This is a genomic window from Teredinibacter purpureus, from assembly GCF_014217335.1.
GTDB classification, from domain to species: Bacteria; Pseudomonadota; Gammaproteobacteria; order Pseudomonadales; family Cellvibrionaceae; genus Teredinibacter; species Teredinibacter purpureus.
Map to the genome: position 1 here is coordinate 75172 of NZ_CP060092.1, position 57671 is coordinate 132842.

The 57671-nt window shown below is 47.0% G+C and carries 47 protein-coding genes and 1 tRNA gene (2 of these 48 only partly in view); 16 read left to right on the top strand and 32 right to left on the bottom strand.

Annotated features, from left to right (window positions below; all coding sequences use genetic code 11):
* Positions 1-1077, bottom strand: the 5' portion of a protein-coding gene (locus H5647_RS00260; protein ID WP_162926250.1) for an endo-1,4-beta-xylanase. It extends 999 nt beyond the left edge of the window; 1077 of the gene's 2076 nt are visible here — the first part of the coding sequence; its start codon is at positions 1075-1077; its stop codon lies off the left edge, out of view.
* A 549-nt stretch (positions 1078-1626) separates the two neighbouring features.
* On the opposite strand from H5647_RS00260, the gene H5647_RS00265 reads away from it, so the two are divergent.
* A complete protein-coding gene (locus H5647_RS00265; protein ID WP_045855540.1) occupies positions 1627-5031 on the top strand; it encodes a TonB-dependent receptor in 3405 nt (1134 codons plus the stop codon).
* Positions 5032-5231: 200 nt separating this feature from the next.
* Positions 5232-7259: a carbohydrate binding domain-containing protein gene (locus H5647_RS00270; protein ID WP_082086901.1), complete on the top strand. Its 2028-nt coding sequence runs from the start codon at positions 5232-5234 to the stop codon at positions 7257-7259.
* Positions 7260-7451: 192 nt separating this feature from the next.
* On the opposite strand, the gene H5647_RS00275 is transcribed toward H5647_RS00270, so the two are convergent.
* Positions 7452-9647 carry a YgiQ family radical SAM protein gene (locus H5647_RS00275; RefSeq protein ID WP_045855541.1) on the bottom strand — a complete coding sequence of 732 codons (2196 nt, stop codon included), beginning with the start codon at positions 9645-9647 and terminating at the stop codon, positions 7452-7454.
* A gap of 455 nt (positions 9648-10102) precedes the next feature.
* On the opposite strand from H5647_RS00275, the gene H5647_RS00280 reads away from it, so the two are divergent.
* Complete coding sequence (locus H5647_RS00280) at positions 10103-10804, top strand: GntR family transcriptional regulator (protein WP_045855542.1); 702 nt, start codon at positions 10103-10105, stop codon at positions 10802-10804.
* 109 nt (positions 10805-10913) lie between these two features.
* On the opposite strand, the gene H5647_RS00285 is transcribed toward H5647_RS00280, so the two are convergent.
* A complete protein-coding gene (locus H5647_RS00285) occupies positions 10914-13820 on the bottom strand; it encodes a TonB-dependent receptor (RefSeq protein ID WP_236074709.1) in 2907 nt (968 codons plus the stop codon).
* Between the two features lie 600 nt (positions 13821-14420).
* Here H5647_RS00285 and H5647_RS00290 point away from each other — a divergent pair.
* A complete protein-coding gene (locus tag H5647_RS00290) occupies positions 14421-15476 on the top strand; it encodes an SGNH/GDSL hydrolase family protein (RefSeq protein WP_045855543.1) in 1056 nt (351 codons plus the stop codon).
* A 131-nt stretch (positions 15477-15607) separates the two neighbouring features.
* On the opposite strand, the gene H5647_RS00295 is transcribed toward H5647_RS00290, so the two are convergent.
* The 4 genes from H5647_RS00295 to H5647_RS00310 form a co-directional block, all read right to left on the bottom strand.
* The gene (locus H5647_RS00295) at positions 15608-15760 is read right to left on the bottom strand and encodes a DUF5989 family protein (RefSeq protein ID WP_162926251.1); all 153 of its coding nucleotides are present in this window, start codon (positions 15758-15760) and stop codon (positions 15608-15610) included.
* Positions 15760-16176, bottom strand: a complete 417-nt coding sequence (locus H5647_RS00300) for an SxtJ family membrane protein (protein ID WP_045855544.1) — start codon at positions 16174-16176, stop codon at positions 15760-15762. The genes H5647_RS00295 and H5647_RS00300 overlap by 1 nt, the downstream gene beginning before the upstream one ends.
* 11 nt (positions 16177-16187) lie before the next feature.
* Positions 16188-18038, bottom strand: coding sequence for a carbamoyltransferase family protein (locus H5647_RS00305; RefSeq protein WP_082086902.1), 1851 nt, complete (start codon positions 18036-18038; stop codon positions 16188-16190).
* Between the two features lie 112 nt (positions 18039-18150).
* A complete protein-coding gene (locus H5647_RS00310) occupies positions 18151-18408 on the bottom strand; it encodes a hypothetical protein (protein WP_045855546.1) in 258 nt (85 codons plus the stop codon).
* A gap of 29 nt (positions 18409-18437) precedes the next feature.
* On the opposite strand from H5647_RS00310, the gene cysE reads away from it, so the two are divergent.
* On the top strand, positions 18438-19250 hold the full coding sequence (cysE, locus tag H5647_RS00315) for a serine O-acetyltransferase (RefSeq protein WP_045855547.1): 813 nt from the start codon (positions 18438-18440) through the stop codon (positions 19248-19250).
* Positions 19251-19254: 4 nt separating this feature from the next.
* Here cysE and epmA read toward each other — a convergent pair whose 3' ends face one another.
* Positions 19255-20202 (bottom strand): EF-P lysine aminoacylase EpmA, encoded by a 948-nt coding sequence (gene epmA, locus H5647_RS00320; RefSeq protein WP_045855548.1) that lies wholly within the window; start codon positions 20200-20202, stop codon positions 19255-19257.
* Between the two features lie 71 nt (positions 20203-20273).
* Positions 20274-20843, bottom strand: coding sequence for an elongation factor P (gene efp / locus H5647_RS00325; protein WP_045855549.1), 570 nt, complete (start codon positions 20841-20843; stop codon positions 20274-20276).
* A gap of 638 nt (positions 20844-21481) precedes the next feature.
* Here efp and H5647_RS00330 point away from each other — a divergent pair.
* Entirely contained in the window at positions 21482-22513 is a 1032-nt protein-coding gene (locus H5647_RS00330; RefSeq protein WP_045855550.1) for a lipase family protein, read from the top strand.
* Positions 22514-22589: 76 nt separating this feature from the next.
* Here the strand turns inward: H5647_RS00330 and H5647_RS00335 are convergent, their stop codons facing one another.
* Positions 22590-23408, bottom strand: a complete 819-nt coding sequence (locus H5647_RS00335; RefSeq protein ID WP_045855551.1) for a DUF2884 family protein — start codon at positions 23406-23408, stop codon at positions 22590-22592.
* Between the two features lie 60 nt (positions 23409-23468).
* Here H5647_RS00335 and H5647_RS00340 point away from each other — a divergent pair, with 60 nt between their 5' ends.
* Positions 23469-23636, top strand: coding sequence for a hypothetical protein (locus tag H5647_RS00340; RefSeq protein ID WP_162926252.1), 168 nt, complete (start codon positions 23469-23471; stop codon positions 23634-23636).
* A gap of 239 nt (positions 23637-23875) precedes the next feature.
* On the opposite strand, the gene H5647_RS00345 is transcribed toward H5647_RS00340, so the two are convergent.
* A complete protein-coding gene (locus H5647_RS00345) occupies positions 23876-25372 on the bottom strand; it encodes a tryptophan halogenase family protein (RefSeq protein ID WP_045855552.1) in 1497 nt (498 codons plus the stop codon).
* Between the two features lie 674 nt (positions 25373-26046).
* Between H5647_RS00345 and epmB the strand changes: the two genes are divergently transcribed.
* The 3 genes from epmB (at position 26047) to H5647_RS00360 (ending at position 31220) form a co-directional block, all read left to right on the top strand.
* On the top strand, positions 26047-27072 hold the full coding sequence (gene epmB / locus H5647_RS00350) for an EF-P beta-lysylation protein EpmB (RefSeq protein WP_045855553.1): 1026 nt from the start codon (positions 26047-26049) through the stop codon (positions 27070-27072).
* Between the two features lie 117 nt (positions 27073-27189).
* The gene (locus H5647_RS00355) at positions 27190-28926 is read left to right on the top strand and encodes a hypothetical protein (protein ID WP_045860903.1); all 1737 of its coding nucleotides are present in this window, start codon (positions 27190-27192) and stop codon (positions 28924-28926) included.
* Between the two features lie 203 nt (positions 28927-29129).
* Entirely contained in the window at positions 29130-31220 is a 2091-nt protein-coding gene (locus H5647_RS00360; protein WP_045855554.1) for an EAL domain-containing response regulator, read from the top strand.
* 125 nt (positions 31221-31345) lie between these two features.
* Here the strand turns inward: H5647_RS00360 and H5647_RS00365 are convergent, their stop codons facing one another.
* Positions 31346-32665 carry an eCIS core domain-containing protein gene (locus H5647_RS00365; RefSeq protein ID WP_236074711.1) on the bottom strand — a complete coding sequence of 440 codons (1320 nt, stop codon included), beginning with the start codon at positions 32663-32665 and terminating at the stop codon, positions 31346-31348.
* A 226-nt stretch (positions 32666-32891) separates the two neighbouring features.
* Positions 32892-34103: a phosphoserine phosphatase SerB gene (gene serB / locus H5647_RS00370; RefSeq protein ID WP_045855555.1), complete on the bottom strand. Its 1212-nt coding sequence runs from the start codon at positions 34101-34103 to the stop codon at positions 32892-32894.
* Positions 34104-34268: 165 nt separating this feature from the next.
* Between serB and H5647_RS00375 the strand changes: the two genes are divergently transcribed.
* Positions 34269-35360, top strand: a complete 1092-nt coding sequence (locus H5647_RS00375; protein ID WP_045855556.1) for a hypothetical protein — start codon at positions 34269-34271, stop codon at positions 35358-35360.
* A 3-nt stretch (positions 35361-35363) separates the two neighbouring features.
* Here H5647_RS00375 and H5647_RS00380 read toward each other — a convergent pair whose 3' ends face one another.
* Positions 35364-35984, bottom strand: coding sequence for a DUF924 family protein (locus tag H5647_RS00380; RefSeq protein ID WP_045855557.1), 621 nt, complete (start codon positions 35982-35984; stop codon positions 35364-35366).
* A gap of 139 nt (positions 35985-36123) precedes the next feature.
* Here H5647_RS00380 and H5647_RS00385 point away from each other — a divergent pair, with 139 nt between their 5' ends.
* On the top strand, positions 36124-37836 hold the full coding sequence (locus tag H5647_RS00385) for a GNAT family N-acyltransferase (protein WP_045855558.1): 1713 nt from the start codon (positions 36124-36126) through the stop codon (positions 37834-37836).
* Positions 37837-37868: 32 nt separating this feature from the next.
* Here the strand turns inward: H5647_RS00385 and H5647_RS00390 are convergent, their stop codons facing one another.
* The 14 genes from H5647_RS00390 to rnr all read right to left on the bottom strand — a co-directional run bounded on the left by H5647_RS00390 (position 37869) and on the right by rnr (position 52023).
* Positions 37869-38273 (bottom strand): MAPEG family protein, encoded by a 405-nt coding sequence (locus H5647_RS00390; protein WP_045855559.1) that lies wholly within the window; start codon positions 38271-38273, stop codon positions 37869-37871.
* Positions 38274-38302: 29 nt separating this feature from the next.
* Positions 38303-38878, bottom strand: coding sequence for a DNA endonuclease SmrA (gene smrA, locus H5647_RS00395; RefSeq protein ID WP_045855560.1), 576 nt, complete (start codon positions 38876-38878; stop codon positions 38303-38305).
* A gap of 10 nt (positions 38879-38888) precedes the next feature.
* Positions 38889-40268, bottom strand: a complete 1380-nt coding sequence (ppnN, locus tag H5647_RS00400; RefSeq protein WP_045855561.1) for a nucleotide 5'-monophosphate nucleosidase PpnN — start codon at positions 40266-40268, stop codon at positions 38889-38891.
* A 105-nt stretch (positions 40269-40373) separates the two neighbouring features.
* A complete protein-coding gene (locus H5647_RS00405) occupies positions 40374-40838 on the bottom strand; it encodes an FKBP-type peptidyl-prolyl cis-trans isomerase (RefSeq protein ID WP_045855562.1) in 465 nt (154 codons plus the stop codon).
* A 386-nt stretch (positions 40839-41224) separates the two neighbouring features.
* The gene (gene acs, locus H5647_RS00410; RefSeq protein WP_045855563.1) at positions 41225-43162 is read right to left on the bottom strand and encodes an acetate--CoA ligase; all 1938 of its coding nucleotides are present in this window, start codon (positions 43160-43162) and stop codon (positions 41225-41227) included.
* A 378-nt stretch (positions 43163-43540) separates the two neighbouring features.
* Positions 43541-43921, bottom strand: a complete 381-nt coding sequence (panD, locus tag H5647_RS00415) for an aspartate 1-decarboxylase (protein ID WP_045855564.1) — start codon at positions 43919-43921, stop codon at positions 43541-43543.
* 20 nt (positions 43922-43941) lie between these two features.
* Positions 43942-44802 carry a pantoate--beta-alanine ligase gene (gene panC / locus H5647_RS00420; protein WP_045855565.1) on the bottom strand — a complete coding sequence of 287 codons (861 nt, stop codon included), beginning with the start codon at positions 44800-44802 and terminating at the stop codon, positions 43942-43944.
* Positions 44803-44820: 18 nt separating this feature from the next.
* Positions 44821-46170 carry a replicative DNA helicase gene (dnaB, locus tag H5647_RS00425; RefSeq protein WP_236075005.1) on the bottom strand — a complete coding sequence of 450 codons (1350 nt, stop codon included), beginning with the start codon at positions 46168-46170 and terminating at the stop codon, positions 44821-44823.
* Positions 46171-46368: 198 nt separating this feature from the next.
* Entirely contained in the window at positions 46369-46818 is a 450-nt protein-coding gene (rplI, locus tag H5647_RS00430; RefSeq protein ID WP_045855567.1) for a 50S ribosomal protein L9, read from the bottom strand.
* Between the two features lie 31 nt (positions 46819-46849).
* Positions 46850-47725, bottom strand: a complete 876-nt coding sequence (locus H5647_RS00435; protein WP_052691772.1) for a YybS family protein — start codon at positions 47723-47725, stop codon at positions 46850-46852.
* A gap of 27 nt (positions 47726-47752) precedes the next feature.
* A complete protein-coding gene (rpsR, locus tag H5647_RS00440; RefSeq protein WP_045855568.1) occupies positions 47753-47980 on the bottom strand; it encodes a 30S ribosomal protein S18 in 228 nt (75 codons plus the stop codon).
* 2 nt (positions 47981-47982) lie between these two features.
* Positions 47983-48459: a 30S ribosomal protein S6 gene (gene rpsF / locus H5647_RS00445; protein WP_045855569.1), complete on the bottom strand. Its 477-nt coding sequence runs from the start codon at positions 48457-48459 to the stop codon at positions 47983-47985.
* A gap of 202 nt (positions 48460-48661) precedes the next feature.
* On the bottom strand, positions 48662-49399 hold the full coding sequence (gene rlmB, locus H5647_RS00450; RefSeq protein ID WP_045855570.1) for a 23S rRNA (guanosine(2251)-2'-O)-methyltransferase RlmB: 738 nt from the start codon (positions 49397-49399) through the stop codon (positions 48662-48664).
* Between the two features lie 17 nt (positions 49400-49416).
* The gene (gene rnr / locus H5647_RS00455) at positions 49417-52023 is read right to left on the bottom strand and encodes a ribonuclease R (protein ID WP_045855571.1); all 2607 of its coding nucleotides are present in this window, start codon (positions 52021-52023) and stop codon (positions 49417-49419) included.
* 236 nt (positions 52024-52259) lie between these two features.
* Between rnr and H5647_RS00460 the strand changes: the two genes are divergently transcribed.
* From H5647_RS00460 to H5647_RS00470, 3 genes are all read left to right on the top strand, one after another.
* Positions 52260-52346, top strand: a tRNA-Leu gene (locus H5647_RS00460).
* A 141-nt stretch (positions 52347-52487) separates the two neighbouring features.
* Complete coding sequence (locus tag H5647_RS00465; protein ID WP_082086904.1) at positions 52488-53462, top strand: tyrosine-type recombinase/integrase; 975 nt, start codon at positions 52488-52490, stop codon at positions 53460-53462.
* A gap of 14 nt (positions 53463-53476) precedes the next feature.
* Complete coding sequence (locus H5647_RS00470) at positions 53477-53734, top strand: hypothetical protein (protein ID WP_045855572.1); 258 nt, start codon at positions 53477-53479, stop codon at positions 53732-53734.
* 191 nt (positions 53735-53925) lie between these two features.
* Here the strand turns inward: H5647_RS00470 and H5647_RS00475 are convergent, their stop codons facing one another.
* Positions 53926-54342, bottom strand: a complete 417-nt coding sequence (locus H5647_RS00475) for an Rrf2 family transcriptional regulator (protein ID WP_045855573.1) — start codon at positions 54340-54342, stop codon at positions 53926-53928.
* Between the two features lie 116 nt (positions 54343-54458).
* Between H5647_RS00475 and H5647_RS00480 the strand changes: the two genes are divergently transcribed.
* A complete protein-coding gene (locus H5647_RS00480) occupies positions 54459-55172 on the top strand; it encodes a class I SAM-dependent methyltransferase (protein WP_045855574.1) in 714 nt (237 codons plus the stop codon).
* A gap of 198 nt (positions 55173-55370) precedes the next feature.
* On the opposite strand, the gene H5647_RS00485 is transcribed toward H5647_RS00480, so the two are convergent.
* The 3 genes from H5647_RS00485 to istA all read right to left on the bottom strand — a co-directional run.
* The gene (locus tag H5647_RS00485) at positions 55371-55850 is read right to left on the bottom strand and encodes a Fic/DOC family N-terminal domain-containing protein (protein WP_121495336.1); all 480 of its coding nucleotides are present in this window, start codon (positions 55848-55850) and stop codon (positions 55371-55373) included.
* 216 nt (positions 55851-56066) lie between these two features.
* Complete coding sequence (gene istB, locus H5647_RS00490; protein WP_045855575.1) at positions 56067-56846, bottom strand: IS21-like element helper ATPase IstB; 780 nt, start codon at positions 56844-56846, stop codon at positions 56067-56069.
* Positions 56843-57671, bottom strand: the 3' portion of a protein-coding gene (gene istA / locus H5647_RS00495) for an IS21 family transposase (protein ID WP_045855576.1). Its footprint extends 191 nt past the window's final position; 829 of the gene's 1020 nt are visible here — the last part of the coding sequence; the start codon falls outside the window, past its right edge; its stop codon occupies positions 56843-56845. The genes istB and istA overlap by 4 nt, the downstream gene beginning before the upstream one ends.

Sequence of the window (57671 nt, forward strand, 5' to 3'; positions counted from 1 at the left end):
TGCGGGCGGATCGTTAACCGGTTCATTCGCAACTTCAACAACGTCAGCGTCAGGGTAACGCTCTGCAACGGCATCAAACCATTCCGTTATTTCTGCTAACTGCTCTTCTTGAGTAAGGCTTTCTATCCAGTCCGGCTGCTGGTTTCCCCAGACAAGAACATGCAAACGGAAGATCATACCGTTATCTTTCGCTAATTTGTATGCAGTGTCCAACGCGTCCCAATTCATCGTATCGCGCGTGGCCTCAACAGAGCCCCACTTACCTGCATTCCCCGGCGTAACCTGATTAAAATAATACGAGAAATATTTACCTTGGGAGGGTTCGTACGCACTACCTAAATATTTTGACTGTCCTTCGGCCATTGGAGGAGTTGGATCTTTGGGCGGTTTACCTGACGCCACACGACCCGCATCCAAATCACCCACGGTAAACAAATCACCGCTTAACCCAAATACAAATTTATCGACCCAAAGCCCATCTTCACGAGCACCGTAGCTAAATGTTTGAGTGAGTGCGCCGTCTTCAACCACGGCACTAACACCGCACCCCCCCCAAGTGGTCATATTGACCCACTTAAACGTTTCATGAATACTGGCAGACCCGTTATCAACAACCTCTACACCATCTTCAATATTAATAGCACCAACAACGGCATTTTCATCGTCAAACCCCACTCCGGCAACACCATTACAGTTTCTCCAATCGTCATCAACGGTAGGATCCTTTTCACCAAAGAAAGGGTTGCCAAAAAAGAAGCTATCATCGGAATACGTATCTGCACCGTTCGCTACCCTAGCGTATACCGTGTATTCGCCTGCTCGCGGAAAGGTCACGGTAAAAACAGATACCCGCGCATCAGTCGCTGGGCGAGAAGTAATTTGCCCCTCTGTATCACTCCAATCTGAAGTCGGATACATGGAAGTAACTGATGTTTCGGTGTCCGTTTCCGTCGCGAAATCAGCACCAAGTGCACCGTTTTCCGCTTCAATAACAATTGGAGCCACGCCGGACTGTGCATGAACAACTGACGCAAAGGTTAAGCCTAGAGCGCCCGCGATGGATAGTAATGCTTTCATTTTATCTCCCATGTCAAGCGGTAACGCTTGCATTATTATTTTCTATTGTACTTTGGAGTGCGTATAAATCGTCGAGACTTATAAGACGATTGCAGAAGAAATACTCTCCCGACTTATCAAAGTCAAGCCCTGCATTTTGGCGGCAAGATTGACTTGTTGTCGCTTCGACGATAAGTTACTCTCTGACTACGAATTGGTCAATACCTTATTCGGCTGTCAGGGGCTATTCAAGACACCCCGCCGACCGAACAAACTAAAAATTACAGATTATTTGGCGTAATTTTTTGACCGCCGACAAACATTTTTTTCAGAACCATAATAGCAAAGCATAAACTGAGCAAATTTTTTAGCATCGAAGAGGTGATTGAGCCACATCAAAAAGCGACTCATAATTTCCTACGAGGAATTTGCGTTGGGGAGTAACGTATTACGAAAAGTTGGGCATTATGGCGTTAAGCCAACACATTCACTCAAATGATGTAATTCGATCCGACACACTTGTAGATTTCAACTCAATTAATAATTTATAAAAAGTAAGAGAGTTTTACCATGAACCGAAAATTGCGCAATTCACATACTAAAGTGGGCTTTGGTCTAGCGTCTTCGCTGGTTGTGTTAGCTGGAGCATTGGCTTCTCACGCAGCCACAGCGCAGGATGCAACCGTTGCACCGGATACCACGCTAACGGAAGAGATTATTGTTACCGGTACTCGGGCTAACTTACAAAATGCTCAGGATATCAAACGCGAAGCTGACACCTTTGTCGATGCTTTATCCGCAGAAGATATAGGCTCCCTGCCTGACCGAAGTGTTTTGGAAGCCTTGCAGCGATTACCTGGCGTGTCCATTGAGCGCTTTGCTGGGCCGGATGATCCAGACCACTTTAGCGTGGAAGGCTCTGGCGCACTTATTCGAGGCATGACACAAACTCGATCTGAATTCAACGGTCGCGACTCTTTTACTGCAAGCTCCGGTCGAGGGCTTTCGTTCCAAGATGTATCTCCCGAACTTATGGGCGGAGTAGATGTTTATAAGAATCAAACCGCCGATATGATAGAAGGCGGAATCGGCGGCACCATTACACTGCGTACACGCAAACCCTTTGACAGCGCCAATCGCCAAATGGCCTTTAACATAGATTATTCCTATGGCGACAAAGCCGAACAATGGAGTCCCACCGTATCGGGCCTGTTTAGCGACCGCTGGGAAACGGCCGCAGGCGAGTTTGGCTTTCTTATCAGTGTTGCCGACTCCCAACTTTATGGCGAATCTCATGGCATTCAAAGTGATGCCTACTCGCAGTATTATGCAGAAAACCTTAATGACGAAAGCAACGCAAATTATTCCTATAGCCGATTATGGGAAAGCGGCATATTGCCAGGCGCAGAACGCTTCGTTGAAGGGGCTGCGATAGATGAACGCCCCACGGTATGGATGCCTAACTCCGCAAACTTAACGCAAAAATATGATGATCGTAAGCGGCAAGGCCTTACGACCTCAATGCAATGGCAAAACCTCGATGAAACGATTCGCGTTACAGGCGAGTATATACGCTCAGACTCAAACCTAACGTGGGATGAGAACGCTATTAAATACCAGGGTGGCTACCCTCTTAATTCTGGCAATCTTCGCTCTGCCCCGCTAGATGGAACCTCTATCACCTTCGATGATGATGGTGTTTTTCAAAGCGGTACCTTAAAGTTTGTTGAGTGGCTGCAATCGGGTAACGGTGATCACGCACCTGGCAGCGGTACTAGTGGTTATCAATTCGGCGCCAAGGTTCAACCGGATTCGCGCGTTGTCATTACCGAGTCGCTAGTCGAAGACATGTCATTAAATGCAGAATGGCAGCCGACCGACAAACTTGAACTTAGCTTCGATTATCAGTATATCCAAGCTGAATCGTCACAGGATGACATCTGGTTAATGCTCGGCACGTTTGCCGGTCAAGAGTTCGATATCAGTGGCGACACACCAACACTCACATTCATTGAACCCTGGTTCGGCCACCGAGATGCCAACCGTACCGATTTTTACCGGGATTATCCCGGTTTCAGCGACGACCCTGAAGGCGACGCCAACTACTTTCAAGATCCAAACAACTATTTTTGGCGCGCAGCCATGGATCACTACGAACGCTCGGAAGGTGTCTCTGCCGCAATGCGTATCGACGGCACTTACCATTTCAACGACGAACATTTGATCAAGTCGGTTTCCGCCGGTGTTCGCTATGCCGATCGCGAGCAAATTGTTCGTCGTACCAGCTACAACTGGAATTCTGTTGCTCCGGAATGGTCCAGTGCTGCTCGTGCAGGCTGGGTTATGGACGAAGAGTACGCGTCTCAATACCAGTATTTGGAATACACCGACTGGTCTGATTTCCACGGCGGCGATGCATTCCACGTAGAGGGCAATCAAACGATTCACCCCAGCGGTGAATTCGTTCGCATGCTTATGGGGGCAAACCCAGAACGCGAACTCATTGTCTCTCGTGATTCCGAAAACAACCCTGTAGGTGCATGGGAAGAGGAACGCCTACCAGCACGCAGCGGCGTAGACACCGAATACGGCCTCTTCACTCCCGGTGATATTAGTTATACCCGCGAACAAAACGAAGCGTTTTACATGCGCCTAGATTTTGCCGGTGACGAAGATTTACGCTTCTCCGGTAACGTCGGTTTCCGTTATGCCACACTGACCCGCCAAGCAGATGGCGCAGTGGTATATCCAGACCTCATTCCACAGCATGCAGCACCTGCCGATATTGACATTCCACTCACGAGCGCTAGCGTAATCAGCTACCTAGACCAGCAGGTTGCCAATGGTATTTTCCCTGATATTACAGCCGCTAGAGGCGATGCTATTAATCAGTGGGTTGGTGAAGAGTCAAACTACCTTAGCGACGACGACCGAAATTACGGCAACAATGCTGAGCTCCCAACGGCCGCTAAAACCGAGTTCAAGCTGTTTTTACCCAGTTTCAACTTAAAGCTAGAGCTCACTGACGACTTAATAAGCCGTTTTGCCATATCAAGAGCCGCAGCCTATCCGGACCTTGGTGATGTTAGGAACCGTGTCAGTATTGGCACGCTGAATACACTTGCAAGCACTCGCCTTACCGACCTTGAACCCCTCGAAAACGGTGACCCAAGCCCTTATGAAGGGATGATCGATACCGTTTCTGTCCGAGGCTGGACCGGCGGAGGCGGCAATCCTTTCCTTAAACCTATGATGTCTACGCAATATGATATATCGCTGGAGTGGTACTTCTCTGATGTTGGCCAGCTCAGTGGTACGTTATTCCATAAAAACCTAGACGACTATTTTGTAAAAGGCTCGAATTACCAATACATCACCAACCCTCTTTCAAATGTTACGCAACTGGTAGACGTTGACAGCACCATCAATGGCGGCAATGCCAAAATGGACGGTTTTGAACTGTCTTACCAACAGTTCTTTGAAGGTAAGTTTGAAGGCTTTGGAGTACAAGCTACCTACACCTACATTGACGCTAGCGGCGTTCCCAACAACCAAATTGAGTTTGAAGAAGAGGTTGCGAGAGACTCGCTAGATAATTTCAACGACACAGGTATTCGCGTTAGCTTAGACAGTATTCCTTTACAGGGGCAATCAAAAGAAACCGCTAACCTTGCGGGTATTTTTGAAAAGGACGGCTGGAACGCTCGCCTTGCTTACAACTGGCGATCAAGATACCTACTAACCACTCGCGATGTTATCAGTAAAGCGCCACTCTTTTACGATGACCACGGTCAACTAGACGGCTCAGTTTTCTATAATGTAACGGATTCGCTTACCGTAGGTGTTCAAGCCACAAATCTTACCGACTCCCAGTCCAAAACCATTATGGTTTTGAATAACGAAATGCTGGAAGCTGGTCGTTCTTGGTTTGTCTCCGACCGCCGAATCGCATTAGTCGTGAAGGGCAACTTCTAAGACAGAAAGGTAAAACATGAGGCGTTTAAAAAAAACGCCTCTAGAATTTGAGAATGTACTCGCTGGAAAACGCGTTATGGCCATCGACTTTTCGCCTCAGAGGTGTTTTCGATATACAACCCAGAGACGCTGGGCATCAGCCTAAAAAAGTAGGCGAGTACATTAAAACAATAAGTAGATAAAATTTTACGAGGTTCAATATGTTGAACATTAATCGAATTAAAGACCTATCCAAAGGGTTACTCTTTGGCAGTTCTCTTATAATGCTAACCGCTTGTGGCGGAGATAAACTTGGCTTCGGTGCTAACTACGACTCACCTTTTGTTGAGCCTACAGCGGTGCCAGAACCAACACCAGCGGCCACTCCATCGCCAACACCGGAGCCAACACCAACACCAGAACCTACTCCCGAACCCGCCGGAGATAATCTACTCCTGAACGGCGATCTAGAACTAGGCGATGGAGATGATTTTACCAACTGGGGCAAATGGAATGGCGCCGAGAGCATAACAGCAGTAACAGATGACACCTGTGGCGGACGAGGCATGCAAGCTGTTGGCGCAGGCGGCAACGCTTGGGATACTCAACTAGGCAGCGACGCCATAACTACAGTCGTAGGTACAAATTACACCGCTTCCATGTGGATAAAAGGCGATGTTGCCGACGGTACGGTTCGCTTCTCTACCAGCAGTGATGCTGGCGCTCAATATCAAGCCGATCAAACCATTACGACTGAGTGGCAACAAATTAGTTGGACCTTCACCGCTAATGATGTGGCGACAACGTTAGTGCTAGATCTGGGAGCCTCCGCCGTAACCTACACAATCGACGATATAGCATTCGCGCAAGGTCAATCTGCCGTTATCAGTGCCTGCCCTGCTGTTGTCGCAAATCCCGACAACCTGCTCCTGAATGGCAACTTGGAGCTAGGTGATTCTGAAAACTTCACCAACTGGGGTAAATGGAATGGCGGTGACAACCTAACAACCGTAACGACCAATAGCTGCAGCGGGCGCGGCCTACAAGCCGTTGGCGCTGGTAGCAACGCTTGGGATGTACAGTTTGTTAGCGATGTCGTAACCACTGTCGTCGGTACCGATTACACGGCTTCTATGTGGATAAAAGGCAACGCCGCTGACGGTATCGTTCGCTTCTCTACCAATGCTGCCGCTGGCGCACTTTACGGTGGAGATGAAACCATTGGCACTGATTGGCAAAAAATCACATGGACCTTTACCGCTAATGATGTGGAAACTCGCTTAGTGCTCGACCTTGGAGTATCCGCTGTCACCTACACCATCGATGATATTGGCCTAGCTGAAGGAAGCGCTTCTGTTGTAAGCGCGTGCAACCTACTCGCCAATGGTGAGATGGAAGTGGGCGACGGTGACGACTTCACCAACTGGGGCAAGTGGAATGGTAGTGACGTAATGACAGCCGTCACCGTTAACTCCTGCAGTGGACGTGGCCTACAAGCCGCATCAGCAGGTGGCAACGCTTGGGATGTGCAATTTGTCAGTGATGTCGTAACCACCATCGTCGATACCGATTACACCGCCTCGATGTGGATTAAAGGTAACGCCGCTGACGGTATCGTTCGCTTCTCTACCAATGCTGCCGCTGGCGCACTTTACGGTGGCGATGAAACCATTGGCACTGATTGGCGAAAAATCACGTGGACCTTTACCGCTAATGATGTGGAAACCCGCTTGGTTCTTGATTTAGGCGCCTCGGCAGTTACCTACACCATTGATAACGTTTCATTAGCACAAGGCGAAACAGCCGCTGTCAGCACGTGTAATTTACTGTCCAACGCTGGTTTAGAGCTCGGTGATGCTAATGATTTCACCAACTGGGGTAAATGGAATGGCGCAGATAGCCTAACCGCTACGGCGGCTGAGGTTCACGGCGGTAGCCGTGCTCTACAAGCTGTAGGGGCTGGCAGTAACGCCTGGGATGTTCAGTTCGTCAGTGATGAAGTAACCACAGTGGTTGATACCGAGTACACCGCGTCAATGTGGATAAAAGGTGCAGCCGCCGATGGCGTCGTTCGCTTCTCCACCAATACGGCCGCTGGTGCACTTTACGGTGGCGATGAAACCATCGGCACTGATTGGCAAAAAATCACGTGGACATTTACAGCCAACGATGTAACCACACGACTGGTACTCGATTTAGGAGCTTCAGCCGTTACCTACTATATTGATGACATATCATTAGCCGAGTAACATTTTACTTCATCCCAATTGAACCGTCGCCGCCATTTAAGGCGATGGTTCTCAGAAGGGTGTAGCGAGACACTTTCTTTAGAATAAAAAAACCTCGGCCTAAGCAACCGAGGTTTTTTATGGTATACCTCTAAAAACTTTTTGTGGCGTAGTAAAGCCTACCCACAACCACTATTTCCTAAAGACCGCCCCTTAGCGCCGCTTTCGCCCACGAGCTTTCGAACGCGCAGGCAAGGCATGGTTGCGTTTGTCGCCCCTTGCGGTGCGTTTCTCTGTGCCGCCTCGACGTGAATTGGCTCGCAGCCGCAACTCACGCTCCTCGCTCGGCACCAGATGTTGTGGCGAATCACCAATGAGTTCACTTCGCCCCATCGCGCGCAATGCTTTACGTAAATCAGGCCAGTTTTCCGGGTCGTGATAACGTAAAAAGGCCTTCTGCACTTTTCGCTGCGTGCTATCTTTTGGCGTAAATATTTTTTTAGATTTGTACGTTAAGTGTTTAAGCGGGTTACGGTCGGAATGGTACATTGCCGTTGCGAGCGACATAGGCGAAGGATAAAACGTTTGCACTTGATCGACTTCAAACTCATGTTTTTTCAGCCAAATCGCCAAATTCATCATATCTTCATCTTCACAACCGGGGTGTGCGGCAATAAAGTATGGGATTAAATATTGTTTCTTACCCGCCTCTTGCGAAAATTTATTAAACATTTTTTCGAAGCGTTCGTAGCTGCCCATACCCGGCTTCATCATTTTATCCAGAGTACCCGGTTCACTATGTTCCGGCGCAATTTTCAAATAACCGCCAACATGGTGCGTGACCAACTCTCTCACATACTCGGGATCTTCTACTGCCAAGTCATAACGCAAACCCGATGCAATGGCGACGGTATGAATGCCTTTTACCTTTCGCGCTTTGCGGTACAACTGTGTTGTTGGGCTATGATCCGTATTTAAGTTTTTACAAATGCCCGGATAAACACAGCTCAGCTTGCGACAGGACGCCTGAATGTCAGGATCTTTACAATTAAGGGTATACATGTTCGAGGTAGGCCCACCAAGGTCTGAAATTGTGCCGGTAAAACCGGGTACCTTGTCTCGAATATCTTCAATTTCCTGTAATATCGATTCGTGCGAGCGGCTCTGAATAACACGCCCTTCATGCTCGGTAATAGAGCAAAACGTACAGCCACCAAAACAACCACGCATTATATTGACTGATGTTTTGATCATGTCGTAAGCGGGAATTTTTTGTTTACCATAACTAGGGTGGGGTATGCGCGCATAGGGCAACCCAAACACTAAATCCATTTCCGGTGTGGTCAACGGGATAGGGGGAGCGTTAACCCATATTTCGCGTTTGCCATGTTTCTGAACTAATGGCCGAGCATTATGCGGGTTCGCCTCTTGGTGCAGTACGCGAGATGCGTGCGCATACAGTACAGGGTCTTTGCTTACCTTTTCGAAAGAGGGTAACCGTATACACGTACGGCTTATATCGAGCGTGGCCTCTTGGCGCCGAAGCGGCATAGGCACTACGCGAATAGGCTGGGGAGCGTTATCGTCGACAACATCGACATCTTGGCTAGTCACGGGGCTGTTGCCGTTGTCACAGCTATTTTCTGGCACATATTCGTACGGGCTTGGCATAGCATCCAAACTTCCCGGCCAATCGATACGAGAGGAGTCTAACTCGGTAAACCCTTCGGGTACATGTGGCCGAATAACCGTTGTGCCACGCAAATCGTTTATCGTTTTAATGGGCTCGCCATTCGCTAGCCTATGCGTCAAATCCACAATAGCGCGCTCGGCGTTGCCAAAAAGCAAGACATCCGCCGTTGAATCAATTAAGACTGATCGGCGAACTTCGTCGCTCCAATAATCGTATTGCGCTATACGGCGTAAACTCGCCTCTATTCCGCCGATCACTACCGGCACGTCTTTCCAAGCCTCTTTGCAGCGTTGACTATATACCGTCACCGCTCGGTTAGGCCGCTTGCCACCTTCGCCGCCAGGAGTGTAAGCGTCATCATGTCGAATACGTAAATCTGCCGTATAGCGATTAATTAGCGAATCCATGTTGCCCGCGGTCACACCAAAGTATAAATTAGGTTTCCCCAATGCTTTAAAGGCATCGGCACTACGCCAGTCGGGTTGAGAAATAATACCAACACGAAAACCTTGCGACTCCAATAGCCGTCCCATTACCGCCATACCAAAACTGGGATGATCGATATAGGCATCTCCGGTCACCAAGATGACATCACAGCTATCCCACCCCAGCACGTCCATCTCTTTACGCGACATGGGTAAAAACGACGCTATGCCGTAGCATTCAGCCCAATAACGGGGATATTGCTGTAAGTCGGACGCTTGAATTTGGGGCATGGGTATCTCAAATGGCACTGTACAAAGGGCGCACAGTGTAACTGTTCGGCCTCGCTAGGCCAATAAACGAATCGTGCGAGTGCTGGCATACAGAAACGTACTGATTTCACTAACGAGCTATCGAGTGTTAACACTTGTCCTTTGGACGCACTAAATTGACGTTAACGCCGCATTGAGCCGAAAAAACGCTCTAAAATAAACACAGTATCCCCCTTTTTCCGCACGCGGTGGCACTCGATTTCAGACACGCATACCGGCTAAATCGATTAAAGAGTACAATGACGCTCAGTTAGCCCTATAGACGACTCGGCTTAGACCGTTATTGTATTAACGAACACGTAGCTTCTGTAAACGTCCTGACGCGGCTTCGGGGGCATCTCCCAGTTCAGCTTTGTTCTTCTAGGCTAGTTGACTATGCGCCGTCAGCATAAGTAAACCTACGGAAAATCATCATAATGAAAACAAAAAAAGATCATCATTCCGCTCAGCCAATTTCCTTCCACCGCTCCACGCCTAGCCAATTGTTTGATTATATTCGCGACGAAATCGTAGGTATGGAGTTATTGCCGGGTGAAAAGATCCCCGAAAATTTGCTTGCCGACAAATTTGGTGTAAGCCGAACACCGGTACGCGCAGCACTGGCGAGGCTGGCTTCACTCGGGTTTGTCGAAATTCGGCCCCAACGCGGAACATTTGTCACCAAGCTTAGTATGCATCTCATTTTAGAGTCACGCTTTCTACGTGAAGCCATTGAGGTTGCGGTCGCTTGCCATCTTGCGGAACATGCCGATCAGTCTCTATTCGATGATTGCGAACATATCATTGAAGCGCAACAAGAGGCCGCACGCAATGAGGACGCGCTCGCCTTTCAACATCTTGATGATCAGTTTCATCAAACGCTTTCGAATGCCACCGGTTTCTCACGTGTTGGCCAAGAAGTTGAGGCAGAGAAAGCACATATGGATCGGGTGCGTAATTTAAGCCTTGTCGAAGTTACCGGCCAATACGATCACGTGATTAACCAGCACAAAGCTATTTTGGCCGCGATTAAATCTGGCTCAACTGAAAAAGCAAAGCAAGCGATGTCTGCACACCTTAAAGATGTATTTAATATTTTGAAGGTTGCACCCGATATGCATCCAGAATATTTTGATTGATTGGTTGATTCTAATAATTAATAGCGGCGCCCATAAAAAAAGCGCCTACCGAAAGGCAGACGCTTTGATTGTAATGGGCTTTCAAAAATGAAAGCTTTTGCACAGAAATTTAGAAACTGCCGCGAATACCGAAACTATACGTTGCACCTGGGAAGTAGGCTCGGAACGTTTGGCTATCGTCTTCAAGGTATGAAGAGATAGGTTCATTCGTTAAGTTATACGCATCAAAGGTCAACATTAAACCGTAATCTTCCATTACTGGAAGGTTATAGCTTGCAGAAACGTCAACCTGCGCGCGATCACGCGAGAACAAGTCAGTTCCCCAAACATTACCGGCATCAGCACCTTCTTGGAAGTAATAAGTCACGCGTGCTTGGAAGTCTTCATTCTCGTAGTAACCAGTGAAGTTATACGAATCAGAAATACCACCGATAAGCGTGCCTTCATCAGACTTCTGGCTAATTTTGTTAGCGCTGGCGTTAAAGCCTAAACCTTCAACAATAACGTCCAAAGGTTGAACCCAGATAACTTCAAAGCCAGTCAGCTCAACGGTGCCTTCGATATTATCGTTGCTATTGATATTCACCATGCATTGCGACGAATTTACGCCACCACAAGACGCTAAATCCGCTGCTTGGTTATCGCTGAGCGCATTAATATCAATACCCCAGTCGGTTAATTCAGCAAACTGCACTTGGGTCGTTGACGCTTCGGTGAAGCCGGTGATGTTTTTCTGGTAGAAGTTCCAACCAAGGTATGCCATTTCAGTGAAGTAGTATTCACCACCAAAATCAAAGTTGGTCGCTTCAAATGGCTCTAATTCTGGATTACCGGTAGAAACGTTTTCAATACCATTACTGCTCCAGTTAGAACTTGGGAACATTTTAGATGGGTCTGCACGGGTCAAACTGCGCGAAACACTTACCCGTAGTTTAACGTCTTCAACAACATCCAATACCGCACTAAACGAGGGTAGAAGCTTACTGTACTGCTCGTTAGTTTCACCATTAAGGGTGGAAACATTCTGATCAGTATTGACATAACGAAGGCCAGTGTTTGTACGCAAGGGCTGACCATTAACTTCTAGCTCTTTGTTATATTCACCGTAAACGGCAAATACAGATTCAGAAATACTACCTACCGTTGCGCCAAATTGGTCACCAGTACCCTCCTCTGGTACATAAGCATCATAGTTAACTGCACTTTTCAGCCCAGCCCAATCAACCGCTGCAATACCCGTAATACCGTTATAGCCATCGATATTTTTACCCAGATCGTTATAGGGAGCATCAACGATATAGTTACCGAATTCAGCAACAAGGTTGGGCGCATTGGCGCTAATATGGTCGCCAAACGTACCGCCGCTGAACCCCTGAGAGTTCACGGTAATTTCATCAGAAGAAAGGCCAAACTTAAAGCCGTTACGCTCTGCATCTTCGCCTAAAGAAAAATCTGCGTGGAAACCGTTGGTTTCAGTTTGACGTTCATTGTGCTGATAGCGGAAAGTAGGGTTCTGATTTTCGCCTTCGTTACCATTTTGAGGGCCAGCAATCATTGTCCAACCGATATCCGCTGAAGACAAATCTTGGGTAAAGCCCATAGTGGGTACAATGCTGCTATCGGTATAGCCAAAATCGATCGTACCTTCTGGTGCATAGTAAAACACATAAGGTTCGTCACGCACGAAGTCGGACTCAGTGTGGCTCATAGAAACGTCGACACTTAACGTATCGTTAATCTGCCAGCTCATGCTTGGCATAACACTCGTGAAGTTCAACTCTTCTTCGTAGGCACGAGTTCCAATCCAGGGGCGCGCACTGTAGAAAGTACCACTAACTATACGATCGCCTGCGCCACGATCAACTAACTGAATATTTTCTGGAAGCCATGCCAAATCATTACGCAGTAAATTATTGCGGTAAATCAGCATTGCTTCTGTACGCTCCGATTCAGCATTAGAGTCAGCGCTAATAATATCTAATGCAAATTCCATGTTGTCATTCGGACGATACTCTAGCGATACCAACGCAGACACATTATCTTTTGTACCGGCACTAGACATCATGCGCATGATACGACCCATGCCGAAGTTATCTAATTGGTCATCAGTCAAACCCGATACGGCGTTAATATCGACCAAGTCACCCGCACTAACACCGGCATGCGCCGCAGCATAGTCTGCAGAGGCAATGTTGGTGTAGTTGAAGTTGTTCCAGCCGGTACTACCCTCAACACACTGTGCGGCGCGTATTGGATTGCCGTCGTCATCCGCTGCATCAACCCATTCTGCGGTACAACCGTTTTGATAGTTGGCATCTTGCTCAAAGCCATCAACACGAGTTTCGGTTGACTTGCTTACAACAGTGACTAAAGCGCCAAAAGTATCATTAGAGAAACTATAGGTGCCCGCAATTTTAGGACTCATGCTATCGGCAGTTTCACGGTAATCGCCGTTTACTGAGAAGCGGAAATTGTGTCCTTCGCCCATATCGGAAGCACGAGCAGTACGCATATTCACGTAACCAGAAACGCCACCTTCAAGCTGACCCGCTTTAGTCGTTTTATCAACCGCTAAACTACCAAACAATTCAGTCGGAAATAAATCCAGGTCAACCTGACGGTCCCGGTTACCCGCATCAAGGCTACCAGAAGACGCTACGGCAATTGAGTTACCATTCAAGGCAACTTTGGTGAAGCTAGGGCCAAGACCACGTACAGAAATCTGCTGACCTTCACCGGTTACTTCACGGTTAATTTTTACGCCAGGAATACGTGCCAATGATTCTGCCAAGTTAAGGCTAGGCATTTTACCCATATCATCGGCAAAAACTTCGTCTGAAAAGCCTACAGAATCGCGTTTTGCTGCAGTAGAGTTTAAGAGCGCACCACGGTAGCCCGTAACATAAACCTCTTCCTCTATCTCCTCGTTTTGTACTTGAGCCTGCGCGATGCTCGCTGTAATGCACAAACTCAGTAGGCCTGCTTTGCTTAATGTAAATACGTTGTTTATTTCCACAGAATGATCCTCTCTTATTGTCGCTTGTTTTTTGATCAGACCAGGTTCCCTCACCACCTATCCCGTCGCAATAACGAAAGGATAACGTTCATTGGTGCTTCCCATAGAGGTACCTGGAGTTCCAGAGTTCTTGTATACATGAACTCTGGATTGTGTGAATCGTAAGCTCTTCTGGTTATGGGGTCAATCAATAACGTTGCTTTTCCGCCTTAATATCGCAACGTACAATAAGACGTGTAACATCGCTTATTACGAGATTGCCGAAGGGGAGAGCGTTAGTGACTGGCGGCCCCGTAACAAGAGAGTAACAAGGCCGTTAAGGCAACCCGCACAACCATTATCACGTACTCGCCAATACCCATTTCAGCAACAAAAACACAAGGAATCGGGCTAAATCCCACACACGACTGAAGAGCGCCCCACCGAATTCATGGTATGGTTAGTGTTCACGGCACTTTACACCCCCAGCAGTATTCGCTTTCAAGTGGAACCGGTGTCTAAAAGCGCTAAGGTCTGAAAACGGCCAATAATAAGAAAAGGTTTGCGTTCGCACGCATACACTCAATCATTATTCACTCGAAAAACAATAACGATAAACTCATGATTAAAAAAATACTGACAAATACCCTTCTCAGCGCTTTTAGCTTGGCTATTGCACTGAGCCTATGTGAAATCGTCATACGCGTAGCCGGCATTGCGCCCGAAATTGTTTACGTGGAGAAATGGCGCGTTCGCCTCTCTGAAAACACACGCATTGGCTATGAACCCATTCCCAATTTAAACAGCGAAGGGCAATCGGCTCAGTTCTTTGGTTATATTGGCCGCAGTAATAATATGGGCTATCGCGATTATGATCACCCACTCGAAAAAGCCCCAGGCTCCCAACGTATAGCGGTTATTGGCGATAGCGTAACCGCTGGTCTATGGATTCGCGGTGATGAAAATACCTTCACCTCCGTTATGGAGCAAACTCTCAATCAACGCGGGCTAAAATCCGACGTTATGAACTTCGGCGTTTCAGGTTATAACTCCTCCCAAGAAATCGAGACTTTGCGTGAGCGCGGCCTCCCTTACAAACCGGATCTAGTTGTGGTGGCGTACTGTCTAAACGACCGGTTCCAAGATGATGGCAATATTTATGGCCTTCTATTAGCCGAGCAACAAAAAACTGCGCAAGAAGGACAAGCCAGCGCGGGCTCTATTAGCTTTGTTGAACGCCACAGTACACTCTTGCGTTTTATTCGCTATAACGTTATCGGCGTAAGCTCTGGAAGCACACGACAGAATAGTCAGGAGTCCGTTGATCAATTTTATGTGGATACCGTAGAGGGCTCATTCGCAGAGCTGGAGCAGCTATCGAAAGACTATGGCTTCGAAGTGCTTGTTGCGGTATTTCCAAATTTTGGAGAGAAAGATGAAGGTTTAATTGCAGAGAATTACGCCTTTGCCGACGAACATGCGTCCATTGCACAGTTGACACAAAAACACGGGTTCAATCACATTGATCTTCTTGCGCCGTTCCAGCAATGTAAACAAACGCTGCCAGAGAACTACACCATTAGTTTTGACCGCTATCATCCCAACATTGAAGGCAATCGTTGCGCTGGCGAAATGCTAGCCAATGCGGCAAGCAATATACTGCGCGCAAAGCCGTAACCACAACAAAAAAAGCGAAGCACTATGCTTAATAGTACTTCGCTTTTCAGTGGCTCATATTCAAACCACTTTAAGACTAAACATTCAGCAGCCTAAGTAGGAGCGAAACGCCCGCTTAGGCTGCTTCGTTTTTAAAATAAGGTATATATAAACGGCGCTACCGCTGAACCTTGTGCGAATACAATTAAAGCACCTAATAACAACAACACTAAGATAATAGGGGCTAACCAGAACTTCTTACGGGCTTTCATAAAGCCCCACAAATCGATTAATAATTCGCCCATTAGTAAGGATTCTCCATATGCGTGTGATCTGGCTTATGGCTTTCAACCCTAAAGCTAGATTCATCTGTTTCATGGGATTTAATGTTGGACGAACCAAAGAGTCGTACAACAAAGCCAACGGGTGTTATTAATACATAAAAAACAGCACCCAATAATATACGAGTGTTTATGTAACCCAACACCCCACCAATTTTCATCCACGGCACGTATACAATAAACAATGACGCGGGCCATACAAGTGCCCACACGATGAGTACCGCTGCCACTATCCACGGCCATTGAGGCATTCCATGCTCAAATACCCATGGCAGTAATAGGGCAAATATTGCCACAAAAAACGCCGCGCTTATAACCCCAAATTTACGCAATTCTACAGCGCCGGGGTTATCAACTTTTACAATGAAATTATTGCTCATTTTGTTTCCCCTTAGTCCAGCTCAAATTCTTCACGCCAATCACCTTGCTCTTCCCATTCAGGCTGCTCATCTTTAAACATACGGTATTGCTCGATAACCAAGCAATCCATTTCGGTACGCATAAAACACCGATAAGCATCTTCGGGAGAACACACAATGGGCTCACCACGTACGTTGAACGAGGTGTTAACCACCACAGGGCAGCCTGTTTTTTCTTCAAACTTATCAATTAAACCGTAAAAACGTGGGTTCGTCTCACTATGAATGGTTTGAATTCTCGCCGAATAATCGACATGAGTTACCGCTGGAATTTCAGATCGAGGTACATTCAACTTTTCTATGCCGAAAAGTTTGTTCTGTTCTTCCGTGGTATCAAAACATTTCTCTTTCTTAACCGGTGCTACCATCAGCATATACGGACTGCTTTCATCGATTTCAAACCACTCCGAAACTTTATCTGCTTTACACGCCGGTGCAAAAGGCCGAAAAGATTCACGGTATTTAATTTTCAGGTTCATGGTGGACTGTGTATTCGTACTGCGAGGATTACCAAGGATAGAACGCCCACCAAGCGACCGAGGCCCAAACTCCATTCGGCCCTGAAACCACCCCACAATTTTATCATCCGCTAACGTACCGGCGAGTTCAGGAAGCAGCTCCACGTCATCCATTCGCTGATATTTTGCGCCGATAGAATCTAGGTAGGCTTTAATTTCGTCATCACCATGACTCGAGCCTAAATAAGAACCTTTCATACTATCCTGAGGGTTCGCTTCACGCTCATTATCAAGATACTCATGCCAGCAACTTAGCGCAGCGCCCAGCGCCCCACCGGCATCGCCTGCAGCAGGTTGCACCCAAATATTTTTGAATGCGCCTTCGCGCAATAAACGGCCGTTTGCGACACAGTTGAGTGCTACCCCGCCTGCCATACATAAATTATCGCAGCCGGTTTCTTTTTGAACCGTTTTGGCCAGTTTTAATATGATTTCTTCCGTTACAACTTGAATAGAACGAGCGAGATCCATTTCTCTTTGGCCAAAATCTGACTCAGGCTCTCGGCGTGGCCCACCAAATAAATCGCAAAATTTCTGGCTGACCATGGTTAAGCCAGTGGCATAATTAAAATAGCTCATATCTAAACGGAATGTACCGTCTTCGCGCACTTCAATAATATTATCGTAAATTAAATCTACGTAGGTGGGTTCACCGTAGGGTGCCAACCCCATTAACTTGTACTCTCCGGCATTCACTTTAAAACCGGTGTAATACGTAAACGCGGAGTAAAGTAAACCCAACGAGTGGGGAAAATCTATTTCCCACAAAGGCGTAAGCTTTTTACCATCGCCCAGCCAAACCGTACTGGTCGCCCACTCTCCAACGCCATCCAAACACATTACCGCCGCTTTTTCATAAGGGCTGGGGTAATAAGCAGAGGCTGCATGAGAGCGATGATGGTCATTAAAAAGCAATTGCGGTAATTCTTTTGTTGGAATTCCACTCATTGCCGTTAGCGCTTTTTTAAGTGTCGCTTTCAAGAATAACTTTTCTTTTAACCACACCGGCATTGCCGCTATAAACGAGCGAATCCCAAAGGGAGCATAATGGAGATACGTTTCAAGCAAACGTTCGAATTTAACTAATGGCTTATCGTAAAAGACAATATGCGTTACGTCGGCCAATGATATTTCAGCCTCTTGTAAACAATATTCAATAGCTTTTGCAGGAAAGGCAGGATCATGCTTTTTACGCGTAAATCGCTCTTCCTGTGCAGCGGCAATAATATTACCGTCTACAACTAAAGCCGCTGCACTATCATGATAGTAAGCAGACAAACCTAAGATTATAGTTTTATTTTTCACGTGGATTCCTTCGCACTGCAACCGACAAAAGACTGGGGAATAGAGTTATGTACCAGTATTTACGACTACAACGCCCTTTTTTATTATTAAAATTTTAATAGCGTTTTGCCCATCAGCCCGTGGAATATCTAGTCGGTACGGCTGGACCGATTGAATACCGGCCAATTTTACCCGCTGATGCCCTGCAATTAATATTCGACCAGTTCTCTTTACTAACAGCAGGATCAGAAATACTAGCAGTTTGCTCATGAAATGCCCACAGCAAAGGGGCGCCAATACGCGCCATAGCGCACTCTTCACACCTATCGGCGTACACTGCGTTCGCTTCTCGCTGGAAATCTGGCGTATAAGCCCCAATAATAGCGTGCATTCATCTAATAATGACTCTGGAGCTTTACCATGCAGGTAAACACGCCCAATTCGACCGTAGATCGCGATACTGTATGGGAAACCATTCGAGACGAGTCGCAACAAGAAGCGAATATAGAACCCGCTTTAGCCAGCTTTTTTCATGCAACAATTTTGAACCACGATACACTAGAAAGCGCTTTAAGCTTTCATTTGGCGAATAAGCTGGCCAGCCCAGCCATATCCGCGCTGCAGATCCGCGAGATTATCGAAGACTCCATACGCCAAGACTGCTGTCTTGGCGAGACGGTGCGTGCCGACATAAGAGCCATCTACGATCGAGATTCTGCCTGCGAGTCTTACTTATTGCCGTTTCTCTACTTTAAGGGCTTTCATGCACTACAAGCCCACCGCATAGCTCACTGCCTTTGGCTGCAAGGCCGTAAATCTCTCGCGTATTTCCTGCAGAGCCATACGGCACTTACGTTTGGTGTTGATATCCACCCCGCAGCCAAGATGGGTAAGGGCATTATGCTCGATCATGCGACAGGAATTGTTATTGGTGAAACCACGGTTGTGGAAGATGATGTTTCAATTATGCAGAACGTTACTTTAGGAGGAACCGGTAAAGAAGCACATGATCGCCATCCTAAAATTCGTCAGGGCGTTCTCATTAGTGCGGGCGCTAAAATATTGGGCAATATCGAAATTGGCGCCGGCGCAAAAGTAGGCGCAGGCAGTGTGGTGCTAAAAGCAGTAGCCGCGCATACCACGGTTGTCGGTGTGCCTGCCGAACCCGTGGGCAAACCCGCCACCGATTCGCCGGCATTGGACATGAACCACCAAATTAACTGTGACCGCTAACCTTTTATTCCCAGGTGAAACTGGCAACCTGGGCAATGTGTTGAGCGCCGAATAAACACATCATTAAACGGTCTACGCCTAAAGCGACGCCAGCACATGCAGGCATACCGGCCGACATAGCCTCCAGCAAAGCATTGTCGGGCGCGATGGGGGCGCGCCCTAGCGCGACCCTTGCATCGCAGTCAGAATCGAAACGCGCTTTCTGCTCGGTGCCATCGGTAAGCTCCCAATAGCCATTGGCTAACTCTAGGCCACCCCAATAGACCTCAAACCGGCGTGCAATCTGTTCACCTGTCTCATTTAGTGTCACTCTAGCGAGAGCACTCTGACAGACAGGGTAATCGAATACGACCACGATACTGGCACCCAATGTAGGTTCAACCAAATGCGTAAACAATAGATCGAGCCACACACCTCTATCCTCGTCCTGCCAATCAATATCTAATCGTTCTTTCGCCAAAGCTCGCAACGCTTGCGTGCTGACACGATGAGGGTTCAACCCGCAAGCCTTTTCAAATACTTCCGCGTAAGTGCAATAGCGCACCGCCACCATTGGTTTCAGGGTCTGTAGTAACTCGACAACCTCTCTTGCTAATACCCGATCATCCAAGCCTAAGCGGTACCACTCGAGCATTGTGAATTCGGGATTATGATGCCGACCGGCTTCATCCTTACGAAAAGCCTTCGCCATAGAATAAATGGAGCCACTACCCGCCGCCAAAAGGCGCTTCATAAAATACTCCGGCGAGGTCTGTAGATACGCGTTATCACCCCGACGACAAACATCGTGAACTTGCAGGCTGTCTATATGAGGGTCTGTGACGGTTGTCTTTGACAGTAACGGTACCTCTACTTCATAAACACCTTTCTCGACAAAAAAAGAACGAATGTCGCTTAATACTCGGGCGCGCAGCTGCAAATTTTCAATTGAGGCGGTGGGCTGCCACGTCATAACCACTCCTGTTATACACAAAAAAGGCCAGCGCAATGCTGGCCTTTTGAATCATCATAAACATCGTTTTATTATTTGCTCGCACGACCAATATATTCGCCGGTACGTGTATCCACCCGCACAACTTCGCCTGTAGATAAAAATAAAGGTACCTTTACAACGGCTCCAGTTGACAAGGTTGCCGGCTTGGTACCGCCTTGAGCTGTATCGCCTTTCAAACCTGGATCCGTTTCCGTAACTTCTAACTCAACATGATTAGGGGGTAAAACGGCTAACGGAGATCCGTTATAGAGCGTTACCACAACAGTATCTTGCTCGCTTAACCACTTCGCCGCTTCACCTACCACAGTAGCGTCACCCTGGTGCTGCTCAAAAGATTCTGGCTCCATAAAGTGCCAAAATTCGCCGTCGGTATAAAGGTACTGCATATCTCGATCCATAACATCGGCACCCTCTAAAGATTCGCCCGATTTGAAGGTACGCTCCCACACACGTCCAGTTCTTAAGTTTTTCAATCGAACCCGGCTAAATGCCTGGCCCTTGCCCGGCTTTACTAACTCATTTTCGACAATGGAGCACGGATCTCCATCTAACATGACCTTTAAACCGCTTTTAAATTCGTTAGTTGAAATAGTGCCCATCGATACTCTCGCCTATCTGAAAACTGGCAAAATGCCATAAGTTACTGTTTTTAAAGGTTTTTGCCAGAAAGATATTGCCCGTAATACGGGGTAAAACGCCCAACACTACAATTTAGCGGCCACCTTAATCCAAAGTGACGCGCATTATACAGGAGCTTGGGGGCTGAGGATAACAAGAGCGAGATTGAGCCCCCTCTTTCACGCAAGGCAATCGAGCAGAGCGATGCTAATGGGCTGCGAAGCCCCACGCCTAACAGGGAGGCGCATGGCATTCTTATTCACTTTTTTCGTTTAACGATTGGCTAGGGCGTTTAATTTAGGTACCGCACATCGCCCGATAAAACCCCTCGGCAATACCCTCTGTCTCACACGTTAAAATACCGATACACAACCACCGGGTACACGCTGATGTTCAGTTTTTCAGTTTTTTTTCACCGCTACTAGAATCTATGTTTTACTACCTTTGTTAACCATAAAAAAATACCGAAAAAACCTAGCGGATGAAAACCGAAGGTCAATAAAACTAACCCGAAGATACCCTACACCGATTCCATTCTTTTCAACATGAAAGAGAAGGGCAAAACAACCGACTGCCAACTCAACTACGCAATGACAATTACAACAAAAAGGATAGCCCAATGAGTGCGAATACCTATACCCCAGCAACTACCGACCCTCTTAGCGTTTGCTTTGCCTTTCTCAGTTATATCGGCGAATCGCGTCCTCAAACCGAGGGTACAACACAGAAAATACTGAGCGACATACTCACGGTAATTGCGACAACGCCCACGCTCTGCCTAAACGGCCAGCCCGATTGGGAAATAGTGTGGGGGCCCAGTATTTATACCTACCCAGAAGCCAAGGCGCAAGACAGCGGCATGTTCGTTGCTCGCCAAATATCGGCGCCGAATAATTATTACGTTGCCATTCGAGGGACAAACGCTACGGCAACACTTGACTGGATATTTGAAGATTTTGATGTCTTGGGCATGAAAGATTGGCCCGGCGCACCTTCGGCAAAAATTTCCAACGCCACACACAATGGCGTTCATTTGCTATTAGATAAATTAGTGCCAGATTCGGGATTGCCCGGCGAGAAACAGTGCATCACAACGTTCCTTACAGGCCTTACGCAAACACCTGTGAATATTTGCTTTACTGGCCATAGCCTTGGTGGCGCACTGGCTCCCACCACCGCGCTGCACTTTAAAGATTCACAAGGCGTTGTTGGCGGATTTGACCCTGACTCAAATGCTACAATCAGTTGTACGGCTTTTGCCGGTGCAACGGCTGGAAACGCTGAATTTGCCGCTTACTCGAATCGCCAATTTGCTAAAGCCCCTATACGTCGAATTCACAACACCAACGATGTTGTACCTCATGCATGGGAAAAATCTACGTTAGAGCAAATGCCTAATCTTTACGATAGCATTTCAATTAAGCTCGACGAAAAATACAAAATATTACTCGATCTCATTATCGTTGCGACAGAAAATAAACACTACACGCAAATCGAAACATCAGTCCCTATAACATTCCCACTAGATGCGTCACAAGGGGATCAATATTTTTCGCAAGCAGGCTATCAACACGACCATTCATACCCCTTGATTGTTTTGGGGAATGAACAAGGGCAAGCGTTCTTAACACTAGTCGACAGCTATAAATAACTTTTTGTCGATTACATTCACCCCTACAGCACACCACGGTTACTTATTCCCGAGGCGTGCTGTAAAAACATACTCGCTAGTAAGAAGCGATAAGCCCATAAGGTTTGAATTCAGCAATTGCCGCTATTACCTCTGTTTCTTTTCGAGCAATATCGTCAACAGCACGACACAGTGCCGTAGTCTGACCATTCAAATCTAGGGCCATCGCCCCCACAGACGCTTCGATATTTTTACCCATCTCCTCCATTTTTTTGCCAAAGTCTTCCATATTCCCGTCAGAGGAAAATAGTTCACTCATCACATTGCCCATTGCGCGAAAGGTCACGTCCTCCATTAACGCTTCAACGGCCGCCTCAAATTCACGCTCGAAATCGTCACTATAAGGCGATTGGTTTTCATGTAGCTCTACGCCCCGATTAAAATGAAACGTGTCGGTCGAAAAATACGCGTTCACTTTTTCTTGCGAGAGCGCTAGCAACGTCTGTAATGCCTCGACATCTTGGGTCTCAAGTTTAAATAGTTCGCTAAACACCGACTCAGTGACGGTTTCAGCCGTTTTTAACGCGGCTATGGCCAGCGTATGCATCTCGGGTAAGATATCGCGAATAGCCTGCTGGTATTCTAATACCGCAAGCCTCTCATCGGCGTCTAAGCTAAGAGGTTTTTCCTCTAACGTCATATCACCGCCCGTCGTCATCACAACAACCGCTTTCTTGCCATCAATAAAATGTATTTCATTGGCAGAAATTACGAGCCCAAAACGTATATCTGTAGACTTATCGGTTGCACAGTTTAGCGGTACATCGTCGCCGCTAACGCTAATCGAACTCATAGATAAACCGAACATGAACAACAATACATAAGTAGCGAAAACGGTAATTTTTTTAGTTAGCATTATGTCTTTCCATTGAAAAAGTCAGTTTATAAACACGCACAAGACTGCACAGCAGAAAACATGCCAACACATAAAAGCGTTAACTTTCATACGCTTGGCCATACGAACAACGCGGAAATTGGTCAGCAGCACCTAATGGTTAGCCTTGCGCACCATTCATTAGTTGAATTGGCGAACCCTGCACAACAAGCGCTCGTGCACTTGGTTAGCCTTATGGCGATGACTTAAGATCTGCATGTACCGGAATGGAACACAAATGTTCACGTTAGCCAAGAGAAAAACGCAAAAGGGGGAGCGCTCATAGGCGCAGAAAAATAGAACAATCAACACTTACGGTACGCGCAAGAAAACATACTAACCCGTGCCGGTATTATTGCCTTACGCACATGCCGCTATCTACCGCGATGCAGACAAAAAGGCAGCGCCATTTGCACACTGCCCATTACCGTTTTCACATCAACAACACATCATATAACCGCTGCTTTGCAATATTGATCGATAAACGTTTGATGACTGGGTAGCTTTTCGACGGTCATGCCAATGGCGTCTTTCATACTGTTAAGATAAATCGCCAACTGGTCATCGCCCATTGTTTTCGCAAGGTGATGATAGTGTTCCGGTTCAATCCCCTGCCCTAACATTACTTGCGTCCAAGAGTCGACTCTAAAGAGTTCCCCCGCCGCCTGATAGGCATGACCGTTTTTTTGAAACAACGCAATGCGGTGGGCCAAAGTATCGGGGATATCCATATTTTTACATCGACGCCAAAAGCTCGAATCATCTCGTTGTGTGGCGTGGTAATGCAGTAAAATAAAATCACGAATACTGGTAAGCTCACCAACGGCCAAGGTATTGTATTGATCTTGCAAAGACTGATCGACGCCATTAAACGGAAATAACTGCATTAATCGGGTAATGCCCATCATAAATAGATGTATGCCCGTGGATTCTAACGGCTCTAAAAATCCTGCTGACAAACCAATGGCTACACAATTTTTATTCCACACTTTTCGCCTTATACCGGGGCGATGCTTAATGACTCGAGGGTCGTTAATAGGGTTTCCTTCCACCTCTCGTAATAACGACGCGGTCGCTTCGTCATCTGATATGTGACGGCTCGAGTAGACATAGCCATTTCCCATTCGGTTTTGCAATGGAATACACCAACGCCATCCTGCGTCGAGTGCGACAGACCGAGTCATAGGTAAAGGTGTGCCCGTGACGTCAGTTTGTACTGCAACGGCGCTATCACAGGGTAAAAGGTGAGACCAATCTTCAAACCCAGTTTCTAACGTTTGCTCAATAAGCAACGCCTCAAACCCCGTACAATCAATAAATAAATCGCCTTCAATCGTTGTGCCGGATTCGAGCGTTAACGATTCTATATTCCCCGTACTGGCATTTTGATTCACCTTGCTAATGGTTCCTTCGGTATGTACAACACCGTGCTCTATAGCAATAGAACGTAGAAATTTGGCATACAGCAATGCATCTAAATGATAAGCATAATTAATGGGTGATTTATCGGAGGTTGCAAACTTACCCTGTTTCGCTGCCTGTAGCTCTAAGCAGTAATCACCAAAGTCACTACTAAACCCTTGGGCCTTTCCATGTAACCAATAATGCTGGAATTCAGACAGCCAACTTTCTTTACCTGTCTGCCCAAAGGAGTGAATATAGCGATCGCCTTTTTTTCCCCAATCCTCAAACGATATTCCAAGCTTAAAGGTTGCTTCAGTCGCCTTCATTAAGGCGCTTTCATCAATACCTAATAACTTATGGAACGTACGCGCGGTGGGAATAGTCGCCTCGCCCACACCAATTGTACCCATCTGTTTTGATTCAACTAAGGTTATATTAAGCAAGCTTCCCAGCTTTTTAGACAGTGCCACAGCCGCTATCCAACCAGCCGTACCGCCGCCCGCAATGACCACTCGTTGAGGGGTGTTTTGATTATTACTCACAAGAAATCCTCTTTGTTTTTATTCTGCGAAGTACTTTTGCACAACGCGCAAATCAGACTCTTATCTTGGATCAATATTTTCCGGTTAAGTTTTAATCAGAAAAACCTGTTCATAGGGTATTACGCCTTCTTTACCCCTAAATAGTCGATCGCTACGCTATAGGAGGTAGGCACAATTGGCGCATGCCTCGCCTGCAAAGCATATTGCCGTTAACCACGAAGCTAAATGACAATACCTCTACCACAGCAAGGCTTAAACGGTTATGGCCTGAAAGGCATCAATTTAAATCGGAACGAATAGTTCTTAGCTGGAATTAAATACTCTTCATGCGACATAGCCCCCAACTATAATTGCCACCCACCCCCATTTGCTTGTTGATACCCACAATTATTCGAATGGAAAAACCGTCCCCATTCCCCTTGGATACAATAGGATTGTTGGTCTACCCAATAAATCATACAATTAAATTTGCCATGCGACTGAATTAAGCATGCACGGAAAAGCGAATAACGCTTCAGCGAGAACTTACGAGCACCTAACCGTTTTATTTTTCTGAAGTGTCGAGGTGTTATCGCGAGGCTGATGAAGTCTAGGTATAATGCGCGCCGAATTCGCTTACGCTATGGTTAATAGTTTAAACGTTACCTTTATTTACCCAGAATATGGTTACTCCTATGTCCTCCGCGTTCCATCCCCCGCATAGCGATGCCATTCAAGTTGTTCCGCTTTGCAGCTGGCAAGAAGAGCTGGGGCAACTTATTACATCACCAGAACAATTACTGGAAGAATTGGAACTCCCCTTCGAGATTCTCGATGAAGCACGAAGAGCCGCTAATCTTTTTCCGCTTCGCGTACCACGCCCCTATCTTTCTCGTATTATTAAGGGTGACCTCAATGACCCGTTATTGCGACAAGTAATGCCTCTGGGAATAGAAGCGAATGCCACCGAAGGCTTTACATCAGACCCACTAGCCGAAAAAGAGGCCAACCCGGTACCCGGTATTATTCATAAATACCACGGCCGGCTATTACTTATTGCTGCACCACAATGCGCCATTAACTGTCGCTATTGCTTTAGACGAGAATTTGACTACGGCGGAAATACGCCATCACGAGAACAATGGCAGACAGCGTTAAGCTATATTAGAAATGACGAATCTATAGAAGAAGTTATCATGAGCGGTGGAGACCCTCTCACCTTAAATGACCGTCAATTGTCCTGGCTATTTAACCAAATTGAAAAAATCCCCCACGTGACACGCTTGCGCATACACACACGACTTCCCATAGTTATTCCTGCCCGCATAACAAAAACACTGCTGAAAAACCTTGCCGCCTTAACGCTACAAACGGTTGTAGTGGTTCATTGCAACCACCCCCAAGAAATTGATACACCCGTTCAGCAAAGTCTCGTACAACTAAAGTCTGCAGGTGTCACTGTATTCAACCAGTCCGTTTTGCTGAAATCTATCAATGACAGCGCTAACATTCTCGTTAAGCTCAGCAAACGGTTGTTTACCTGTGGCGTAATACCCTACTATCTACACCAGCTGGACAGAGTTTCCGGCGCAGCTCATTTTGAAGTGAGCGATAGAAAAGCAAAGGATATCTATCGGCATATGCTTGCCGAATTGCCCGGCTACTTAATGCCTAAACTGGTAAGAGAAGAAGCTGGGGCTAGCAGTAAATCACCCCTGTAGCCACAACTATGTTTGATTGAAAGGAGCGTCACAGAGTATTCACTGTAACGCTTCACATCCAATATAGACGCTATACTGGGAAGAGTTTCGATCGAAATGGAGCCGCTCCAAGCGACAATGAGTCCAAAAGAGAATTTAATACGCTATATCGATAACTTACGGTTGCATGATGCAACCGTAAGTAAGTTGTCCTTCTGTAGCTCGAAAAAACCTGCGAAAGTAAAAGCGTGGGTGGAAGAGTTGCGCCAAACAAAAACATCAGAAACCAGCGCGGTTCTCTATTCAAGCCTTCCCGAATTTAGCCGTTTGAAAATAGACCCTGAAACCCGCTTGGAAATGCTTGAAGCCGTTCGGCCAGCAACGCAACATGCCATCGAAGGCCTCACTGGAGCCTTTATCAATCGCTCCGTGACCAGCTCAGCAAGCGCGCAAAAAACAGCCATTATCGCCCAAGGCATTCAAAAAGCCATGATCGATGGCTACTGCCGATGCGTAGCCGACTTTTGCAGAATAAAACGTTTCCGGCCGGCCCAAGTAGAACTTTTAGTCACCTCTTTACATCGTGCAATTTCAGGTATTGGTCTCGTTTTTTTCCGAAGCTATCAACTGTACTCTCAACCACCCACCGGCTTCTGGCTACATTTACATGCCTTATTTCAAATAGCCGATCATTTCGACTTACTAGCCAAACCGGTTAAAGACGCACTGCTAAACACCACTCGCGCAACCAATATTCAAACGGCTTACATGCGCGTACTACTCATGGGCACCGCAAAACTTAATCAGATCAGCCAAAAAAATGTAGCGCTCGTTTACGATGCGTTCGAGCTTTGGGCTCAATATGGGCGGCTGCATACCAGCCACCACCAAGACAAAGACATTTTCTATATTGTTAATATTTCGGCCGATCAACCGCCCACGTATAAATCTCGGTTCGACGGAAAATCGACGGATCGAATATTACAACTGAATTTCAAGGTGCTCGTCAGCCTGCTAAGCAAACACTCTCGAACCAATAGTTCGCAGCCCGCCGAAGACGAAATCGACCATGTCACAGGCAAACTTCCTGTACCAGCGGGGTTTCCAGATTCTCTCATGGACCACCTGCTTAATTGTTGGAGCAGTATCAGCCAGCGAAGGCAAGAGCGCCGAGACGTGCAAACTGTCGCCGAAGTATGTGTTGGGCTGGTAAATACGCACTACTATGTAAGCGGCAAACAAGCTTTCGACGATTTTACTGGCCAAAGCGATCTCGACGGTGGCCGCGACGTGCTAAGCACACTCTCTTCTAGTATGGCCTCGCCCTTCACTGACGCTCCCAAAGGCGCCAGCGAACAGGTCCCTACGCATAGTGTTAGCGTGCAAAATGTCAGCGCCGGTGGGTGCTGTTTGCTCTGGAAAGAAGATATCCCGCCGAAGCTTCAGTCCGGCGAATTAATAGGCATAAAAGAAAAGGGCCGACATAGCTGGAGCATAGGAGTAGTACGCTGGATACGTCAGTTCAAAGGGATTTCTCAACTCGGCATACAAACGCTTGCCAGCCACCCTAAGCCCTTCGGTGCGGGCCAGATGTACGATATGGGCGGCTATTCCGATTATGCGCGCGCATTCTATATACCCGCCCAGAAAAATGGCCAGAACCCAGCGTCAATCATTACCGCTTATGCACCCTTCAAAGAGACGGATAAAGTAAAAATATATGATGGCGAGTCCATATTTACGGTAAAATTGACCAAAACACTCTTTTCAACAAGTAGTGTTCGCCAATTTGCCTATCACCCCTTAGACTCGGCAAATAAAGAAACGAAGCCGCGAAAAGCGGGAAATCAAAGTTTCGATAGCGACTGGAATTAAAAAGGCATAAAACGAAGCGCTTCATTCGTTTTTTTGCTGGGTACTTCACACGGGCTATACTTATAGATCGAGTACACTTGCGCCCCTAGAAATTTATGCGTGTTGGTTATATTAAAATGACCGACCGACTCTGACAGAGTGTGTAATAACACAGCGTTAAACGCCTCTGACAAAGGTAACCGGATAACGACGCCTTTCAACCTATGTCTCAAAACAAAACGATTAGATTGTTAATACTGAATGATTCGCGGTCTGAAGCCGAACGTCTCATCAGTATGCTACACAACGCCGGCCGTCCAGTGCGGGCACAACATGTAGACAACATTGAGGCGCTCAACAAGTTACTCCAAGAAAAAGTCTGGGACCTCCTAATAGGCCTCGACAGCAGTCAAAGCCTAAAACCCCTCGACGCAATACGGCTCATACGAAAACTCAACAAAGATGTACCTTTTATACTTCAGTCCAATGACGAAGGCTCCCAGCCTATCGTTGAAGGGTTAAAGCTCGGTGCCGCCGACGTCGTAAAAGTAGACGAAGACCAACATTTATTACTGGCCATCCAACGAGAATTCCAACACCGCGAAGACCGAGATTTACGCCGTTTCGCTGAACGCCGACACAAAGAGATTGAACGGCGAAACCAACAACTCCTCGACAGCTCTCGCGATGCGATAGCTTTTGTCCAAGACGGTATGTTTCTCTATGCAAACGATTCCTTCACCGAACTTCTAGGCCACGAGGATAGAGATGAGTTCGAGTGCGTGCCCGTAATCGATATGATTCGAGACGCCGACCAAGACAAGGTCAAACGATTTCTTAAAGACTTCACCCTAAAGGGCAGCGACATCGATTCCAATATGCTGGAGTTTTCGGCGATTACCGCGGATGGAGCCGAACGAGCCCTTAAAGTGGATGTTCGCAAATCAAATTATGAAGAAGAAGTTTGTATTCAATTTCTCATTAAAACAAACGATGGCGGCAGCGAAGAGCTAGAAGCACAGCTGGAACACATTAAGAATCAAGACCTCGCGACAGGGCTCTACAACAGAAGCTATTTATTAGACGCATTACATCAAGCCGTTGACAACGCCGCTAATGGGGACGCCAACAGTACACTGCTGAATGTGGGTGTTAACAGTTTTACCGAAACCGTAAAAGAAAAACTGGGCGTCGCATCGTCTGATATTGTGCTGGGTTCTATTGCCGCCTATATGAAAACGCTCACAAAAGAAAAAGATATTCTTTGCCGCTACGGCGACGATACCTTTATGTTGCTGGTACCCAAAATTGATCCGGAAACCACGCTTCGTCGAGCCAATGAGTTATGTGATCAGCTTGCCAATTACATTGTTGATATCGATGGTTCCACTCTTCACTTTACCTACAACATTGGTATTGCGATTATAAACGAGACGACCGCCAACGCCGAAATACCTATTGAGCAAGCACATAAAGCACTCTCTATCGCTCAAGCAGAAGACATTGAAGGCGATCACGTTCGTATATACGAACCCGAAACCAAAGAAGATTCGAAGAAAGATATTGCCAACATGGTGCAGCGCGCACTCGATACCGGCCGTTTTAAATTACTCTATCAACCCATTTTAAGTTTGCGCGGCTCAGATAAAGAACACTATGAAGTGTTACTGCGCATGATGGACGAAGAAGGAAAAGAAATTTCGCCCAACGACTTCCTGTCTACGGCAGCCCAAATAGGCGCCACGACCAAAATAGACCGCTGGGTTATTCTCGAATCGATAAAAATACTATCTGAGCACCGCAAAAATGGGCATCAAACGCATTTAATGCTTAATTTAAGCCGAGAATCAATGCTCGACGCCACATTACCTCCGTGGCTTGGCGTTGCTTTTAAGGCTGCCAATTTGCCGGCCGATGCACTTGTATTCCAATTGGCCGAAATTGATATTAACGATCACCTCAATGTAGCAGCCTCGTTTACAGAACAAATTAAGAAGCTTGGTAGTAGCTGTGGTATAACGCGATTTGGGTGTGCACTTAATCCGCTAAACGCGTTAAAACACGTTGCTTGCACCCATGTAAAAGTAGACGGTTCTTTTACGCACGATTTACAAAATAGCGGCGACGACTCAACTAGCGCGCTGAACGAACTGGTCAGCCAACTGCACCAAGAAGATAAAATCACCATTGTTCCATTTGTCGAAAATGCGAGCGTTCTCTCTAAACTGTGGCAATCGGGTGTTCATTATATCCAAGGCTATTATCTACAAGGCCCCGTCGACGCCATGAATTACGACTTTGATACCGAAAGCTAATTCAAACGCACACCATTAACATCTCCAGTCTTTATCGGCCTCAAACACTCTTTGTGTCCGCCCACTGATAGAGCCCTAACGCACTCGTTAAGCGTTCGTAAATCTTTAGCCCGCGCTCTGAGCCCCTACCCCATATAGGTATCGAACAACTCTTCTCGGTGATCCACAAAGTCATCCAAGTTGGTTTGGCTTCGGAAGCTACTTGCTGGAGGCGTGTCGTACATGTCAGCAAATACTGGGTCGGCAACAGCTTCGCTCTTAGCTTTCAGGCTAGCCTTGGACGCAGCGGCGGTTGTTTTCCAAGCATAGACTGCGTAAGGGTCCATATTTAGCAGCTGGTTAAGCAAGTGTTTCGCTAAGACGAGATCCCCGGACGCCTTAGACAGCTCTAGCATAAGGTTATCGTGGATGGTCTCGTAATCATCGAGAAAACGATCTAACCGTTTTTGTATCTGGACGTTGAAGGCTCCAGAAGGCGGCAGCTCGTCGTGGTTCAAGAAATCGTTCACTTCATCCGCATTCACAACTTGCTCATCAAAAATTGCCTGTACCTCCGCCATCGTTGTAATACTTGTTAACGTGGAAAGGGTCACTCGATGAGCAACGGTATGAGGCCCCTGCGGAATACTGCTTATTTTACAATGCGGTTTGGTATGAGTATAAGTGTAAAGCGTTGGCACCCGCGCCGAAAGTTCTGAGCGCCCAGCGGTTCTTAGCAGCTTGTCATAAGCAGTAGCTTTAGCTTTCGTTGAATGTTCTTTATACGGGTCGAAAGTGGAATACCAGCGCCCCGCCGCATACTTTTTAACCTTTAATTGTACTGCCGCCTCGCCGTTATTCGAACGGTCATGGCCTACATTAAATTGACTGCTGCTGTGCGCCATTGCTTGCGCCCCGCGATAGTGAGCCGCTCGCTCGCCCATAACATCCGCTTCTCTTTCTAAACGGGAATCATCATTCACATTCATTTGCCCTTTCAATTGCGTAGTCGCCCTTACCCGCCCCTGCTTCTGCTGTACCACATGCCATGCCTCATGCGGTAAATGCTTTTCTTGGCCGGAAGCGAGATGAATATGAGAGCCTTGCGCATAGGCGTGCGCTTGGAGCTGTGCAGGCTTGCTGGAATTATAATGCACCTTAACATCCTGCATGGAATAACCCGAAAGGCGCTCTAAACCCGATTTAAGCGTGTCTGGTAATCCTGTAGGATTGGCGTTGTTCTGTGGTGTATGCTGAGAGGCAGAACGATAACCATTGTCAGCGTGCAACTGTGCCGTTGGCTTTGTTTGAAGATGTGTTTGAACTAAGGTTTGAGGCGTTCGATGCGACAATGGCGGGGAGTAATGATCCGTAGCCTGAAAAACGGTATCGCTTTCGCTACGCTTTTTAAAAAGAGCATTCGGTAACATCCCAACTGTGCGTGATCGACTCGCGTATGAATTCAAGTTTAGCTCCCTGTTATTGTTTGTTTCGCCTCTGGTCTTTAAGAGCGGACGCTGGAGGCGCCTAAAACGTGCGCTACTCCCTTAACATAACAAACTTTTCAAACCACTTAAAACACCATAACCAAATTACGAAATTTAGTGCTAAAGGTTTTCCATGCGTTACGCTCAACAACACACTCCTGCACTACGGAAAAACCAACACTCTCAGCGGCAAATAGTCGCAAATTTAGTCTATTTCGCGGTCGCGAAAACCCATTAAGTACAGAATCGCGTCCAAACCCAAGGTCGAGATAGCTTGCTTTGCCTCCGCTCTAACCAACGGTTTCGCACGAAACGCGATACCTAAGCCCGCAATACTAAGCATAGGCAAGTCATTCGCACCGTCACCCACCGCGACAACTTGCTTCAACGAAATGCCTTCTTGCTCGGCAAGCTCGGTTAACAACGCAGCTTTACGCGCACCATTAACAATCTCACCGTTCACTTCACCGGTTACTTTACCGTCGACAATCTCTAGATCATTAGCATAGACATAGTCTATGCCCAACTTGCCCTGCAAATACCGACCAAAATAATTGAATCCGCCCGATAAGATAGCCGTTTTGTAGCCTAGCTTACTTAAGGTTGAAATTAGCCGCTCAGCACCTTCGGTTACCGGCAGGCTTTCGGCAATGCCAGCCAAAACAGACTCATCAAGCCCTTTTAATAACGACATGCGTTGCTTAAAGCTCTCGTTAAAATCGATCTCTCCGCGCATTGCGGCCTCGGTTATCGCTGCAACTTGCTCGCCGACACCGGCCGCCTTGGCTAGCTCATCGATGACCTCCGCCTCAATCAGCGTTGAGTCCATATCAAAACATACCAGCCGACGTGTACGGCGGAACATATTGTCTTCCTGAAACGCGATATCCACATCAAGCTCAGACGCTAGCTCTGCAAAATCTGCTCGAAGCTGCCCGATATTACCGGCCACGCCACGCGCCGAAAATTCCACGCACGCGATAGAATCTTTATCGCTTTCGTCTAATGGCACTCGGCCCGATAACCGGCTGATATTATCAATATTCAAGTTATGCTCGGCGACCACGCGCGTGAGCGCTGCAATTTGGCTAGCGGTTATCTGTCGCGCGAGCAACGTCACAATATGCCGCTCTTTACCTTGATGACTAATCCATTCGGCATAGCTGCCCTCTGGTATCGGTTGAAAGCGTACTTGCATACCAATGTCATGCATTCGATAAAGAATATTCTTTACGACAGGGGAAGAATCGCTTCCATCCGGTACTTCAACCAACATTCCTAATGAAAGCTGATCGTGGATAACCGCTTGACCAATATCCAGCACATTGCCATTGTTTTCCGCCAAAATAGCGGTAACTTCTGAGGTAACCCCCGGTTTATCATCGCCGGAGATATTAATAAGTATTAGTTCACGCACAACGGAGCCCTTGTCCTACTAACTAGATCGGCCGGCATTATAAAGGAAGACAACGAAAAAATATTGCGGACACTGCAATTGCCAATAAGACTATTTGCCTCTATGGTAACTGGCCCGCCCCGCCAAAGAGGTGGACGAATGCGATAACAAGATGAGGGGTACGCATTGAGACTTCAATTTAACGGCTTTTCTCCGCTCTCTGCCTGCTTAATAGGCATTATTGGCGGAGTTGCACTCGCGATTATGATTACCCTACCACGCCTGCAACAGTTAAATAGCACTCATAGCCAGCACTACGGGAACGCGCTCGCCTCCATGGCCGCGAATCAGGCAATCGATGCCAGCTTTAATCACGACCTTGTTCGGCTTCAAGTAATACTCCGCGACGTAATGGAAAACCCTTATACACGCTTAGCGACTCTACACGACGTAGAAAACAACCTGCTCGTTCAAGCTGGAGATACACGCTCCCTAACCGACGCTACACAAAGTTATACCGCCCCTATCGTTCTGCACGACAGTATCGCCGGCTACCTGTCTGTCACTATTGAAGACAAACCCACCATTGGCCGCACTCGCAAGTGGTTTGCTGTCCTGCTAATTGCGACACTACTAACCTTGGTTATTGGGGATTGCTATCGTTGTAAGTCCTTTCAATATCTACCCATCAAAAAGAGCGATGATGAGAAAGCAGACGATGAGCGTGAAAGCAGCGAAAACGACATCGCCCAGCAGCAAGCGTTGGCAGCGTTAGACGCACTACCTAAAGTCTATGCCATCATCCATATTAAAAATTTAGCCGTTCTTAACCAGCAGTTAAATGGTGAAAGCTTCAGAAAAACACTCAGCACCGTACAGCACACAATTAGCGATGTATTGGCCCTTTACAACGGAACAGGTTACGAATTAGAAGGAGACCTTATTCGATTGTGCTTCGCCGCCAACGACACGGAAAACGAAGCCTTATTTCGAGCCGCGTGTAGTGCATGGCTCATCGTTGAACTCGCAAGTATTACCAATAATATCCCGCTGGATTTAGCCGCCTTCGTATCGGCTAATCACTTAGATCTGGCGCCAGCAAATCTACCCATCGCAGGCTTAGTGCTTGAATCTCATGCAGCAAGTGACGACCTTATTCGCCGTCGCCTTCAGTTTCTAGAAGTAGGGGCTTTAGATGGCCGCAAGGTAGTAGCAGGCTTTCAGCAACCCTTCCAATCACTACTAGAACGGCAACGGGCTCAACTGAGCAGCCTATAGAACCTATTGACCAAAACGCTTGCCGCCCGACGCTAAATAGGCCAACTCCTCAGCAGTAGACTCACGGCCAAGCGCTACGTTGCGGTGAGGGAAACGTCCAAACGCTTCAATAATCTGCCTATGCTCTCGCGCGTAGGCCGCAGTTCCCTCTATATAATCCTTGTAAGGTGGCTCCGCTCTGCACGCCAATGCATCGAACAACTCAACCCCCTGCTCTTGTCGCGCCATGTCCTCGGCGTGCTGCAAAGGCATGTATACAAAAGTACACACGATTGGCGCTATCGGCATATCCAGTGACCTAGCCAATACAATATCCAGCAAGCTAAGCGCTAATGGGTCATACTCAAATGCACGCGCACTGCTACGGAAACAATTCCGACTAAACTGGTCAAACACTAGGATAGCGGCAAGCAGCTCGTTAACGGATACATTACTCTCTACATTCAGAACCTTTGCCGAGACCGGCAGCGTCTCAAATAGTGGGCCAAATACTTGCCTTATCTCTGCATCAAAACTCGGGCCGCCGCTATACCAGCGCTTAGCAACTCGGTTTAACGAAGCCGCATTCTCGACACAATTATCAAACCAAAAATTATAAATTTTATTACTGTCAATCGTTAACATAAAACACCAAATATTCAGCAAACTGTCACATTAAAGTCATCTGCCAAGCTTAGCCTGCGAAGGAAGCTAGTGCAGCTTTTTTCGAAAAGCGGCCTTACATAACGTTATACACACAGGCAAACCAGGAAAGGTTTCTATCATGATAAATGTTGAACAAGCCATCACGAACAAATTCCCCACGTTTGCTAAAAAGCCCGCTTTAATTCGTAAACCAACCCTCAAGCTATTGCAAAAACTTGTCTATGAAAATGAAATTAATGGCTTTTTAGAAAAGTACGGCGATAGCAAAGGTGTTGCTTTCATACAAAACGTCTTTGATTTTTTCTGTTTTACCTATACTGTCAACGAGCGCGATAAGGCCCGAATTCCCCCGCAAGGACGTGTCGTCATTATCGCCAACCATCCAATAGGTTCACTTGATGGCCTAGCGTTACTAAAATTAATCAGTGAAGTACGTACCGACGTCAAAATTTTAGCTAATGATATGCTAATGAATTTTGAGGGTTTACATGAACTTTTGATACCTCTCGACAACATGAATGGCAGTAGTGCCCGCAAAAGCTATAAGCGTGTTATCGAACTACTGAATCAAGATGAAGCAATTATTGTTTTTCCTGCAGGAGAAGTTTCCCGCGCCCGACCGAGTGGAGTGAAAGACGTTCTTTGGCGACCTGGCTTTTTACACTTCGCACGAAAATCTGGCGCACCATTACTGCCTGTTCATATTCAAGCAAAAAACTCACTTCTGTTTTACGGTGCATCAGCCCTCTACAAACCACTCGGCACTGCGCTACTCGCTCATGAAATGTTCAACAAACATTCGACCGAAATTCGCTTTAGTATTGGGGAACTCATATCCCCTGATGAACTCAATACCGAACAGCTTCTCGATCGCACGTTGGTAAAGCGACTAAAAAACCATGTATATAAAATTGGCAAGCACACGGGCAACCGATTTTATACACAGAAAAAAATTGCCAACGCAGAGCCTTCTAACAAAATAATGAAGGAACTTAATCAGTCGCAGAAAATAGGGGAAACTCGAGACAACAATGAAATTTACCTTCTCAATTATAAAAACAACTCCTCGGTTCTTAAAGAAATAGGTCGCTTACGCGAACTCGCCTTTCGTATGGTGGGTGAAGGTACCGGCCAAAAGCGCGATCTTGACGAATACGATCATGACTATCGCCACTTAGTATTATGGAATGCCAACAATCAGGAAATTGCCGGTTCCTATCGCATAGGCGAGGGTTTACAGGTGTTAAAAAAGAAAGGCATAAAAGGGCTTTATACCAGTAGCCTGTATCGATTTTCACCGGAAATGATGCCGTACTTTGAGCAAGGCGTAGAGCTGGGGCGCAGTTTCGTCGCGCCTCAATATTGGGGGAAAGCGTGTTTAGATTACCTATGGCAGGGTCTCGGTGCTTATTTGGCACACAATCCAAACGTGCGTTACCTAATTGGCCCCGTTAGCATGAGTGCAGATTACCCGAAAGACCTGATGGACACGTTGGTCTATTTTTATCGCCGTTATTACGCGTGTCCAAACGATTTAGCAAAGGCCAACCACCCATACCTGCTATCGACGGAAACAATGAATCGCTTAGATAAAATATTTTGTGATTACGAAGCCGATAAAAGTTTCGAGGTTATGCAAAACATTTTCGCCCAAAAAGGCCATAAATTGCCCGTTCTGTTTAAACAATACACGGGCTTGTTTGAAGCCGGTGGTTTTCAATCCATAGTCTTCAGCTTAGATCCGGAATTTGGCGATTGTCTTGATGGCCTTTGCATGGCAGACCTAACAAAACTAAAGGCAAGTAAACGAAAGCGCTATATTGGTAGCTAACCTTTCCCTTTGCTATAAAGGGGAGTAACGCTCTACACCGACATAGCCAAGCTAACCCACATGGACATTAGTAAAAATATGCTAACCCAAAAGATTATCAGCCGATGGAAGACATTATTGTAAGTGGTGTGAACAAATGCATGCACACCTCGTGAAACCACATAGCACCACGCAAGGCCAATCATTACGGTAGTTTCTTGCTGTAACACTATAGCCAAAATAGACACCACATAGAATAACACTGGTGTTTCGAACATGTTCGCCAAATGTTTAGCGCCTGCGATTATAGCTATTGGGATTTCGGCATTTTTGGGGTCGTATAATCGATAATAGCCCATACTCACCTTTCGGCCTCGAACAGACTGAAACCGAAGGTAGAAATTGTAACAAATAAATAAAAATATAAAGGCTACATAGGCAAACATGGGGTAAAGCATGATTTCTTCCTTATGTTATAAACGGCCATTTAAAATCGTTTCTTCGAATGGCGCTCTTTGTTTTCCAATTTTTTCTTATCACTTTTTCGAAGTAAAACATAAGTTGCGCCATAGCTTCCGTGGTGTTTTTGAGCTGTATGAAAAGCCAACACCGCATCAAACTGCGGCAACCAGTGTGCGACACAGCTTTTCAAGAGCGCAGGTATTTCGCGGCCCTCACCTTTGCCATGCGTAATCAAAGCGCAACGCACATCCGCCTCAAGACAATCATGTATAAATTCAAAAATAATTTTACGAGCTTGTTCGACAGTTAGTCGGTGCAAATCCAGCCGAGCATCTAACTTATACTTACCCAACCGAAGGTTTTTAAAAACACCGTGTTGCACGCCAGGGCGCTGAAAGCTTAGCTCCGCCAAGGGCTCGACAAGGTCGACGGGCACGGTTAACGGATCTTGCTTCTCTTCGGCCACCTCTTGCGCCGCTAGACGACGAGTTTCTTTATCAACGTCATTATCTTTTGACGAGTTTATTATTACGCGCTTTTCTACTTTAAGCGGTTTTACGTCATCGCCAATTAAACGGCCAAAATCATTCTCTTCAGACATACTGCTCTCGCTACTGCACTATACGGTAACAGGGTATATAGGTTTCGGTAGGTATTTTCATTCTATCTTGCTGCACAAATGAACGTAATAAACGATCTAACGGCATGATGACATTAGCATCGCCTTGAATTTCGTATGGGCCATGTTCAGCGACAGCGCGAATACCATGCTCTTTAACATTTCCATCGACAATTCCAGAAAATGCCTTTCTCAAATTAGAAGCCAATTCATGGGAGGGTTGATTTTTTGTCAACTTTAACTGCGCCATGTTGGCATGGTTTGGCAAAAAAGGTACTTGGAAGTCCTTATCGATATTAATAACCCAGTTATAGTAATAAGCATCATGCGTTTTCTTGCGATAATCTTTTACATTCGCCATACCTTTGTGCATTTTTCTGGCCACCTCGGCCGGATCAGCAAGCACAATTTCGTAGAGCGATTGTGCTTCTACACCTAACGCACCACCAATGAAATCATCAATCTGTCGAAAATATTCACCGGAACTTTTCGGCCCTGTAAAAATTAGGGGAAAAGGAAGCTCTTTATTCGAGGGGTGCAAAAGAATACCAAGTATATACAGAATCTCTTCGGCGGTGCCTGCACCGCCAGGAAAGACGACAATACCATGCCCGCTGCGTACGAAAGCTTCCAAGCGTTTTTCGATATCGGGCATTATCACCAACTCGTTTACGATTGGGTTGGGGGATTCGGCTGCAATAATACCTGGCTCAGTTATCCCTATGTATCGCCCACCTACCCGCTGCTTTGCATGCCCAAAAGTTGCACCCTTCATAGGACCTTTCATTGCCCCTGGGCCACACCCCGTACAAATATCCATTTTACGCAAGCCAAGCTGATATCCCACTTCTTTAGCGTAATCATATTCTATTTCGCCAATAGAATGCCCTCCCCAACACACCACAATACTCGGTGATATATCCGTTCTCAATAACCCTGCGTTACGTAGAATATGGAACACACCGTTTGTAATACCTTCCGATGTAGAAAAATCAGCGTCGCTATTTTCCAGTAATTCATTGTTGATGTAGATAATGTCGCGCAGAGCAGAAAATAGATGCTCTTTGATACCTTGAATAATTTCGCCATCAACAAAGGCATTGGCCGGGGCGTTTTCCAATTTGATTTTGATACCACGCTCTTGCTGAATGACATCGATAGAGAAGTCAGAAAAAGCATCGAGGACCTGCTGAGTATTATCGGTTTCGGCCCCGGTATTAAGTGCGGCAAGCGAACAACGACGAAATGTTTCGTAGACGTCTGCGTTACTACGTTTTGCTAGGCGGGCAACTTCCTCTTGAGAAAGTACATTGAGGGTAATATCAGGCGATACAAGCGCTGAAATTTTTTTATCGATAAAGACAGTACTCACGCTATTTCCTTTAGTACTCGGTTCGGATTCATACGCTGAGAATATTACCGCCAACTTGAAACTTCAAGATGACGGCAACACCAACGACAAAATTATCCGTCGCGGTTAATGTACGTGACCATGATCGAGTTCTTCAGCAGTTGCTTCGCGAACCTCTTCAACCGTTACATCAAAGTTCAATACCATTCCGGCGAGTTCGTGGTTTCCGTCGATGGAAATACCTTCCTCAGTGACTTCTTTTACCACAACAAATTGTTCTCCACCGGCTTCGGTCTGAGCCTGAAACTCCATACCCACTTCGATTTTCTCGATACCAGCAAAAGATTCACGCGGCAGTGTTTGCACTAGCTCGTCGATGTATTCGCCATAGCCATCCGCAGGCGGTACGGTAACGCTTTTCTTGTCGCCCACCACGCAACCGACAAGCGCATTTTCAAGGCCAGGAATAATATTGCCTGCACCCGCTAAATACTTCAGCGGTTCCGCATCAATAGAGGAATCCAGCACCTCTCCTTGCTCGTCAGTAAGGGTGTAATGGATAGATACCACACAGTCGTTTTCAATTTTCAAGAGAGTCTCCTATGGCGCAGGCAGCGCGTCGTTCAATTAGATCGGGAGTTTAACGCAGGCGACGTAAAATTAGTACGGCACCGCTGACCATTTGCCGAAACAAACATACGCTCTAAACAGGTCGGACGGTGGAAGACACAGCCAAACAGGACCCAAACGGCGAGTTCGTAGGGACACCAGTAGACCGCCTATCGAGAAAGAGGACATAAGGAATATAAGGTAAGGAATTGTTTGGCCCCAACGACTATTGCCGTGGGTAGCGTGATCGTCCAAGCACTCAGTTTTGTGCGGGACAACAGTCAGTGAACGGGATTAAAGAAAGCCCCGCCAACCGCTTTAGCAGTTGGCGGGTAAGCGCGAGGCTATCGCAATGGGTTTAAGCTTAACTATTTTGTTAAGCGATTTTCGATCAGATCATCCACAACACTCGGATCGGCCAATGTTGAGGTATCACCCAATTCATCCACTTCGTTTGCGGCTATTTTACGTAATATACGGCGCATGATCTTACCCGATCGTGTTTTCGGTAAGCCTGGCGCCCACTGGATTTCGTCTGGCTTAGCAATAGGGCCAATTTCTTTGACACACATGGCCACGAGCTCTTTCTTCAGCGCATCGCTAGGCTTCTCCCCTGTCATCAACGTCACGTAGGCATAAATACCCTGCCCTTTGATACTATGTGGAAAGCCAACGACAGCCGCTTCAGCCACTTTGTCATGTAGGGCTAACGCACCTTCAACTTCAGCGGTACCCATTCGGTGACCCGAAACGTTAATAACATCGTCAACGCGGCCGGTAATCCAGTAGTAACCGTCTGCGTCGCGACGTGCTCCGTCGCCGGTAAAATAGTAGCCAGGAAAAGTCGTGAAGTAGGTTTGAATCATTCGATCATGATCGCCGTAAATCGATCGAATTTGGCTAGGCCAAGACGCTTTAATCGCCAAACTACCGGCACCAACGCCATCAATTTCTTTTCCGTCTGAATCCAATAATACAGGTTCAACCCCAAAGAACGGCAACGTGGCCGAGCCTGGCTTAAGTGCCGTTGCACCTGGAAGAGGCGTTAGCATGTGCGCGCCAGTTTCGGTTTGCCACCACGTATCCATGATGGGGCAACGACCGTCACCAATCACGTTGTAGTACCACTCCCAAGCTTCTGGGTTAATGGGCTCGCCCACTGTGCCTAAGATGCGTAGCGATTGCCGTGAAGTGCTCTTTACAAAATCATCGCCTTGGCCCATCAAGGCCCTGATCGCGGTAGGCGCTGTGTAAAAGCTCGCAACGTTGTGCTTATCGCACACTTCCCAGCAACGCGCAGCCGTTGGGTAAGTAGGTACACCTTCAAACATTAAGGTTGTTGCGCCATTGGTCAGAGGGCCGTATACGATATAGGAATGCCCTGTTACCCATCCCACATCTGCGGTACACCAATAGACCTCGCCTTCCTGATAATCAAAGACATATTTATGGGTCATTGCCGCTTGTAGCAAGTAACCGCCCGTTGTATGTAAAACCCCTTTTGGCTTGCCTGTAGAGCCTGAGGTATAAAGAATAAACAACGGATCTTCTGAATCCATAGGTTCGGGAGGGCAATCAGCACCCACTTCAGCCATTTGCTCGTGGTACCATACGTCACGCACTGGGTTCCAAGCCACCTCGCCACCAGTACGTTTAACAACCAGCAACGTACTGACATTAGGGCACTGGCTTACGGCTTTGTCTGCATTGGCCTTTAATGGCACTGCTCGGCCACCCCGCAAGCCCTCGTCTGACGTAATAACAACCTTACAGTCAGAATCTTGAATACGGTCTTTTAATGCCTCGGGTGAAAAACCACCAAAAACAATAGAATGAACAGCACCGATTCTTGCGCAGGCCAACATTGCGTAGGCTGCTTCAGGAATCATGGGCAGATAGATACAAACACGATCGCCCTTCTTCACGCCACGAGCTTTCAAAACATTACCGAGTTTAGAAACTTTTTCGTGAAGCTCTTTGTAAGTGATTTTTAAATCTACGGTAGGATCATCCCCTTCCCAAATAATCGCGACCTGATCGGCACGCGTGGCTAAATGTCGGTCAACACAGTTAGTACTGACATTTAATTTGCCATCTCTAAACCATGTTGCTTCACCCTTACGAAAATCAAATTCACGAACACTGGACCACTTTTTATCCCACTTTAAAAAATCTTCTGCTTGTTGCGCCCAAAACTCGGCCGGGTCGTTTATCGACTGCGCATACATTTCATCATATTTTTCTTTATTGATATGTGCAGAAGCAGCGAAGGCTTCAGGAACGGGGTACAGATTGTTGTCTGACATGTCTCGACTCCATAGGTAAAGTTGCTTCACAGCAGACTTCAAATTAGTATTATTATTGAGGCGACGCTCTGACGATAGGTCGCCACAGAGCATCAAACGGATGAATGATAACGTGTTTCCACATTAGCAGACAGCGGGCCCAGAGAGGAATTCGACTTTGGTTGAGATGGGACAAAAAAATTTAACGTAGCCCGCAGGCATTGCTATAGGATAAAAATAAAGCGCATAAAACAGCAATGGAGAATGCCGCTGCTTTACACTGCGGCTATCACAATCATGACCAAGGAAAACCCAACCAGCGCTATGACGCTAGAGATCTATTCGAACACCACCCGCAACAAGCCAAGCGCCACCCAATTAAACACTTAACGCTGCAGGCTATTCGACCTGTACCGCAATTGTGTTGCTAGTGCGATCCACGGAATTGTCTTGCTTTAGGTAAACGAGGCGCGGTTTAAAATTTTCGGCTTCGCCTTCACTCATTTGGCCGTACGCCGCAATAATAATACGATCACCAACTTGAACTCTACGAGCCGCAGCACCGTTCATAGATATTGTTTTAGAGCCCGATTCAGCCAAAATGACATAGGTCGAAAAACGTTCGCCATTATCCACATTGTAAATATCGATACGCTCAAATTCACGCAAGCCCGCGAGCGCCACTAAATCTGCATCAATTGCACAAGAACCGTCGTACCAGAGTTCAGCCTGGGTCACACAGGCCATGTGCAACTTACCTTTTAACAGCGTAATTTGCATAAAATTGCCTCTACTTTTTTCTATTTAATACAGTCCAACTCTATGGACATGTTATCGATAAGTCTTGCGCGTTGTGTGTACATTGCGCCCAATATGGTGATATTTAAATCATCATCTGCAGCAGGCTCCAACGTTTTACTATTACAGATAGTAAAATAGTCAGGCTTAAATCCGGCCACATTAATTTGTTCTTTTGCTTCATGTTCCAAGCGAAGAAAATCTCGCTCACCTTCCACTACTTTCTGTAATACCCACTGAAGCGACCGATTCAGCTGGTTCGCATGTGGGCGCTCTTGCGCCGATATAAACCCATTTCTAGAACTCATTGCCAAGCCATCAGCTTCGCGAATAATATCGCCCGCAATTATTTTTACGGGAATACACAGGTCTTCTGCCATGCGTCGTATTATAGCTAACTGCTGGTAATCCTTAATACCAAATATCGCTGTATCGGGCTGAACTATATTGAACAACTTGGTCACCACGGTCGTTACGCCTTCGAAGTGCCCCGGTCTACTCGCACCACAAAGTACATTAGCCATAGACGGCACGATCACACGTGTCTGCTCATCCATTCCGTTGGGGTATATTTCATGCTCATCCGGACAAAACAAAAAGTCGCAGCCAATGCCCCGTAACTTATGGCTGTCCTCTTCTAACGTTCTAGGGTATTTATCCCAATCCTCATTTAGACCAAACTGGAGGCGATTCACGAATATGCTTACGACTACGACATCGCAAAGCGATTGTGCTTGCTTCACCAACGCTAAATGCGCGGCATGTAGATTTCCCATCGTAGGGACAAAAGCAACCGTTTTGTTGTCGATACGAGCCGCTTCTAACGCTGATCGAATACTATTGATATGATGAAAAATTTGCATGAAAGCCGTTATACCTAACTAGTCGTGCTGGGAAAAATATTCTGGCGCGAGGTTATCAAAACGAGTGTACTTCCCAACGAACGCTGCTCTACTTGTACCCACTTCGCCGTTTCGCTGCTTACCCACGATCAGCTCTGCCATTCCCTTATCATTACTTTCTTCGTTGTAATACTCATCGCGGTAGATAAATAAAATGACGTCCGCATCCTGCTCGATAGCACCGGATTCACGTAAATCAGAGTTCATTGGGCGCTTATTCGGGCGTTGCTCCACGCCTCGGTTCAACTGAGAAAGCGCAATAACAGGACATTCATACTCCTTCGCTAGCGCCTTCATCGAACGGGAAATCTCTGAAATCTCCTGCGTTCGCCCTTCTGTAAACCCACTGATCTGCATGAGCTGAAGATAATCGACCATGATCATGGCAGGGTTACCATGCTCACGCGCGATACGACGTGTACGTGCCCGCACCTCGTTGGGGGAGAGGCCTGCCGTATCGTCGATAAACAGCTTTTTATCTTTCATTTTACGAAATGCAGCTTCGAGCTTAGGCAAATCTTCATCACTTAAATTGCCATTGCGTAACGCGCCTTGATCAATACGACCAACAGACGAAAGCATACGCATCACTAAGGAGTCCGCAGGCATCTCTAAGCTAAAGACCAATACTGGGCGTTCTTGCGTAAACAACGCCGCTTCAACAAAATTGAGGGCTAAAGCGGTTTTCCCCATAGAGGGGCGAGCGGCAAGAATGATAAGCTCACCGCTCTGCCAGCCCGACGTTCGCTCGTCGAGTTCCGTCAATCCTGTAGAAAGGCCGGTAATATCTGAGTCGGAATTAAATAATTCATCAATTTTAGCGGCTGTTTTTTTCAGCAACGAATTAACATCTTCAAAGCCCCCTTCTTTCGGGCGCTCTTCTGCAATCTGTAATACTTTTCGCTCGGCTAGCTGAAGAAGGTCATCGGAAGCGAGGCCAGCAGGGTTGTAACTCGCCCGGCTAATTTCGGTTGCCGCCGCGATCAACTGACGCAATGTCGCTCGTTCACGCACGATTCGCGCGTAAGCCACCACATTGGCGCTGCTCGGCACATTTGTGGCGAGATCTGTCAGATAGTCGAAACCACCAGAAGCTTCGAGTTCATCCGTTTGGGAGAGAAATTCAGAAAGGGTAATAACATCAATAGGCTGATCTTTATCGATCAACAAAACCATTGCACGGTAAATATTGCGATGGCTGGATTTGAAAAAATCCGTTTCAGCTAAATTTTCAGCAACCGCGTCAAAGTTACTCATATCCTGCATTAGCCCGCCCAAAACGGACTGTTCAGCCTCCATTGAGTGTGGCAGGGGCCCACCCTCTGGCATGGCACCACTACTAGCGGAGCGTCCACGATCAGACAACTGTTGGGTTTCTAATTCAGGCATAATCGAAAATTTAACTTAAATACTCTTAATTAACTGCGCGCAAACGCAAAAAGGCGTAGACGAGCACCGGAAAAACCAGCCTCGAACTACGCCTGTACTGTAGCGTCTTACCGGCTGTATCACCAGCCAGTTAAAGCATTACTCTGCCGAAACAACCAGCTTAATAGTGTGAGTTAAATCAACGTGCAACTGAACATCAACGTCGAACTCACCTATTTCACGCAAAGTACCCTGAGGCAACTTAACCTCAGACTTAGAGACTTTTACGCCAGCAGCAGTAATCACTTCAGCAATATCGCGCGCACCGATAGAGCCAAACAATTTACCTTCATCACCTGCTTTCGCAACGATACTAAACTCGCCTTTTTCTTCGAGAAGCTTCGCACGACCTTCAGCACTTGTTCTACGGTCGGCAGCAGCAGCTTCCAACTCTGCACGACGTGCTTCGAAATCAGCAACGTTCCTAGCAGAAGCAGAAATCGCTTTACCCTGAGGAACCAAATAGTTACGACCAAAACCGGCTTTAACGGTAACTTTGTCGCCTACGGTACCTAACTTACCTACTTTTTCGAGCAGAATAACATCCATCTCGCTTTCCTCTAAAGTTTCTGCAGCAACACTATTGCTGCATCAAATTAAATCGCTTTCTGTAATCAAGCCAAACATCTGAAAAGCCAAGCAGCAGCGCGAGCAAGAGTATTGGCGGAAATAACACCAAACTAAAATACAGCCCAACTAACGCGCCAACACTCCATTTCAACCTTGCTACAAACCAGTGACATAACGCCAAGCCGGCCATCAACAAGGGCAATACTATTAGCAACTGCCAGTACAAGTAGCTATCACCCTGCCATTCGCAGTAGCAAAAGCCAATACAACAAGCCGCAGCGAGATGTATATTCAAACGCAGCTGATGAAACTCTTCCCGCAAACCACCAGGGTTAAACAGTAAGGCTTGCCACCAGCGGGCGATTAAAACACCAAACAATGCGTAAACAGCAAACGAAAACGCTATACCACCCACGATAAGCTGGCCATCTAACTCGCGCACAACGGTCACCCACTGCTCGCGCGTTTCCTTTGGCTGCGAATCTAACACCGACTGATACAAACCCAATAAACCTTCAGAGGGGTTGCTCACTGTGACCGAAGCCAAAATCGATACTAGAAAACTAAACGCAACCATTGCGCTTAGTGCTGCGGGCCAAGACGCGGTATAGCGCAACACCGTTGCCACAACATAAGCAACCAAAATGGCGCCAACACTGAGATATACCGCAAATGCACCTAGATCTTGCACTGCTATAACGGCGACAACAGCGAGGGAAACCCCACCGACAACTAATGCGCCTTCTTGCCAGCCTTTTCTTAACGTCACCAACCCTACGGCCACTGGCGTTAATAATGCTAATAGCGGGAACAGGCTTCCCACTAGGGCTATAACCATTGCTTGAAAGCGCCCGCGTAAAACAAACTCGGCAAGCGTTCGCATCATCGCGTTATAACCCTTTTGTTCGTTCGATTACTCGTGTGAATCAGTGTACGGCAACAAAGCCAAAAAGCGGGCACGCTTAACAGCGGTAGCCAGCTGACGCTGATATCGAGCTTTAGTTCCAGTAATACGGCTAGGCACAATTTTGCCAGTCTCTGAAACATAAGCTTTTAAGGTGTCTAAATCTTTGTAGTCAATTTGCTTCACGCCTTCAGCGGTGAAACGGCAAAACTTACGACGACGGAAAAAACGAGCCATGATTATTCCTCCTCACCTTTAGCTTCTTCAGAAGGCGCTTCTGCTGCTGCAGGCGCTTCTTCGGTTTTAGTTGCGGCTGCAGCTGCGGCCGAGGCTTCTACTACAGATGCAGCTTCAGCGGCACGACGCTCAGCGCGATTTTTACGCTCACGATTCTCTAGCTCAGCTTTCTGGATTGGAGATTCTTCAGTCACCGCTTCGTCGCAACGAACAACCATGTTTCGCAACACAGCATCGTTATAACGGAAGTTAGTGGTAAGCTCTTCAAGGGCTTCATCGGTACATTCAACGTTCATCAAAACATAGTGAGCTTTGTGAATTTTGTTGATGGAGTAAGCCAATTGACGGCGACCCCAGTCTTCGAGGCGATGTACGCTGCCGCCGCTATCTTTAACGGTCGCAGTATAGCGCTCGATCATACCGGGCACCTGTTCGCTCTGGTCAGGGTGGACCAGGAACACAATTTCGTAATGACGCATTTTTGCTCCTTACGGGTTAATGCTTCCTACCAGCCTAAGCAAGGCCAAAAATGTAGTGAAGCAAGGAGTATCGCCTTACGCTTAAAAAAGCTGTAAGGCGGGTTTGGGGCGCGGATTTTACGGGTATGCACATAATTTTGCAAGTAGAGGATATTTCGCGCGCACGCCACACTACGGGAAGCCGAGCCTGCACCGCCACATTTTATAAGCTACGCTGACGAACAACCTCAAAAAGCACCACACCAGTTGCCACCGAGACATTTAAGCTCGATACACTGCCAGCCATAGGGATTTTCACCAAATCATCGCAAGTTTCTCGTGTTAAGCGACGCATACCATCGCCCTCAGCTCCCATCACAATGGCTCGCGGCCCCGTAAGGTTCGCAGAATAGATATCGACGTCGGCCTCGCCTGCGGCTCCGGCTATCCATACGCCCTTTTCCTGTATTTTTTTCATTGCTCGAGCAAGGTTTGTCACTACCACCAATGGCACAGTCTCAGCCGCGCCACAGGCAACCTTGCGTGCAGTTTCGTTTAAACCCGCTGAATTATCTTTAGGTACTACAACGGCATGCACACCCGCAGCGTCCGCGGAACGAATGCAGGCTCCCAAATTATGAGGGTCCGTAACGCCATCGAGAATTAATATGAGCGGGTCCGTCTCGCTACTTTCAATTAGATCGAGCAAGTCTTTTTCATCATAGGTTCTACCGGGAATCGCATACGCAACAACCCCCTGGTGCGTACCTTCGCACAGCGCATCCAAATCACGCTTATCAACAATACGCACCTTCACCTGATAACTTGTTGCCGCCGCAAGGACCTTTTTAATACGTTGATCGTGCCTATCCTTCACAATAAGCAGCTCAGTGATTCGTTTTGGGGCGCTATTTAATAAAGACTGCACGGCATGAATGCCAAATATAGTTTCTGTTTTCATAATAAAAAATTTTCTTGTTACTTAGGCTTAGCGCTAGATTTAGCATTGGACTTAGACTTGTGCTTACGTTTTCGCTTTACTGCCGCTTTTAAAGGGGCTTTCTCGGTAGATGCTTTTACTTTTTTCGCGTGTTTTTTACCGGCAGGCACTTTCTTTTTTACTTTCGACTTAGCTTTAGGTTTGGGCTTTGTATTGGGCTTAGGCTTAGGCTTCGCCTTGCCCGCCGGCTTTACCTGTGAGTTTATCTCTTGCCTAGTGTGATCAGCCGAGCCCTCGCTCCCAACACGCTTACGTAGCGCACGACCATCAGACTGCCGCCCCTTATCCTGTATAGCAGAACCTGCTACCGGATTTACTTTTGGCGATTTCTTCGTTTTCTTCTTTTTACGCGGCACTATACCCGCAAGCTCAAAGTCAATTTTTCGCTCATCCAAATCAACCCGCACAACCTGTACAGCGAGTTCATCCCCCAAACGAAAAGCCTGCCCTGTTCGCTCTCCCACCAACCGATGATGCGCCGCATCGAAATTATAATAATCTTGTGGCAGGCCGGTAATATGCACCAAGCCCTCAATAAAAATATCATTTAACTCAATAAATAAACCAAACGCCGTAACGGCACTCACTACGCCAACAAACTCTTCACCCACACGATCTTTGAGAAATTCGCACTTCAACCAACTCACCACATCACGCGTGGCATCATCGGCACGACGCTCCGTTAACGAGCACTGCTCACCAAAGGCTGCCATATCAGCTTCGGTATAGGGGTAGATATTTTTCGCTGCCAATACTTTGGCCTTTGGGTGTCGCTTAACGCGCACTGTCTCAACTTTGGAGCGCACGACCTTACGAATAGCGCGATGCACAAGTAAATCGGGATAACGCCGTATGGGGGATGTGAAATGGGTATAAGCCGGGTAAGCCAGGCCAAAATGCCCCTTATTTTCTGGCTGATAGACCGCTTGATTCATACTGCGCAACAAAACGGTTTGGATAATATTTTGGTCTGGCCGCCCCACAATTGCAGCCATCACTTCTTGATATTCTTGCGGTGTAACTTTCTCACCCCAGCGCATAGACAAACCCAACTCTGCCAAATAGGCGTACACCTTCTCCAGTTTTTCTGGCTTCGGCGGCTCATGCACCCGGTAAAGGCCTGGCAGGCCCAATGCGCCTAGAAAGCGTGCTGAACATACATTCGCCGCCAACATGCACTCTTCGATAACTTTGTGGGCATCATTGCGATCAGTCGGGACTATCCGGCTAATTTTACGTTCATCATCAAATAAAATTCGTGTTTCGCGCGTCTCAAAATCAATCGCTCCGCGCGCCTCGCGGGCTGTACGTAACACTTTATAAAGCGCGTACAATTCATCAAGCTGAGGCAACAGATCGTGATACTGCTGGCGTATAACACTACCCGACTCGCCCTGAGCCTCAAGTACCTGCCCTACCTGGTTGTAGGTCAAGCGCGCATGGGAATACATAACCGCTTCGTAAAACGTATATCCACTAATACGACCGGCTCCGCTAATGGTCATTTCACATACCATGCAAAGACGATCGACCTTGGGGTTCAACGAGCACAACGCATTGGATAGCACTTCCGGCAGCATGGGCACAACAAAGTCAGGGAAATACACCGAGTTTCCACGCAACTGAGCTTCTCGATCCAACGCAGAATCAGGCTGAACATAATGAGAAACATCCGCAATTGCCACAAACAACCGCCAACCGCCAGAGCGCTTCGGCTCGCAATAAACGGCATCATCAAAATCACGCGCATCCTCACCATCAATCGTAACGAACGGCAATGAACGTAAATCTATGCGATGCACCTTATCGGCGTCGGCCACCTCAGGCGTGTAATCATTTACTTGCTCGTCAACATCCGTAGGCCACTCATGCGGAATACCGTGGGATCGAATCGCAACGTCAATCTCCATGCCTGGCGCTAAGTGATCACCCAACACCTCCGCAATATGACCCGTTGGGATTTGATGCTTATCAGGCTGCAGGACAATATCAACAGCAACAACCTGCCCCGCCTTCGCTCCCTTCGTATACTCCGCTGGGACCAACACATCACGGCCAATTCTCGCATTATCCGGCCGCACATACTGGATGCCTTTTTCAACGACAAAACGCCCTACTATTTGCGATGTATTACGCTTAAGAACCTCGACAATAGAGCCCTCTATCCGACCTTTGTAGCCTTCAGGCCCTGGGCGCACCAACACCTCATCACCATCAAACGCCTTACGCATTTCTCTATTGGTTAAATAGATATCGTGTGAGCCATCTGCCGGAATAACAAAACCATAACCATCGCGATGCCCCTGCACACGACCGGGGATCAGCGCCATTTTATCCACTCTTCCATAGGCACGCTTACGATTGGACATAACTTGGCCATCGCGCTCCATCGCAATCAATCGGCGACGCAACGCCTCTATCGCATCATCATCATTTAGCTGCATCGTTTTACACAAGGCGCGATGACTCATAGGCCCCGCAGACTGATCGAGAAGCTCCAGTATGAATTCACGACTAGGAATAGGATTTTTATAATTGCTGGCCTCACGCTTTGCGTAGGGGTCTTTTTGGGGGCTTTTAGTCAAGGGTGTATCCAAGAAAGGAAGGAGAGGCTTTCAATATAGCAAATTAGGTCAGTACGCATAACCCAGCACTCTCAAATAGACGTAAATCAATTGACAAAAAAAGACAACAAAATTATAGTGCGCGCCCTGCGCTAACCATGCGATTGCGACACGCTTCGAGCCCAAACAAAACAGGCTGCACATATCGCGGTAGATGAAAGTGCATTAATCGCCAAATTGGGAGCGCATCCTAATACGCCCAGATGGTGAAATTGGTAGACACGCCAGCTTCAGGTGCTGGTGGCCTTCGGGCCGTGGAGGTTCAAGTCCTCTTCTGGGCACCATTATATTTTTTGCCGTTTTCGGCTATATCCAACTATACCTTATCAATCAATGATTTTACTTTGCTAGGGTCGTTGGCGTTACATTTCAAGCCATATTCAGCCCTTTTTCGCATGATTTTACGAATGAATTGCGAATGAAGAATGCTTATATGGCAACGATCCGAAAACTCAAAAGCAAACGTTTTGTGGCTGAAGTACGGACAGTACAAATCCAAAACCTTCGATAGCAAAATTCAGGCAATGGCATGGGCGGCAGAAACCGAACAAAGCCTGTCTCCTGACGCCCTTATTAGCGGTATAACATTGGGCGATTGTTTCATCCGCTATCGTGATGAGATTTCCCCCACCAAAAAGAGCTACCGCTCCGAATATAATCGCCTCAATAAATTCTCACGCCACGCCTTGGCAGAATTACCCTTATCCGAAATTAAACAAACCCATATCTATGACTGGATTGACGAATCACTGACGGAGATAAAAAACAGTAGCGTTAATCGTTATCTTAATCTGCTCAGTAGTGTATTTGAACAAGCCAAACGCTGGCGCTGGACACGAGAAAACCCCACAAGAGGCATCAAGCGACCCAGGAACCCCAGACCGCGTGACAGACGTATCAGTGATAAGGAAATTGAGAAGATTCTGGATGTTTTGGGCTTTGACGGTGAAACCGTCACCACCCATCGTCACTTTATCGCTGTTGCCTTTCTGCTGGCGATTGACACCGCGTTAAGGCAAGGTGAGATTTGGGGGCTTGAATGGGAAGATGTATTCCTGAATAAGAGTTTTGTTCGTCTTAATGAAACCAAGAATGGCACGAAGAGGGATGTGCCTTTATCGAGCGAAGCCATTAGATTATTAAACCTCTTTCCACACAAAGAGGGGGCGAAGGTGTTTACTACCAATCAGGCATCCAGTGGTACGATCTTCAGGCGTTGTTTGGTCGAAGCAGACATTACAGGGCTTGCCTTCCATGACACACGACATGAAGCACTGACGCGCCTTGCACGCAAAATTGATGTGCTAGATTTGGCGCGTATGGTCGGGCACTTAGACCCTCGAAGCCTCATGATTTACTATAACGCCACTGCGGAAGAAATCGCCGCACGCTTAGGGTGAGGGGGGGGAATATCATGGAACTCTGGGAATTACTACAACTGCCCCGCCCTGAAATCGACAAGATGCGTGAGGAAGTGAAACTTGCCTCTGCACAGCTTGACAATGCAAGGCGCAAACTGACGGAAGGTAATATCACCTTCCATTATCCTGATGCTGAATTGCTGCTTTATCTGGATAACTTCCTGCGTGAAGTTCAGGGCGATGATCTTCACCCTGAAAACCTTCCTGATAATCTCGTATTTTTTTGTGGCTGTGTTTTGGCTCTTTTGTAGAGGGTGACTCACGCTTTGCTTATCCACAACACCGAGAGGAACGGATGACGGTGGTTGCTGGCATGATTATCCGCGCACCGTTCTTAAAGAAAACCCTCAGCCTTGAGCGTGTCTGCGAATATTACGATTTATTGCTTGCTGAAGCAGGCAGGAGGGGGTTTTACATACCTATGAGATAGTAGCTTAGAGCACTAATGTTTGGGGAAGTCTCTGTACAACAGATCTAGCGTAATTTCTCCAAATCTTTTAAGCAGAAGGGATTCTGTCTCATTCATCACAGCGCCTAACGATTCATTGATAGACTTTTCTATTGGGCATTGTGCATGCTCATCCGTCAATCCAATGGTAAATAGAGAAGACTCCCCAAAAGCTTTGTGAATATCCAGCAAGGTAATATCACTCAATGGCTTGCTGATTGTCCATCCACCATTACGCCCTTTCGTTGACTCAACATAACCATGCTCTCTAAGCAGCCCCATTGTGCGTCGAACAACCACAGGGTTTGTAGATTGCATCTTGGCGATCTGTGTTGATGTTATCGGCTCATCACTAGAGGCAAGATGCGCCAGTACGTGCAGCACACGGGATAATCGACTGTCTTTTCTCACATTACTACTCCGCCTTTGTCACCTCATCATAATGTAACTTTTAGTGTTACGTCTATTGTAAAATTGAATTTAATATGTAACATTAGGTGTTACATATTAAGATTTGGAGACACTCAATGAACCGAGAAGAAATTACCCAGCTCTTTGAGCAGCAAGCACCGCATTATGATACTCAGTGGGAAAAAATGGCTCCCATCAATGATGGCATGTATTTTTTGATAGAAACATTGGTTTCAGACTTACCCTCAAATGCACGAATTCTATGTGTTGGGGCTGGTACAGGTAGGGAAGTGATCTTTCTAGCGCGACGTTTTAAGGGGTGGGATTTCACTGTTGTAGAGCCTTCAGGCGCGATGTTAAATCTATGCCGAGAATTATTGGAGAAAGAAGGAATAGCCTCTCGATGCCACTTCCATGAAGGCTATTTGGATACACTCTCGATGACGGATAAGCACGATGCTGCGACCTGTTTTAACGTTTCGCATTTTATCCTTGATAGAGAGCAACGCACGACTTTCTTTGCAGAAATCGCACATCGACTCAAGCCTAATGGTTTACTCATCAGTTCAGATTTGAGCTTTGACACGCGTGCAGAAAATTATCAGAGCATCCTAACGCTATGGTTTCGCGTCATGTCGGATGCAGATATATCTGCTGAAAATATCGAACGCATGAAAAATACCTATAAAAATGATGTAGCGATACTTCCACTCCAAGACATCATTTCCATTTTTAACAAAGCAGGCTTTAAAGACTCCACGCCTTTTTATCAGGCGGGTTTAATTCAGGCTTATTTTTCTAGACGTAATGCGTATTCCGCCCCAAGCTGATCGCGCGTTGCGGATGAAGCTGATCTGATCCGTACCGCTAATTCTGGACACCACACTAAGCGAGTATAATCTCAACCCGAGGTGAACCATGACAACAACCAAGAAAACCCGAAAGGTCCATTCCGATGAGCTTAAGACCGAAGCACTGAAGTTGGCGGCCATGACTCGCGTATTGAAGGTATCGCGAAGTAGGTTTTATCATTGGCTAAAAGTACAAAAGATCCGAGCCCTCGGCAGCAAGCCCGTGTCGATCGAGATGAGAAGGTGCTTGAGCGCTTTCGGGAGAGTATGGAGCGCTGCAGTGCCAAGGACTTTGCGCACGCTCATATCGACACCCTTAATCTGGCTGCAGATGGATTCGGCCATATTGGTCTTGATGGGACGCTTTGATAACGCCTGCCAGCCTTCGCATAAGGCTCTGCGATAACGCAAGGCCTCCTTAGTCGCTAAATCTGCGTGGGTATCATCGCCACCGGAAAATTGAAAAAGCTTATCTGTGGTCGTAACAATATTCTCTATTTCAGAGCTATCTTTGGCCTCCAATAATGGCAAGGTGTTGATCAACATAGCCTGATTGGGAATTAATTCAGCAGCTTGCTTAAGCTCTGCCAATGCCGCTCTGGCTTCAATGCAGCATTTTAAGACTGCCCTAGTTTCCAGCTCGATGGCTGGGGGCAATAGGGGAAGATCGTTATACGGCTTTTAGGGGTGCCAGCTCATATGTTCACAAACTCTACTTTTGTCGACATGCTGTGGGCTTGCTTATGTCGACAGCATCGACACGTCAAGACAATGTGTCGATATTATTAAAATATGCAAACATATGTGTCAACGCCAGCTTAAAACTGACCCACTTTTACCGATTATCGCCAAAGTAAAACTGACCCACCCCGTTTAATTATTGATCGATTGTGGCGGGGCGATGCCCGCATGCTTTTTGTTTTTTAGCCGATAGCTTTCTCCCGATATTTGTACAATGTGTGCGTGATGCAGTAGCCGATCGAGTAGTGCTGCGGTTAGTGTTGTATCGTCAGCAAAGGCATTTGACCATTGTGAGAACGGCAGATTGCTGGTGACGATAATGCTGCCTTTTTCGTAACGTTTTGCTATGACATTGAAGAATAAATTCGCCTCCTCTCGCCCAAAGGGTAGATAGCCAATCTCATCAATGATCATTAATTTCGGCCCAATAATATTTCGCTTAAGATAACCATCAAGTCGGCCTTGCGCTTTTGCTGTGGAAAGCTGCAACATTAAGTCGGCAGCGGTTATAAAGCGCGTTTTGTGACCCGTCAAAATGGCTTTATAGGCCAAAGCGATTGCAAGATGGCTCTTTCCTACACCACTTGGACCAAGTAACACCACATTCTCTGTCCGCTCTAAAAAACCTAATCCAGCAAGTTCCTGAATCTGTTTTTTGGGGGCTCCTGAGGCAAACTTAAAGTCGTAATCTTCTATGCGCTTTTGGGCTGGCAAACCAGCAAACTTTAGTAATGTCGCTTGCGTACGTTCAGCTTTTGCATCTAGCTCGGTGCGCAGTAATTGCTCAAAGAAGTCTGCTAGGGTTTGCTCAGTTGAGCTGGCTTTATCGGCTAGCGCCGACCACTCTCTGGCCATTGATTCCAACTTTAGCTGCGTGCAAGCACTGCGTATGCGTTCGTGTTGAATGTTCATTGAGCCACCTCAAGCAGTTGATCGTAGACGTCCAGCGGGTGCTGGAAGCTTTCTACCGGAAGTGGTCGTATAGTTGTAATAACCGGTGCATCTACTGTCTTGTATTCAGATGGCAGCGGCTGTAGATATTGCAGCTCTTTATCCATACGTATTTGGGGTTTAACATTAGTTGTGCCGTGCGTCCGCTGATGAGCTACGTCATTTAGCCAAGTGCCTATATGGGCATTTGCGGCCTCAACATTCAGAGTCAGGCCAGCTTGCTTTAATGTGGCAGACAACGGTGTGACAAAACATTGCTTAAGATAAGAGTTGAAGCGTTCAACCTTACCTTTGGTTTTAGCTCTGTAAGGTCGACAGGCCCGGGGGCGATAACCATAGGTGTTTGCCTGGTCTAGTAATTGAGCATTCCACTGGTGCTTACCATCGCCGTACGCATCGCGCTGAATCATGATGGACTTGGCGTTATCGAAGAGTATCTCCTTTGGTACACCACCAAAGTACTCTAGTGCACCCTTTATGCCTTCAAGCCAGTCTTGCTGATTTTCAGAACTAGTAAACTTTACGTAAGTACCTCGGCTGAACCCCATTGTAGCGACGAAGGCTTTAAGCGCATTTCGGCCTCGGCGAATGATCGTAAAGTCGACTTGCATTTGCTCGCCAGGTTCGGTTTCGAATCGCACGACTGGGTCATTAACCGAGGGTTTGAACGCATGAACAAACACCTTAATCGTTGATACGCCACCCGTGTACCCTCGTTCACGAATCTCTCTATGCAAAACAGTCGCAGGTATCCAGTGCGGCTTAGCTGCCTCAATACGTTCGAGC

What these genes read in the sequence shown, in the direction of transcription:
- H5647_RS00280 (WP_045855542.1), top strand. Translation starts at nt 10,103, where the DNA reads ATGAAAACAAAAAAAGATCATCATTCCGCTCAGCCAATTTCCTTCCAC.
- H5647_RS00355 (WP_045860903.1), top strand. Translation starts at nt 27,190, where the DNA reads ATGAGTCCAAAAGAGAATTTAATACGCTATATCGATAACTTACGGTTG.
- rlmB (WP_045855570.1), bottom strand. Translation starts at nt 49,399, where the DNA reads ATGAAAACAGAAACTATATTTGGCATTCATGCCGTGCAGTCTTTATTA.
- epmB (WP_045855553.1), top strand. Translation starts at nt 26,047, where the DNA reads ATGTCCTCCGCGTTCCATCCCCCGCATAGCGATGCCATTCAAGTTGTT.
- H5647_RS00480 (WP_045855574.1), top strand. Translation starts at nt 54,459, where the DNA reads ATGAACCGAGAAGAAATTACCCAGCTCTTTGAGCAGCAAGCACCGCAT.
- dnaB (WP_236075005.1), bottom strand. Translation starts at nt 46,170, where the DNA reads ATGCCAGAGGGTGGGCCCCTGCCACACTCAATGGAGGCTGAACAGTCC.
- rpsF (WP_045855569.1), bottom strand. Translation starts at nt 48,459, where the DNA reads ATGCGTCATTACGAAATTGTGTTCCTGGTCCACCCTGACCAGAGCGAA.
- cysE (WP_045855547.1), top strand. Translation starts at nt 18,438, where the DNA reads ATGCAGGTAAACACGCCCAATTCGACCGTAGATCGCGATACTGTATGG.
- H5647_RS00335 (WP_045855551.1), bottom strand. Translation starts at nt 23,408, where the DNA reads ATGCTAACTAAAAAAATTACCGTTTTCGCTACTTATGTATTGTTGTTC.
- H5647_RS00270 (WP_082086901.1), top strand. Translation starts at nt 5,232, where the DNA reads ATGTTGAACATTAATCGAATTAAAGACCTATCCAAAGGGTTACTCTTT.
- H5647_RS00360 (WP_045855554.1), top strand. Translation starts at nt 29,130, where the DNA reads ATGTCTCAAAACAAAACGATTAGATTGTTAATACTGAATGATTCGCGG.
- H5647_RS00300 (WP_045855544.1), bottom strand. Translation starts at nt 16,176, where the DNA reads ATGAGCAATAATTTCATTGTAAAAGTTGATAACCCCGGCGCTGTAGAA.
- H5647_RS00385 (WP_045855558.1), top strand. Translation starts at nt 36,124, where the DNA reads ATGATAAATGTTGAACAAGCCATCACGAACAAATTCCCCACGTTTGCT.
- H5647_RS00265 (WP_045855540.1), top strand. Translation starts at nt 1,627, where the DNA reads ATGAACCGAAAATTGCGCAATTCACATACTAAAGTGGGCTTTGGTCTA.
- panC (WP_045855565.1), bottom strand. Translation starts at nt 44,802, where the DNA reads ATGCAAATTTTTCATCATATCAATAGTATTCGATCAGCGTTAGAAGCG.
- H5647_RS00470 (WP_045855572.1), top strand. Translation starts at nt 53,477, where the DNA reads ATGGAACTCTGGGAATTACTACAACTGCCCCGCCCTGAAATCGACAAG.
- H5647_RS00275 (WP_045855541.1), bottom strand. Translation starts at nt 9,647, where the DNA reads ATGCCCCAAATTCAAGCGTCCGACTTACAGCAATATCCCCGTTATTGG.
- H5647_RS00380 (WP_045855557.1), bottom strand. Translation starts at nt 35,984, where the DNA reads ATGTTAACGATTGACAGTAATAAAATTTATAATTTTTGGTTTGATAAT.
- smrA (WP_045855560.1), bottom strand. Translation starts at nt 38,878, where the DNA reads ATGTCTGAAGAGAATGATTTTGGCCGTTTAATTGGCGATGACGTAAAA.
- efp (WP_045855549.1), bottom strand. Translation starts at nt 20,843, where the DNA reads ATGGGCACTATTTCAACTAACGAATTTAAAAGCGGTTTAAAGGTCATG.
- H5647_RS00330 (WP_045855550.1), top strand. Translation starts at nt 21,482, where the DNA reads ATGAGTGCGAATACCTATACCCCAGCAACTACCGACCCTCTTAGCGTT.
- H5647_RS00310 (WP_045855546.1), bottom strand. Translation starts at nt 18,408, where the DNA reads ATGCACGCTATTATTGGGGCTTATACGCCAGATTTCCAGCGAGAAGCG.
- H5647_RS00435 (WP_052691772.1), bottom strand. Translation starts at nt 47,725, where the DNA reads ATGATGCGAACGCTTGCCGAGTTTGTTTTACGCGGGCGCTTTCAAGCA.
- H5647_RS00340 (WP_162926252.1), top strand. Translation starts at nt 23,469, where the DNA reads ATGCCAACACATAAAAGCGTTAACTTTCATACGCTTGGCCATACGAAC.
- rplI (WP_045855567.1), bottom strand. Translation starts at nt 46,818, where the DNA reads ATGGATGTTATTCTGCTCGAAAAAGTAGGTAAGTTAGGTACCGTAGGC.
- H5647_RS00290 (WP_045855543.1), top strand. Translation starts at nt 14,421, where the DNA reads ATGATTAAAAAAATACTGACAAATACCCTTCTCAGCGCTTTTAGCTTG.
- rpsR (WP_045855568.1), bottom strand. Translation starts at nt 47,980, where the DNA reads ATGGCTCGTTTTTTCCGTCGTCGTAAGTTTTGCCGTTTCACCGCTGAA.
- H5647_RS00465 (WP_082086904.1), top strand. Translation starts at nt 52,488, where the DNA reads ATGCTTATATGGCAACGATCCGAAAACTCAAAAGCAAACGTTTTGTGG.
- H5647_RS00295 (WP_162926251.1), bottom strand. Translation starts at nt 15,760, where the DNA reads ATGGGCGAATTATTAATCGATTTGTGGGGCTTTATGAAAGCCCGTAAG.
- H5647_RS00390 (WP_045855559.1), bottom strand. Translation starts at nt 38,273, where the DNA reads ATGCTTTACCCCATGTTTGCCTATGTAGCCTTTATATTTTTATTTATT.
- epmA (WP_045855548.1), bottom strand. Translation starts at nt 20,202, where the DNA reads ATGACGTGGCAGCCCACCGCCTCAATTGAAAATTTGCAGCTGCGCGCC.
- acs (WP_045855563.1), bottom strand. Translation starts at nt 43,162, where the DNA reads ATGTCAGACAACAATCTGTACCCCGTTCCTGAAGCCTTCGCTGCTTCT.
- istB (WP_045855575.1), bottom strand. Translation starts at nt 56,846, where the DNA reads ATGAACATTCAACACGAACGCATACGCAGTGCTTGCACGCAGCTAAAG.
- panD (WP_045855564.1), bottom strand. Translation starts at nt 43,921, where the DNA reads ATGCAAATTACGCTGTTAAAAGGTAAGTTGCACATGGCCTGTGTGACC.